The 57671-nt window shown below is 68.6% G+C and carries 40 protein-coding genes (2 of these 40 running past the window's edge); 9 read left to right on the top strand and 31 right to left on the bottom strand.

All coding sequences use genetic code 11. From position 1 onward, the window contains the following. Positions 1 to 797 carry the 5' portion of a DMT family transporter gene (locus tag PSQ40_RS00955; protein ID WP_273948017.1) on the bottom strand. It extends 103 nt beyond the left edge of the window, so 797 of the gene's 900 nt are visible here — the first part of the coding sequence; the start codon lies at positions 795 to 797; its stop codon lies off the left edge, out of view. A gap of 95 nt (positions 798 to 892) precedes the next feature. Here PSQ40_RS00955 and PSQ40_RS00950 point away from each other — a divergent pair, with 95 nt between their 5' ends. Continuing rightward, positions 893 to 1858 (top strand): LysR family transcriptional regulator, encoded by a 966-nt coding sequence (locus PSQ40_RS00950; protein WP_273948014.1) that lies wholly within the window; start codon positions 893 to 895, stop codon positions 1856 to 1858. A 79-nt stretch (positions 1859 to 1937) separates the two neighbouring features. On the opposite strand, the gene PSQ40_RS00945 is transcribed toward PSQ40_RS00950, so the two are convergent. The 4 genes from PSQ40_RS00945 to PSQ40_RS00930 all read right to left on the bottom strand — a co-directional run bounded on the left by PSQ40_RS00945 (position 1938) and on the right by PSQ40_RS00930 (position 7030). After that, on the bottom strand, positions 1938 to 2999 hold the full coding sequence (locus tag PSQ40_RS00945) for an SMP-30/gluconolactonase/LRE family protein (RefSeq protein ID WP_273948011.1): 1062 nt from the start codon (positions 2997 to 2999) through the stop codon (positions 1938 to 1940). Between the two features lie 129 nt (positions 3000 to 3128). Next, positions 3129 to 4082: a Bug family tripartite tricarboxylate transporter substrate binding protein gene (locus tag PSQ40_RS00940; RefSeq protein ID WP_273948010.1), complete on the bottom strand. Its 954-nt coding sequence runs from the start codon at positions 4080 to 4082 to the stop codon at positions 3129 to 3131. A 96-nt stretch (positions 4083 to 4178) separates the two neighbouring features. After that, positions 4179 to 5708: a galactarate dehydratase gene (gene garD, locus PSQ40_RS00935; RefSeq protein WP_273948814.1), complete on the bottom strand. Its 1530-nt coding sequence runs from the start codon at positions 5706 to 5708 to the stop codon at positions 4179 to 4181. A gap of 146 nt (positions 5709 to 5854) precedes the next feature. After that, positions 5855 to 7030: an L-talarate/galactarate dehydratase gene (locus tag PSQ40_RS00930; RefSeq protein WP_273948008.1), complete on the bottom strand. Its 1176-nt coding sequence runs from the start codon at positions 7028 to 7030 to the stop codon at positions 5855 to 5857. A 389-nt stretch (positions 7031 to 7419) separates the two neighbouring features. On the opposite strand from PSQ40_RS00930, the gene PSQ40_RS00925 reads away from it, so the two are divergent. Then, positions 7420 to 8430 (top strand): LacI family DNA-binding transcriptional regulator, encoded by a 1011-nt coding sequence (locus tag PSQ40_RS00925; RefSeq protein ID WP_273948006.1) that lies wholly within the window; start codon positions 7420 to 7422, stop codon positions 8428 to 8430. Positions 8431 to 8569: 139 nt separating this feature from the next. Here the strand turns inward: PSQ40_RS00925 and PSQ40_RS00920 are convergent, their stop codons facing one another. The 17 genes from PSQ40_RS00920 to PSQ40_RS00840 all read right to left on the bottom strand — a co-directional run bounded on the left by PSQ40_RS00920 (position 8570) and on the right by PSQ40_RS00840 (position 36974). Continuing rightward, a complete protein-coding gene (locus PSQ40_RS00920; RefSeq protein WP_273948005.1) occupies positions 8570 to 10333 on the bottom strand; it encodes a methyl-accepting chemotaxis protein in 1764 nt (587 codons plus the stop codon). Between the two features lie 189 nt (positions 10334 to 10522). Beyond that, positions 10523 to 11026 (bottom strand): chemotaxis protein CheW, encoded by a 504-nt coding sequence (locus tag PSQ40_RS00915; protein WP_273948002.1) that lies wholly within the window; start codon positions 11024 to 11026, stop codon positions 10523 to 10525. Between the two features lie 45 nt (positions 11027 to 11071). Further along, positions 11072 to 12745: a methyl-accepting chemotaxis protein gene (locus PSQ40_RS00910; protein ID WP_273948001.1), complete on the bottom strand. Its 1674-nt coding sequence runs from the start codon at positions 12743 to 12745 to the stop codon at positions 11072 to 11074. 243 nt (positions 12746 to 12988) lie between these two features. After that, positions 12989 to 16171, bottom strand: coding sequence for an efflux RND transporter permease subunit (locus tag PSQ40_RS00905; RefSeq protein WP_273947998.1), 3183 nt, complete (start codon positions 16169 to 16171; stop codon positions 12989 to 12991). Between the two features lie 13 nt (positions 16172 to 16184). Beyond that, complete coding sequence (locus tag PSQ40_RS00900; protein ID WP_273947997.1) at positions 16185 to 17783, bottom strand: efflux RND transporter periplasmic adaptor subunit; 1599 nt, start codon at positions 17781 to 17783, stop codon at positions 16185 to 16187. A gap of 2 nt (positions 17784 to 17785) precedes the next feature. Further along, positions 17786 to 19132, bottom strand: coding sequence for a TolC family protein (locus PSQ40_RS00895; protein WP_273947995.1), 1347 nt, complete (start codon positions 19130 to 19132; stop codon positions 17786 to 17788). A 250-nt stretch (positions 19133 to 19382) separates the two neighbouring features. Continuing rightward, the gene (locus tag PSQ40_RS00890) at positions 19383 to 19757 is read right to left on the bottom strand and encodes a hypothetical protein (protein ID WP_273947993.1); all 375 of its coding nucleotides are present in this window, start codon (positions 19755 to 19757) and stop codon (positions 19383 to 19385) included. 188 nt (positions 19758 to 19945) lie between these two features. Next, the gene (locus PSQ40_RS00885) at positions 19946 to 22036 is read right to left on the bottom strand and encodes a TonB-dependent siderophore receptor (protein WP_273947991.1); all 2091 of its coding nucleotides are present in this window, start codon (positions 22034 to 22036) and stop codon (positions 19946 to 19948) included. A 167-nt stretch (positions 22037 to 22203) separates the two neighbouring features. Further along, positions 22204 to 23922, bottom strand: a complete 1719-nt coding sequence (locus tag PSQ40_RS00880) for a PepSY-associated TM helix domain-containing protein (protein WP_273947987.1) — start codon at positions 23920 to 23922, stop codon at positions 22204 to 22206. A gap of 2 nt (positions 23923 to 23924) precedes the next feature. After that, positions 23925 to 24233 carry a hypothetical protein gene (locus PSQ40_RS00875; RefSeq protein WP_273947986.1) on the bottom strand — a complete coding sequence of 103 codons (309 nt, stop codon included), beginning with the start codon at positions 24231 to 24233 and terminating at the stop codon, positions 23925 to 23927. Position 24234: 1 nt separating this feature from the next. Next, complete coding sequence (locus PSQ40_RS00870; protein ID WP_273947985.1) at positions 24235 to 24507, bottom strand: hypothetical protein; 273 nt, start codon at positions 24505 to 24507, stop codon at positions 24235 to 24237. Next, on the bottom strand, positions 24504 to 25628 hold the full coding sequence (locus tag PSQ40_RS00865) for an alpha/beta hydrolase (RefSeq protein ID WP_273947984.1): 1125 nt from the start codon (positions 25626 to 25628) through the stop codon (positions 24504 to 24506). Before PSQ40_RS00865 ends, PSQ40_RS00870 begins: the two co-directional genes overlap by 4 nt. Before the next feature lie 10 nt (positions 25629 to 25638). After that, positions 25639 to 27876 (bottom strand): TonB-dependent receptor, encoded by a 2238-nt coding sequence (locus PSQ40_RS00860; protein ID WP_273947982.1) that lies wholly within the window; start codon positions 27874 to 27876, stop codon positions 25639 to 25641. A 226-nt stretch (positions 27877 to 28102) separates the two neighbouring features. After that, entirely contained in the window at positions 28103 to 29416 is a 1314-nt protein-coding gene (locus tag PSQ40_RS00855) for a DUF2325 domain-containing protein (RefSeq protein WP_273947981.1), read from the bottom strand. Positions 29417 to 29429: 13 nt separating this feature from the next. Further along, positions 29430 to 30350, bottom strand: coding sequence for a ChaN family lipoprotein (locus tag PSQ40_RS00850; RefSeq protein WP_273947978.1), 921 nt, complete (start codon positions 30348 to 30350; stop codon positions 29430 to 29432). Further along, entirely contained in the window at positions 30343 to 30726 is a 384-nt protein-coding gene (locus PSQ40_RS00845) for a VOC family protein (RefSeq protein ID WP_273947977.1), read from the bottom strand. The genes PSQ40_RS00850 and PSQ40_RS00845 overlap by 8 nt, the downstream gene beginning before the upstream one ends. 269 nt (positions 30727 to 30995) lie before the next feature. After that, positions 30996 to 36974, bottom strand: coding sequence for a MupA/Atu3671 family FMN-dependent luciferase-like monooxygenase (locus PSQ40_RS00840; protein ID WP_273947975.1), 5979 nt, complete (start codon positions 36972 to 36974; stop codon positions 30996 to 30998). 211 nt (positions 36975 to 37185) lie between these two features. Here PSQ40_RS00840 and PSQ40_RS00835 point away from each other — a divergent pair, with 211 nt between their 5' ends. Next, positions 37186 to 37794 (top strand): TetR/AcrR family transcriptional regulator, encoded by a 609-nt coding sequence (locus PSQ40_RS00835; protein WP_273947973.1) that lies wholly within the window; start codon positions 37186 to 37188, stop codon positions 37792 to 37794. 117 nt (positions 37795 to 37911) lie between these two features. Continuing rightward, a complete protein-coding gene (locus PSQ40_RS00830) occupies positions 37912 to 38607 on the top strand; it encodes a type 1 glutamine amidotransferase domain-containing protein (protein WP_273947972.1) in 696 nt (231 codons plus the stop codon). Positions 38608 to 38799: 192 nt separating this feature from the next. Here the strand turns inward: PSQ40_RS00830 and PSQ40_RS00825 are convergent, their stop codons facing one another. From PSQ40_RS00825 to PSQ40_RS00815, 3 genes are read right to left on the bottom strand one after another with little or no spacing between them, the layout of a single operon-like run. Then, a complete protein-coding gene (locus PSQ40_RS00825) occupies positions 38800 to 40143 on the bottom strand; it encodes a sigma-54-dependent transcriptional regulator (protein ID WP_273947970.1) in 1344 nt (447 codons plus the stop codon). Positions 40144 to 40173: 30 nt separating this feature from the next. Next, positions 40174 to 42060: a sensor histidine kinase gene (locus tag PSQ40_RS00820; protein WP_273947969.1), complete on the bottom strand. Its 1887-nt coding sequence runs from the start codon at positions 42058 to 42060 to the stop codon at positions 40174 to 40176. Positions 42061 to 42117: 57 nt separating this feature from the next. Further along, the gene (locus PSQ40_RS00815; RefSeq protein ID WP_273947966.1) at positions 42118 to 43425 is read right to left on the bottom strand and encodes a dicarboxylate/amino acid:cation symporter; all 1308 of its coding nucleotides are present in this window, start codon (positions 43423 to 43425) and stop codon (positions 42118 to 42120) included. 519 nt (positions 43426 to 43944) lie between these two features. On the opposite strand from PSQ40_RS00815, the gene PSQ40_RS00810 reads away from it, so the two are divergent. After that, positions 43945 to 44871 (top strand): LysR family transcriptional regulator, encoded by a 927-nt coding sequence (locus PSQ40_RS00810; RefSeq protein WP_273947963.1) that lies wholly within the window; start codon positions 43945 to 43947, stop codon positions 44869 to 44871. A 61-nt stretch (positions 44872 to 44932) separates the two neighbouring features. On the opposite strand, the gene PSQ40_RS00805 is transcribed toward PSQ40_RS00810, so the two are convergent. From PSQ40_RS00805 to PSQ40_RS00785, 5 genes are all read right to left on the bottom strand, one after another. After that, positions 44933 to 45448 carry an SRPBCC family protein gene (locus tag PSQ40_RS00805; protein ID WP_273947961.1) on the bottom strand — a complete coding sequence of 172 codons (516 nt, stop codon included), beginning with the start codon at positions 45446 to 45448 and terminating at the stop codon, positions 44933 to 44935. Positions 45449 to 45643: 195 nt separating this feature from the next. Continuing rightward, positions 45644 to 47359 (bottom strand): methyl-accepting chemotaxis protein, encoded by a 1716-nt coding sequence (locus PSQ40_RS00800; protein ID WP_273947960.1) that lies wholly within the window; start codon positions 47357 to 47359, stop codon positions 45644 to 45646. 583 nt (positions 47360 to 47942) lie between these two features. Then, entirely contained in the window at positions 47943 to 48866 is a 924-nt protein-coding gene (locus PSQ40_RS00795) for a hydroxymethylglutaryl-CoA lyase (protein ID WP_273947958.1), read from the bottom strand. A 101-nt stretch (positions 48867 to 48967) separates the two neighbouring features. Further along, positions 48968 to 49960, bottom strand: a complete 993-nt coding sequence (locus PSQ40_RS00790) for a Bug family tripartite tricarboxylate transporter substrate binding protein (protein ID WP_273947957.1) — start codon at positions 49958 to 49960, stop codon at positions 48968 to 48970. A 102-nt stretch (positions 49961 to 50062) separates the two neighbouring features. Continuing rightward, on the bottom strand, positions 50063 to 51346 hold the full coding sequence (locus PSQ40_RS00785) for a hydroxymethylglutaryl-CoA reductase, degradative (protein WP_273947955.1): 1284 nt from the start codon (positions 51344 to 51346) through the stop codon (positions 50063 to 50065). Positions 51347 to 51474: 128 nt separating this feature from the next. Here PSQ40_RS00785 and PSQ40_RS00780 point away from each other — a divergent pair, with 128 nt between their 5' ends. The 3 genes from PSQ40_RS00780 (at position 51475) to PSQ40_RS00770 (ending at position 55111) form a co-directional block, all read left to right on the top strand. Next, positions 51475 to 52917, top strand: coding sequence for an aminotransferase-like domain-containing protein (locus PSQ40_RS00780; protein WP_273947954.1), 1443 nt, complete (start codon positions 51475 to 51477; stop codon positions 52915 to 52917). Between the two features lie 353 nt (positions 52918 to 53270). Continuing rightward, entirely contained in the window at positions 53271 to 54251 is a 981-nt protein-coding gene (locus PSQ40_RS00775) for a Bug family tripartite tricarboxylate transporter substrate binding protein (protein WP_273947953.1), read from the top strand. Between the two features lie 53 nt (positions 54252 to 54304). Next, entirely contained in the window at positions 54305 to 55111 is an 807-nt protein-coding gene (locus PSQ40_RS00770) for a substrate-binding domain-containing protein (protein WP_273947951.1), read from the top strand. 733 nt (positions 55112 to 55844) lie between these two features. Here the strand turns inward: PSQ40_RS00770 and PSQ40_RS00765 are convergent. Further along, positions 55845 to 56939: a porin gene (locus tag PSQ40_RS00765; RefSeq protein ID WP_273947947.1), complete on the bottom strand. Its 1095-nt coding sequence runs from the start codon at positions 56937 to 56939 to the stop codon at positions 55845 to 55847. A 175-nt stretch (positions 56940 to 57114) separates the two neighbouring features. Between PSQ40_RS00765 and PSQ40_RS00760 the strand changes: the two genes are divergently transcribed. Next, a protein-coding gene (locus PSQ40_RS00760) for a LysR family transcriptional regulator (protein WP_273947945.1) crosses the window boundary here: on the top strand, positions 57115 to 57671 show its 5' portion. Its footprint extends 343 nt past the window's final position; only the first 557 of its 900 coding nucleotides appear in the window; the start codon lies at positions 57115 to 57117; its stop codon lies off the right edge, out of view.

Below are 57671 nucleotides of genomic sequence, written 5' to 3'. Positions count from 1 at the left end.
AGAGCGCCAAACAGCGGCTCGCTGCCCATCAGCAAGGCCACGCGCGTGGGGCCACTGTGCCGCAGGGCCCAGTTCTGCGCATAGAACGCGAACACCGTGCACGCCAGCACCAGGTAGGCACAAGCGCCCCAGAACGCCGGGGCGGTGGGCAGCGGCACCGCGGGGCCGGGGCTGAGCCAGGCCAGGGCGGCACAGCCGGCGGCCACCACCCAAGCCTGCCAGGCGGTCAGCGCCAGCGCCGGCACCGGGCGGTGCTGGGTCAGGCGCCGCGTCTCGCACACCATCCATGCCCGCAGCACGGCCGCCAACAAAATCAAGGCGTCACCCCAGGCCCAGTCGCCGTCCCAGCCGCCTGACAACAAAGCCGCCCCGGCGACCGAACAGCCCCCCCACCCCCAGGCGCTGGCACTCGGTCGCTCGCCCAGGCGCCACCAGGCCGCCCACGGGGTCAGCACCACGCACAGGCTGATTAAGAACGCCGCGTTCGAGGCCTGGGTCAGGCTGACGCCATGGGTTTCAGCCAGGAAGATGCCCAGCAACAAGGCCCCGAGCGGCAGGCCACAGCGCCAGGTGTCGCGCCACTGGGCGGCCGTCAGCCGCCACAAAGACGGCAGCAAGAGCAGGCCCGTCAAGCCAAAACGCAGCGCCAGAAAGCCCAGCACCGGGTAGTAGGCCAAGGCGCCCTTGGCCACGCCGTAACTGCTGCCCCAGACGGCCGCCACCCCCAGCAACATCGCGTCGGACAGGTGGCGGCGGGCAGCGGCAGACCAGAGGATGGGGCTCAAAGCGATCTTCACAGCGGACTCACAGGCTCAGGGACTCAGAAGACTGCGATGTTCTACTGATTCCCCCACACTGATAATCACCCCCTCAAGATCAACACTTGTTCCCCATGAACATGAATCTCCCCCTGGAAAGCCTGCCGGAGATGGCGGTGTTCGCCCGCGTCGTGGAGGCTGGCAGCTTCTCGGGCGCCGCGCGTGACCTGGGGCTGACCCCGTCCGCGGTGAGCCGCCAAGTGGCACGTCTGGAGGCGCGCCTGCAGGTCCGCCTGCTGGAGCGCACCACGCGCCGACTGCGCCTGACGGAGGCCGGCCAGGCCGCCCACGCACGCTGTCAGACCCTGGTGGGCGCGGCCCGCGAGGTGCTGGCCCTGAGCGACACCCACACCGCGCGCCCGCGCGGCGTGGTGCGGGTGAGTTGCCCCAAGGCGGTGGCGCGTCAGGTGATCCACCCCTGGGTGCCCGCCTTCTTGCAGCGCTACCCCGAGGTGGACGTGCAACTGGTGGTCAACGACCGCGAAGTGGACCTGCTGGCCGAAGCCATTGATGTGGCGCTGTGCATCACCGACAGCCCGCCCCCCGGGCTGGCGGGGCGGCCACTGACCCAGTTGCCACACCTGATCTGTGCCACGCCCCAGTACCTGGACCAGCACGGCCGGCCCCGGCACCCGCAGGACCTGGCGCAGCACAGCTGCCTGGCGCTGGGCGAGCACCCGGGTGACCAGATCTGGCGCTTCCAGCGCGGTGAAACGCACGCCAGCGTCAAGGTGCGCGGACGCTACCTGGCCAACCACAGCGAGGTGCGGCTGGAGGGCGCCCTGCACCACCTGGGCATCGCCAGCCTGCCGGGCTTCTGCGCGCACCGGGCCCTGGAGGCGGGGGACCTGGAGCGGGTGCTGCCCGACTGGACGCACCTGACCGACTACGCCGGCCCACTGTGGCTGCTGTACCCGTCACAGCGCTTTTTGCCCGCCAAGCTGCGGGTCTGGATCGACCACCTGGTGGAGGCCCTGGCGCCCGGCTCGGCAGGGGCATCGCCGTCAGCGTCAGCCCCCCTCAAGCCACCGAACCCTTGACCCTAGTTTGGTACCCGGGCTCGGTCTGGCTCGGCTCCGTCCAGCCCCGCGCAGGGGGCAGCGGGACGCTGCGGGCGCATCACACCGCGCCGTGGGCTTCGACGTAGAGCGCGTACAGCGAATGGCAGCTGGCCATGTAGAGGCGGTTGTTCTTGGGGCCGCCAAAGGTCAGGTTGGCGCAGCGCTCGGGCAGGCGGATGAAGCCAATCGCCTTGCCCTGCGGGTTGAACACGCGCACACCGTCGAGGTCCTCGGACTTGGCGTCGGCCGAGCCATTGCTGCCCCAACCGCACCACAGGTTGCCATCGCGGTCGACCTTGAAGCCATCCAGGGCGCCCGGTCCCGCGGCGTCGATCAGCTTGGTCTTGTTGCTGACGCTGCCATCGGCGGCCACGTCAAAGCTCCAGATGCTGCGGAACGGCGTGCCCTTCCACTCGACCACGTAGAGCTTTTTCTCGTCCGGCGAAAAGGCCAGGCCATTGGGGTTGACGATGTCGGTGATGACGGCCTTGATCGTGCCATCGGGGGCGATGCGGTAGACGTTGGTGGTCGCCTGCTCGGGCTTGGCACGCGAGCCTTCCCATTCGCCATTGATGCCGAACAGCGGGTCGGTGAACCAGATGCTGTCGTCGGACTTGACCACGATGTCGTTCGGCGCGTTGAGGCGTTTGCCCTGGTAGCTGTCGGCCAGCACCTTGATGCTGCCGTCAAACTCGGTGCGGGTGACGCGGCGGGTGACCGAATGCTCGCAGCTGATCAGGCGGCCCTGACGGTCGCGCACATTGCCGTTGACGTAGTTGGCGTTGTCGCGGAACACGCTGAAGGCCCCATTGGTCTCGTCGTACTTCATGATCCGGTTGTTCGGGATGTCGCTGACCAGCAGGTACTTGCCCGCAGGGAAGTACGCCGGGCCCTCGGCCCAGCGCATGCCACTGGCCAACTGCTCGACCGAGCTGCTGTAGATGCGGTACTTGGCAAAACTGGGGTCCAGGATCTCGACCGACACATCGGGGTAGCGCGCGTTGGGCTTGAAGGGCACGTTCTGGGCCGAAGCCAGGCCGCTGGCCACCGCCAGGCCGGCACCGGCAGCGGCTTTGAAGAAGTGGCGACGGCGGTCGTCGGCGGGGGGCATGGTGTTCATGGCGTCTCCTTGAGTCAGTGGGGTGAAAACAAACAGGCGTGACCAGGCGACAGGCTCGGCAAGGGCCGAGCCCGTGGCCCAGTTCTGGGGGGGCCCGCGCGCCTTGGTGCGCAACGGGCGTTGCAGGGGTCAGTCGGCGGTGATCTTGCCGACCTCGATCACCTTCTTCCAGCGCGCGAACTCGGCGGCCTGGTAGGCGGTGAACTGATCGGGCGTGTTGGCCACGATCTCAAAGCCCAGCTCCAGCAACTTGGGCTTGATGGCGGGGTCGTTCAGACCCGCCACGATGGCGTCGTACAGCTTGGTCTTGATGTCGGCAGGCAGCCCCTTGGGCGCGGCAAAGGCCTGCCACGAGTAGACGGTGGCGCCCTTGATGCCCAGCTCCTCAAGGGTGGGCACGTCGGGCAGCAGCGGCGAGCGCTTGGCGCTGGTCACGGCCAGGGCGCGCAGCTTGCCCGCCTTGATGTTGGGCAAGCCGGTGTTGATGTTCATGAAGGACGCGTCCACCTGGCCACCCAGCAGGTCCGTCATGGCCGGGGCACCGCCCTTGTACGGGATGTGGGTGGCCGTGGTGCCCGTTTGTTGCCAGAACAGCTCGGCCGTCAGGTGGTCGCTGGTGCCATTGCCGGCCGAGGCGAACGTCATCTTGCTGGGATTGGCCTTGAGGTAGGCCTGCACATCCGCCAGGGTCTTGAACGAAGACGCCGCCGGCACCGCGAGCACGTTGGGCGCCTGCACCGCCACCGTGATGTAGTCAAAGTCTTTCAGCGGGTCGTAGCCCAGGTTCTTCAGCAGGTGCGGGCCAATCACCAACGGCCCCAGCGAGGTGACGAACACCGTGTACCCGTCGGGCGCCGAGCGCTTGGCCGCCGTGGCCCCCACGGTGCCGCCCGCGCCCGCCTTGTTCTCGACCAGAAAGGTGCCGCCCAGCTTCTCCTGCAGCTTGGGGCCCAGCGAGCGCGCGATCAGGTCGGTCGAGCCCCCAGGCGGGAACGGCACCAGCAAGGTGACGGGCTTGTCGGGCCAGGCCAGGGCGCTGCCCAGGGCCAGTGTGGTGGCCAGGGCGCAAAGCAGTTTCTTCATGGTTTGTCTCCAGAGGGTTGAAAAACTGGCCGCCTGTCTTGCAGGCTTGCTGAAAGGCCAGTGGGTTGGGTCACGCATTGGGGCGCTCGGCCCGGTTCAGGTCACCGGGGCCGGGTTGAACAGCACCAGGGTGTTGTGCAGCTTCCACCGCTCGGCCCAGGTCTTCTGGCGGCCACTGGCCACGTCGAGCATCAGGTGGAACAACTCCCAACCCACTTGCTCGATGGACTTCTCGCCGCTCGCGATGGTGCCGGCGTTGACGTCCATCAGGTCATGCCAGCGCCGCGCCAGGTCGTTGCGGGTGGCCACCTTGATGACGGGCACCTCGGCCAGACCGTACGGGGTCCCGCGGCCGGTGGTGAACACATGCAGGTTCATGCCGGCGGCCAGCTGCAAGGTGCCGCAAATGAAGTCGCTGGCTGGCGTGGCGGCGTAGATCAGGCCCTTTTGCTTGAGCTTCTCGCCCGGCGAGATGACGCCGCTGATGGCGGCGCTGCCGCTCTTGACGATCGAGCCCATGGCCTTTTCGACGATGTTGGACAGGCCGCCGAGCTTGTTGCCCGGCGTGGTGTTGGCGCTGCGGTCAACCCGGCCCTGGTTCAGGTAGGCGTCGTACCAGGCCATCTCGCGGACCATGGCTTCGGCCACTTCGGGACTGGCCGCGCGCGAGGTGAGCTGGTCAATGCCGTCACGCACCTCGGTAACCTCGGAGAACATCACACTGGCGCCCGCGCGCACCAGCAAGTCGGTGCAAAAGCCCACCGCGGGGTTGGCAGTGACGCCACTGAAGGCGTCGCTGCCGCCGCACTGCACGCCCACCACGAGTTCGCTGGCGGGCACGGTGACGCGGCGGCGGGCGTTCAGGCGCTCGAGGTGCGGGCGCGCCTGGCGCACGATCGAATCGACCATCGACATGAAGCCGACGTGCGCGTTGTCCTGCAGGCACACCACGTCGAGCGCGGGCTCGGCGGCGCGCTCGTCCACCAGCGGGATCGAACCGGGCGGCATCAGGCGCTCGGGCTGCAGCTTCTCGCAGCCCAGCGACACCACCATCACCTCGCCCCCAAAGTTGGGGTTCAGGCTGATGTTGCGCACCGTGCGGATCGGGATCACCGCGGCCGGGGCATCGATCGCCACGCCACAGCCGTAGCTGTGCTCCAGCGACACCACATCGTCGACGTGGGGGTACAGCGGCAGCAACTCGTCCTTGATGCGCTGCACCGCAAAGCGGGTCACCCCCGCCACGCATTGCACGGTCTGGGTGATGGCGAGGATGTTGCGCGTGCCCACCGAACCATCGGCGTTGCGGTAACCCTCGAAGGTGTAGCCCGCCAGCGGGGGCAGCACCGGGGGCTTCACGGTGGCCATCGGCAGGCCCTCCAGCTCCCGCGCCGAGGGCATCTTGAGCAGGCGCTCGTGCACCCAGCTGCCGGCCGGAATGGCCTGCAAGGCGTAGCCGATGGGCACGTTGTAACGGCGCACCACGCCCCCTTCGGGGATGTCCTGCAGGGCCACTTTGTGGGCCTGGGGCACTTTCTCGCGCAGGGTCAGGCCCGACGCGAACACCGTGCCCGCCGGCAGGCCGCCGTCGTTGACGACGATGGCCACGTTGTCGGCCTCGTGCATGGTGATGTAGAGCGGCTGGCCCACCGGGCTGGGTGGGCTGACCAAGTTGGCATGGGCGGCGCGGGTGTCAGGGGTCGTCATGGCGGATCGAAACTCAGGAAATGGGGTCGGGTGGGGGTCAGGTGACGGGCCTGCAGGCCTGGGCCTCAGGGGCGTTGACCGAACTCGGCGCTGCCCCGGGTCCAGGCCCGCGCCTGGTCGCTGAGGCTCAGGCCGAGACCGGGGCGGGTCGGCACCTGCATTCGGCCGTCGCGGATCTCCAGGCGTTCGTTGAACAGCGGCTCCAGCCAGTCAAAGTGCTCGACCCAGGGCTCGGTCGGGTAGATGGCGCCCAGGTGCACGTGCAGCTCCATCGCGAAGTGCGGGCCCAGCATCAGGCCTGCGTGTTCGGCCTGGGCGGCAATCTTCAGGAAGGGGGTGATGCCACCCACGCGTGGGCCATCGGGCATCAGGTAGTCTGCGGCGCGGTGGCGGATCAGCTCGAAGTGCTCGGTCGTGCTGGTCAGCATCTCGCCGGTGGCGATCGGGGTGTCGAACTGCGCGGCCAGGGCGGCATGGCCCTCGAAGTCGTAAGCGTCCAGTGGCTCCTCAATCCAGACCAGGTTGAACTGCTCAAAGATGCGGCACATGCGCTGGGCCGTGGGCCGGTCCCACTGCTGGTTGGCGTCGACCATGATGGGCACGGCGTCGCCCAGTTGCTGGCGCACCGCGGTCAGGCGCGCAATGTCGGCCGCGCAGTCGGGCTGCCCGACCTTGAGCTTGATGCCCCCGATGCCCCGCGCCACCGAGGCCTGGGCGTTGACCACCAACTGGTCGATGGGGGTGTGCAAGAAGCCACCCGAGGTGTTGTAGCAGCGCACCGAGTCGCGCTGCGAGCCCAGGAACTTGGACAGGGACAGCCCGGCGCGGCGCGCCTTGAGGTCGTACAAGGCCACATCAAACGCGCCAATCGCCTGCACGCCCATGCCGCTGCGCCCCACCGAGGCGCCGGCCCAGCACAGCTTGGTCCAGATCTTGGCGATGTCGCTGGGGTCCTCGCCCAGCAGGGCCGGCGCGATCTCCTGCGCGTGCGCAAACTGCCCGGGACCGCCAGCCCGCTTGGAGTAGCTGAAACCCAGGCCTCGGTGGCCATCGCGGGTCTCCACCTCGGCGAACAGCATGGCGATCTCGGTCATCGGCTTTTGTCGACCTGTCAGCACCTTGGCATCGCTGATGGGGTTGGCCAGCGGCAGGTAGCACGACGACACCCGAACCCAGGCAATGCTGTCGGATGCCCCGGTGGCCGCGGCGGCGGGGGCGGTGACGGAGGAAACGGCGCTCATCAAAGTCTTTCCTTGCAGAAGGCGGGCCCATGGGGCGGTGGGTCCGGAGGGGTCATTGGGGGCCTCAGGACCGGCCTGAATGCACAAATGACAACGTTGTCATCCCCGAAAAATAAAAAGAGAGCTGATGAAGAATGCAGGCCTGACCAGGCCATTTGTCTTCAAAAAGGCTCGAACGGACGAATGATAGCGTTGTCATTTTTGAAATCAAGCCCCTCACCCTCGGTAATTGCCCTGACTTCCCGCCAAGCCCCCAGCCGACCCGCTGCCGCCGCGGGGCGCTCAACATGCCGCAAAATGCGGTCTGGGCCGGCCTGTCGGGCTTGCAACCCTGGCGTCCGCCGGCCGCCCCTGCCCCCTCACCGCCTCCTTTGCCTCAGCCTGCGCCCATGAAACCCTCCTCCGCTGCCAAGGCGGCCACCCTGCACGACGTCGCCCGCCTGGCCGGTGTGTCGCTGATCACCGCCTCGCGGGCCCTGAGCAAGCCCGAGCTGGTGTCGGACAAGACGATTGCCCGGGTGCAAGAGGCCGTGGCCCAGACCGGCTACCTGCCCAACCTGATGGCCGGTGGCCTCAAGTCGCGGCGCAGCCAGATGGTGGCGGGCATCATCCCGGCCTTGTCGGTGGCGCAGTTCCTGCCCACCCTGCAGACGCTGACCGAGACCCTGGCGCAGTCGGGTTACCAGCTGATCCTGGGCCAGACAGGCTACGACGTGCAGCGCGAGGAGGCCCTGATCAACACCATGATCAGCCGCCGCCCTGATGGCCTGTTCATGACGGGCCTGGTGCACGCGGCGGCCGCGCGCGAACGCCTGCAAAAAGCGGGCATCCCGGTGGTGGAAAGCTGGGACTTCAGCCCGCAGCCGGTGGACATGCTGGTGGGCTTTTCACACCCCGCCGTGGGGGCGGCGATTGCCGATTACTTTCGCCGTCAGGGACGCCAGCGTGTGGGCATCGCGAGCGCCAACGACCCGCGTGCGCTGCAGCGCTGTGCAGGCTTTGAGGCGCGCTGGGGCCAGCCGGTGCCCACCGCCCTGGTGCCCGCGCCCAGCGGCCTGGCCCGTGGGCGCGAGGCGCTGAGCGCACTGCTGGCCCAAAGCCCGGCCCTGGAAGCCGTCTATTGCAGCTCCGATCAGATGGCCCAAGGTGTGCTGGTGGAGGCCCAGGCCCGTGGCCTGCGGGTGCCCGAGGACCTGGCCCTGTGCGGTTTTGGCAATGCCGAGTTCTCGGCCCACATGGTGCCCGCCCTGACCACGGTGCATGTTGACGGGGCCGGCATCGGCCAGCGCGCGGCCCAGATGATCTTGCAGCGCTGCGCGGGCCAGCCTGTGACCGAGCCGGTGCAGGACATGGGCTTTTCGATCATCGAGCGACGCTCGACTGAACGCGCGGCCACCTAAGGCCGCTCGGCACGGCACAGCTAGGCACAGACCAGCTCCAGACCCGATCCGGCCCAGCCCCCAGCGGGGCCTGGTCGGGGGCCGACCTCCGTGGGCCCCGGGGCCGAGGGCCCCAGGCCGGTGACCCGTGTCCGGGGCCTCAGAAGCTTTCCCAGTCGCTTTCGCTGCCGGCGCTGGCCTTGGCCGGCGCCGGGCTGGGGGCCGGAGCGGCCGGGGCACTGCTGGACAAAGCGGCACGCGGGGCCGCGGCAGGCGCTGGACGCGGGGCCGAGGCCAGGCTGCGCGGCGCCGGGGCGGCGGCCACGCTCTGCGGACGCGGGCGCGACGGAGCCGGCGCCGGATGGGATGCCTGGCTGCCCTGCCCCACGTTGAACACCGACACCACCTCCGACAGGCGCTGGGCCTGGTCGCGCAGCGACGACGCGGCGGCCGCGCTTTCTTCGACCAGGGCGGCGTTTTGCTGCGTCATCTGGTCCAGTTGGCTGACCGCCGAGTTGACCTGCGCGATGCCTTCGCGTTGTTCGCCCGACGAGGCGGAGATCTCACCGATCAGGTCAGACACGCGGCGCACGCTGTTGACGATCTCGTCCATCGAGGCGCCCGCTTCGGCCACCTGCTGCGAGCCCGACTCGACCTTCTCAACCGAGGCGTTGATGAGGCTCTTGATCTCCTTGGCGGCTTCTGCGCTGCGCTGGGCCAGCGAGCGCACCTCCCCCGCCACCACCGCAAAGCCACGGCCTTGCTCGCCGGCGCGGGCAGCTTCCACGGCAGCGTTCAGTGCCAGGATGTTGGTCTGGAAGGCGATGCCATCGATGACGCCGATGATGTCGCTGATCTTGCGCGAGCTGTCGGTGATGTGCTGCATGCTGGTGACCACCTGGCCCACCACCTGCCCCCCACGGGTCGCGGCCTGGGCCGCGGTGCTGGCCAGCTGGTTGGCCTGGCGGGCCGTGTCGGCCGACTGGTTGACGGTGCTGGTCAGCTGTTCCATGCTGGCCGCGGTCTGCTGCAGGTTGCTCGCGGTTTGCTCGGTGCGCGAAGACAGGTCCTGGTTGCCGTTGGCGATCTCGACCGAAGCGATCGACAGCGCATCGACACCGGTGCGCACCTCGCCCACCACGGCGCGCAGGCGACGCGCCATGTCGGACATGGCGTTAAGCAACACACCGAACTCGTCACGGCGGTCGGTGTGGGCTTCCTGCGTGAGGTTGCCGGCCGCGATCGCCTGCGCCAGCTCCACCGCCTGGTGCAGCGGGCGGTTGATCGAGGTCACCAACTGGGCCACCACCAGCAACACCAGCACCGCCACGATCAGGGCGGTCACGGCGCTCATCAGCGCATGGTCGCGGCGGGTGTCCTGGGCCTGGGCCACCGCCGCATCGCGGTTCTTCTCCAGCAACTTGACGAAGTCCTGCTGGTTCTGGATGTACTTGGTGGTCAGCGGAATCAGCTCCTTCTCGACGACGTCTTTGGCGCCGGCGTTGTCGCCGCCCTTCTTGAGGTTGTTGGCCTTGCCCAAAGCGGCCAGCACCGGTTTGCGTTCTTCGGCCAGGCGCTCGATGGCCTGCTTCTCGTCGGCCCGCACCGAGGTGTCCATGACGTTCTTGAGCATGGCGGTGTTGCGTTCGACCAGCACCTTGGTGTCATTGGACAGGCGCTGGACAGCGATTTCCTCCGTCGACAGCACCGCGGCGACCGACGCGTTGAGCGCCGCGGAGGTGCCATCGTTCCAACGGCTGGCGGCCAGCACGCGGCCGTCGGTGGCGATCACGTCTTCCATCGCACGGGTCAGGCCGTTGTTGGATCGGTATTGGGCCCAGCCCGCGATGGTCACCATGACCAAGACCAACACAGAAAAGGTGAGCCACAAGCGACGGGCCACACTGAGGTTATTGAATTGCATAGGAAAGGCTCTTTCTTGGATCTGGTGTTGTGCCTTGGTGAAACATCGGAGTCAAGATGTGGAAAACGTGAATCAATGCCTTGGGCCCGATCGTAGCGGTCGCCCGTGGCGTCCAGGGCGTCGTCTGGGCAAGACTAGCCCACCAGGGCCCACCCCACTTGATAAAGGTCAAAGAAAAACAGCAGGGCTTCACGCCAGCGCAGACTCGCGCACATCCAGGCCCGCCAGCAGCCGGGGCGCGTCCAGCAAAATGACCATGCGCTGGTCCACCGAGCCCATGCCTGTGAGGTAGTCGCTGTCCACCGCCGAGGTGAAATCAGGCAAGGCCTTGATGTGGCTGGGGGCCAGTTCAATCACATCCGACACCGCGTCCACCACCAAGCCCCAGACCTTGTTGCCCAGGGCCACCACCACGACCACGGTGAGGTCGTTGTAGGCCACCCGCTCCAATTGGAAACGCAGGCGCAAGTCCACGATGGGCACGATGATGCCGCGCAAATTGACCACGCCCTTGATGAAATCGGCCGCATTGGGCAGCTTGGTTGGCGCCTCGTAAGAGCGGATCTCCTGCACGTGCAGGATGTCCATGCCGTACTCCTCCGAACCCAGCTTGAACGCCAGGAATTCCTTGGTCGCCGACGCATCGTCGGCACGGAGGTCACGGGACGGGGACAGGGTGAGATCGGTGGTCATGGCGTGACTTTCTGAAGTGCGGGTGGGTGAAAGGGTGGAGGGGACTCAATGGGACGACCAGGATGAATCGCCCAGGGCATGGGGGGTCTGGTGGCCCAGGGCAGGTCGCTGGCTGCTGGCCAGGGCCCGGCTGGGTGCGGCCCGCAGCCCGTGTGCGACCTCGCCGCTGAGCTGGAACACCGACACCAGTTCCGCCAGGCGTTGGGACTGGGTCTTCAGGCTGTCGGCAGCGGCTGCGCTTTGCTCGACCAGGGCGGCGTTCTGCTGGGTCACCTGGTCCAACTGGTTCACCGCGTCGCCGATCTGGTTGATGCCGCTGCTTTGCTCCAGCGACGCGTTGGAGATCTCGTTGATCAAGGCGCTGACGCGCTTGACCTGGTCGACGATGCCGTCCATGCTGCGCCCCGCCTCATCGACCAGCGCGGTGCCGTTCTCCACCGTCTCGACGCTGGCCGAGATCAGGCTCTTGATCTCCTTGGCGGCCTCGGCAGAACGCCCCGCCAGGCTGCGCACCTCGCTGGCCACCACGGCAAAGCCCCGGCCTTGCTCGCCAGCGCGGGCCGCTTCGACCGCTGCATTCAGGGCCAGGATGTTGGTCTGGAAGGCGATGCCATCGATGACACCGATGATGTCGGCGATCTTCTTCGACGAGGCCGAGATGTCCTGCATGGTGGCCACCACCTGGCCCACCACCGTGCCGCCTTGTTCGGCGGCACGGGTCGCGTCGTTGGCCAGGCGACTGGCCTGCACGGCGGTTTCGGCATTGGTCTTGACGGTGCTGTTGAGCTCCTCCATCGAGGCCGCGGTTTCTTCGAGGTTGCTGGCCTGCTGCTCGGTGCGCTGGCTCAGGTCGGCGTTGCCGGTGGCGATTTCGGCCGAGCCGGTGGCGATGCTGTCGCTGCTCAGGCGCACCTGACCCACGATGTCCACCAGGCGTTCGTTCATGTGCTGCAGGGCGCGCAACAGGTCGGCGGGCTCGTCGCGGCCCTGCACGTCGAAGTGCGAGCGCAGGTCGCCTTGGGCCACGGCCTCGGCCACCGACACCCCAGTGCGCAACGGCTGGGTGATGGAACGGGTCACCAGCACCGCCAACAAGGCCCCGATGGCCAGCGCCACCGCAATCACCCCCATCGACACCCACAGCGATTGCCGGAAACTGAGTTCAGCCGACTGGGTCGCGCTGTCTGCGCCTGCCACATTGATCTCGACACTGCGGTTCACGGCGGCCAACACCGCGGAGAAGGTGCGTGCTGCCTCGCCCACCGCCAGTTGGCGGGCCTCCTCGCGCTGGGCCTCGGCACCCGACGACAAGGTGAGTTGACGCTCCTCCAGGGTGAGGAACGCAGCCCAGTCGCGTTGAAAGTTGTCGTACAGCTGCTTCTCCTCGGGTGAGGCGATCAGCGATTCGTATAGCGCGAACAACTTGGGCAGCCTGGTTTGCACAGCTTCGTCATGGATGCGCTTTTGGTTCTGCTTGCCCTCGGGCGTGGACTCGAGGCTGTGGCGCAGGCTGGCCCGGCGTGCCTCGTTGAGGGAAGCCCGGATGTCGCCCAGCACCTTGATGCTGGGCAGCCAGTTGGTGCCCAAATCCTTGGCATAGAAATTGGCGCGGCTCATTTGGTAGATGCCAAAGCCCCCCAGCAGGCTCAGCAACAGCAGGACAGCGGCGAAAGCCAGCCCCAGTCGGGCCCCGATCTTGAACTGACGAAGTGCGTGCATACAAAGCTCCGAAATGTGCGGATCGCTGCGCGCCTCCAGGGCGTCGCTTGGACCTCAGGCCTCAGTGAATATTTGATATATTTTTACACAAAAACGATAAATTCAACAATTGCCATCAAATAAAAGCGATTTATCTCTTCCAATTTGACAAATTCGCATCTCAAAAAATGACAAACGGCCCGCATCCCTGTCGGGGCGGGCCGCTTGGGGCCTGACCCCCAGGTCAGGCTTGGCCGTTGGAGCTCAGGGGATGGTGGCCAGCGGCGCCGCTGGGGTGGGCGGGACGCGCGCGGCCTCGGCTTCGGCCGCATGGGCCCAGCGGTACAGCAGGGGCAGCAGCCACAGGGTGAGGACCGTGGACGACAGAATGCCGCCGATCACCACCGTCGCCAGGGGCCGTTGCACTTCTGCGCCCGTGCCCGTGGCCAGGGCCATGGGGATGAAGCCCAGCGAGGCCACCAACGCCGTCATCAGCACGGGCCGCAGCCGGTTCAAGGCGCCCTGGCGTACGGCCTCCAGCAGCGGCCAGCCCGCCTCGCGCAGGCTGCGGATGTGGGCCACCATCACCAAGCCGTTGAGCACGGCCACCCCGGACAGGGCAATGAAGCCCACCGCCGCCGAAATGGACAACGGAATGCCACGCGCCCACAGCGCCAGCACGCCCCCCGTCAGGGCGAAGGGAATGCCGGTGAACACCAGCAGGCCGTCCTTGAGCTGCCCGAACATGGCCACCAACAGGCCCAACACCAGCAGCAGCGCCAACGGCACCACCACCTGCAGGCGCTGGGTGGCCGACTGCAGGTTCTCGAACGCACCGCCCCAGCGGGTCCAGTAGCCCGCAGGCACGGGCACCTGGGCCACGGCCGCCTGGGCCTCGCCCAGGAAGCCCCCCACATCGCGGCCCCGCACATTGGCGGTCACCACCACGCGGCGCTTGCCGTCCTCGCGGCTGACCTGGTTGGGGCCGGGCGCCAGTTCGAATTCGGCCAGCTCCGACAGCGGGATGAAGTGGGTTCGCCCGCCCTCCCCGGCCGCAGCCCGTGGCAGGGCAATGGGCAAGCGCTTGAGCGCATCGAGGTCGTTGCGCAGGGCCTCGGGCAGGCGCACCAGGATGTCAAAGCGGCGGTCGCCTTCGAACAAGGTGCCCGCTTCGCGCCCGCCCAGGGCGGTGGCCAGCGCGTCCTGCACATCGGCCACGTTGAGGCCATGGCGCCCCGCCTTCTGGCGGTCGATGTGCACGCTCAGCATGGGCAGGCCCGCGGTCTGTTCGACCCGCACCTCGGACGCACCGGGCACCCGCTTCAGCACGCCCGCCATCGCCTCGGCGGTCTGGTTCAGCACCGCCATGTCGTCGCCAAAGACCTTGATGGCCACATCGCTGCGCACGCCCGAGATCAGCTCGTTGAAGCGCAGCTGGATGGGCTGCGAGAACTCGTACTGACTGCCCGGCAGCTCCCGCACGGCGGCTTGCACGGCGGCCAGCAGCTCGTCGCGGCTGCGCCGGGGCTGGGGCCAGTCGGCCTCGGGCTTGAGCATGATGTAGCCGTCGGAGATGTTGGGCGGCATCGGGTCGGACGCGATCTCGGCGGTGCCGGTGCGTGCAAAGACCCGCTCGATCTCCGGGAAACGGGCCTTCAGCAGGGTTTCGAGTTGCTGCTGCATGGCCACCGACTGGCTCAGGCTGGTGCCCGGGATGCGCAGCGCCTGGATGGCGAAGTCGCCCTCGTTGAGGTGGGGCACAAACTCGCTGCCCAGCCGCGTGGCCAGCCCACCGCTGAGCAGCAACAAGAGCGCTGCCGCCGCCAGCACCCGGCTGGGGGCGCTGAGTGCGCGGTCCAGCAGCGCGGCATAGGCCTGCCGCGCGCGCTGCATCAGCACCGGGTCGTGCTCACGCACGCGCTGGCCCAGGCACAAGGCCACCATGGCCGGCACAAAGGTGACCGACAGCACCATGGCGCCCAGCAGCGCCGCCACCACCGTGAAGGCCATGGGGTGGAACATCTTGGCCTCGACCCCGGTCAGGGCAAACAGGGGCAGGTAGACCACCAGGATGATGAGCTGGCCATACAGCAGCGGGCGCTGCGCCTCGCGGGCGGCCTGAAAAACCGCCTCGAAGCGCTCCGCCCGGGTCAGCGGGCGCGCCATGGCCGACTGCGCGTGGGCCAGGCGGCGCACGCAGTTCTCCACGATGACCACCGCGCCATCGATGATGATGCCGAAGTCCAGCGCGCCCAGGCTCATGAGGTTGGCACTGACCTGGTAGCTGACCATGCCCGTGAAGGTGAACAGCATGGACAGCGGGATCACCGCGGCCGCGATCAAGGCCGCGCGCACATTGCCCAGGAACAGGAACAGGATCACCACCACCAGCGCGGCGCCCTCGAGCAGGTTCTTGCGCACCGTGTCGATGGCCTTGTCGACCAGGCCGGTGCGGTCGTACACGGTGACCACGCGCACCCCCTCGGGCAGGCTGCGGTTGATGGCCTCCATCTTCTGGCCGACGGCCTGCGACACGCTGCGGCTGTTCTGCCCCATCAGCATGAACACCGTGCCCAGCACCACCTCGCGGCCGTTCTCGGTGGCCGCACCCGTGCGCAGCTCGCGCCCCAGGCTGAGTTCGGCCACGTCGCGCACCCGCACGGGCACCCCCGCCTGGCTGCGCAGCACTACCTCGCCAATGTCCTGCAAGGACTTGAGCTGGCCGGGGGCGCGGATCAGGTACTGCTCGCCGCGCCGCTCAATGTAGCCCGCGCCGACATTGCTGTTGTTGCGGTCCAGCGCGGCCAGCAGGTCGGGCAGCGTGACACCCAATGCGGCCAGGCGCTCGGGCAGCGGCGCCACCAGGTACTCCTTGGCATAGCCGCCAATGGTGTTGATCTCGGTCACCCCGGGCACGTTGCGCAGCTGGGGCTTGATGATCCAGTCCTGGATCTCGCGCAGGTCCATCGCGGTGTAGGGCGAGCCATCGGGTCGGCGGGCGTCCTCGCGTGCTTCGACCGTCCACAGGTAGATCTCGCCCAGGCCGGTGGAGATGGGGCCCATGCTGGGGCTGACCCCGGGAGGCAGTTGGTCGCGCACCTCCTGCAAGCGCTGGTTGACCCACTGACGGGCCTGGTGGATGTCGGTGCCGTCCTTGAAGATCACCGTCACCTGCGACAGGCCGTAGCGCGACAGCGAACGGGTCTGCTCCAGCCGCGGCAGGCCAGCCATGGCGGTCTCGATCGGGTAGCTCACGCGTTGCTCGGCCTCCAACGGCGAATAGCCCGAGGCCGCGGTGTTGATCTGCACCTGCACATTGGTGATGTCGGGCACCGCGTCAATCGGCAGCTTCTGGTAGCTGAAGACCCCCAGCACCGCCATGGCCGTCACCAGCAGCAGCACCAGCCAGCGCTGCTCAATGGCCGCGCGGATGAGTTTTTCAAACATGGTGGGCTCCGCTTCAGTGGCTGTGCTCGGCCGAGGCCTTGCCCAACTCGGACTTCAACACAAAGCTGCCGCGCGCCACATACGACGCCCCGGCCTGCAGGCCTTGCAGCACCTCGACCCGTGGGCCATCGCTGCGCCCCAGCGTCACCGCCTGGGCCAGGAAGCCGCCCTTCACGCGCACAAACACCACCGGCCGCCCGTCCAGGGTCTGTACCGCGTCGCTGGTCACCGTGACCGCGGGCACAGCGGGTTCGGCCGCCGCCGCTCGGGTCGTGACGGTGACGTACAAGCCGGGTCGCCAGGCCCCGTTCGGGTTGGCCAGCAGCACCCGGGCCTTGGCCAGGCGGGTCTGCTCGCCGATCAAGGCGCCGACAAAGGTCACCCGGCCCTCGGCGCTGGTGTCCAGCGCACTGGCGTGGACTTGCACCGTGTCCCCGACGCGCAGGCGGCTCAGGTCACGTGCCGGCACATCGACCTCAGCCCAGACCTGGCGCAGGTCGGACACGGTGAACACCGGGGCGTCCTCCTTGATCGCTTCGCCTTGGCTCAGGTGTTTTTCAATCACCTCGCCGTCCAGGGGCGCGCGCAGTTCGAAGCGGTTCAGGGCACCCGAGGCGGTGCCGCTGAGGCCCAGCGCCGACAGCTTCTGCTGCACATGGGCCAGCGTGATCTCGGCTTCCTGCAGGGCCTGTTCGGCCTGCAGGTAGTCCTGCTGCGCCGAGACTTTCTGTTGCCACAGGCGCAGCTCGCGCTGGTGCGTCAATTGGGCCAGGGTCAGGCGCTTCTGGGCGGTTTGCCATTCGCTGCGCAACTCCGAGGCCGTGGCACTGGCGATCACCGCCAGCACCTGCCCCCGGCGCACGCGCTGGCCCAGCTGGGCGGGCACTTGCTCCACCACGCCGGCCACCCGGGGCACCACATGGGCGGTCAGGTCTTCGTTGAGGCGGATCTCGCCGGTCCACTGCGAGGCCGGCGCCAGGGGCGACGCGGTCGCCACCTCCAGCCCCAGGGCGGCCGCCTGGATCTGGGCGTCACTGAGGCGCAGCAGCCCCTCGCTGGCGGTGAACACCCACTCGATCGGGCCCTTGCTCCCCGGCAGCGTGAGCCGGATCTCGAAGGCGTGGGGTTCAGGCAGCGCCTCGCGGCTCAGCCAGCCCCCCTGATCGGGCTCGAAACTCAGGCGCCGCACCTCGCCGGTCAGCCAGGTCACCGTGGCTTGCAGGGGTTCGAGCTCGCCGGCCTGGGTCCCGCCCGGGGACCCCTCGGCCGGTCGCCAGACCCGCAAGCGGGTCTGCTCGCCCACCGGGGCCAACAGCACCTCCAGGGTCGCCGCGCCCGAGCGCAGCCACTGACCGCCGTGCGGTCCTTTGGGCGGCTCGGCGCCGTGGGCATCGGGCGCTTCGCCGGGGGCGTGGGCGTGCTCGGCACGGGCTGATGCCTTGGGCACCGGGTCATGGTCATGGTCGTGTTCGGAGTCGACCGCCAGGCCCTGCCAGGGACGCCAAACCAACAGCAGCGCCAGCAGCAAGGCGGTCAACAACAGCCCGATCAGGGCACGGGGCCGGCCCAGCAGGCCGGCCAGGCGTTGGAAACGGGTGATGACAAAGTGCATGGTCACTCCTGGGTGGCCCGGGTCGGGGCAGCGGACTCGATCTCAGCCAAAGGGGTTCCGAGCAGGCGTTCCAGCTCGGCGGCGGCGCGCTGCACGTCGGCCACGGCGCGCAGGGACTGGGCCTTGGCGGCCAGGTGGGTGCGTTGGGCGTCCAGCACCTCGAGGAAGCTGAACTTGCCAAACTCAAAGCCGACGCTGGCGGCCTCATAGGCCTGCCGGGCGCCGGGCAGCACCTCTTGCTGCAACAGGCGCAGTTCGGCCAGGCCCGTGGCCAGGCGTTCGTGCGCCAGCCAGGCGTCGGTGCCGAGCCGCTGGTCGAGCGCGCTCAGCGCCTCGCGCGCCTGTTCTTCGCGCTGCAGGGCTTCGAGCAGGTTGCCCTGGTTGCGGTCTGACACCGGCAGGGGCACGCTCAGGCCGAGCAGCAACTGGTTGCGTTGCAGCTCGTTGGCCCGCTTCAGCCCCAGGCTCAACGTGACATCGGGCACCTGCCGGCGGCGCTCGACCTCGACCGCAGCCTGGCGGCGCAGCAGCTCTTGCTGGGCCACGGCGCGGCCCGGCGCACGGTCCACGCGGGCAGCCAGCGCGGCCCAGTCGGGTAAGGTCGGCAGGGGCAGTGCCAGGTCCGACAGCCGAAGCCCGTCCGCCAACGCTGGCCCCTGGCCCCACAGGCTGACCAGGCGCCGCAGGCTGCTGCGCTGCTCGCTGAGGGCCTGCACCTGCTCGAGCCGCGCCCCGGCCTCGGCCACCCGGGCCTTGCTTTCTTCCACCGGGGACACCTTGCCGGCGGCCACGCGCTTGGCCACCGCCTCGCTGACGCGGCGGGCCAGCCCCAGGTTGTCTTGCGCCAGCGCGGCGCGCTCCTGCGCCAGCAAGGCATCGGCATAGGCGCTGAGCACCAGCGTGCGGACCTGGGTGCGCACCTGTTGCAGCGCCGACTGCGCCACGCGCACGGCCTGCTCGCTGACCGCCACGCGCGCCTCGCGCTTGCCGCCGGTTTCCAGGCGCCAGTTCAGCTGCAAGGTCTGGCTGCGGGTCGCGCTCTGGCGGTCCTCAAGCGCATAGGCCAGCTCGGGGTTGGGTCGCAGGCGGGCCTGCAGGACGGGGCCTTGCAGCGCCTCGACCTCCCGCCGCGCCTGCACCAGCTCGGGGTGGACGGCCTCGGCGCGTTCAAAAGCCTCGGACAGGCTCAGCAGCCTAGCGGGGGAAGCGGTGGAGGGAGCGACCGCCGGTGCCGCGGACGGCGCGGGGTCGGGTCGCGCCGGGCTGGGCGGCCACTGGGCCAGCGCAGGCCCGCCGACCAGCAGCGGCAGCAGTGAGAGGCCCGCCGCCCGCCACAGCGAGCGGAGCACGGAACAAGGGGGGGCGGTCGCGCACGCGCGCCGCCTCAAGCGATCGAGGCTGGAAGCCTTGGACATTCGATTCTCCAGTGGGTTGAGCAACACGAGGGGAATCGACGGAGAGAGGCACCGGGCCTCAACAGGCCGCTGGGCGGATCACCAACCAGCACCGGGCCCGGCGCGGCGCGGCGCACGCGGGGGCGGCGCAGCCAGCGCTGAGCGGGGCTGGGTTGGGATCAGTTGGGTGAGCGCTCCCCGCCGATCAGGCGGGCAGCAGCCACTGAGGGCGATCCAGGCGCTGCCCCGGAGGGGCGGGCCAGCGCACCGGGTGGTACGCGACCGCCGCCGAAGCACGGCGCAGCGGTGACAGCTCAGGGCACCAGGGCAAGGCCGACGCGCAGGCGGCGTGGCAGGCCACGCAATCGGCGTCCACACCGGGCGCCCCGGTTCCGTCCCCGTCGGCCGCCACCTTGGCGCTCAGCGGCGTGGGGGATTCGGTCGGACCGTGGTCATGCTCATGGTGACCAAAATGCGTCGGCGCGAGGTCACTTTGGTGCTGGCAATAGCCCGCCACCGCAGCCCAACTGAACTGCAGCGACAAGAACAACACCAGACACAGGACTCGCCAGGAACGCATGGGCGCCGAGTCTAACGGATGAAGTGACGAACGGCCGGTATCCGGCCCCAGGCGCGGTGGGGCCTCCGGCGCAAGCGCACTGCCGGAGCCCTTGGCCTGACGCCTGGCCGGGGCCCCAGCCACGCCCTGGATCAAGTCCCAGGTCAGGTCCCGGGTCAAGTCTCGGCCAGTGGCCCCCCGTGGCCAGCTCAGTAGCGGTAACCCACCGTCAGCAAGGCCGTGCGGGGCGTACCGACCGCTACGGCTGCCGCCACCCCGCCCACAAAGTAGCGCTGGTCCAGCAGGTTCTTGAGGTTGAGGGCCACGCGCCAGTGGCCCTGGTTGTAGGCCACGCCCGCGTCGACCACGGCGTAACCCGGGATGGCGTAGGTGTAGGCGTGGGCCGGGCCCTGGCCGCGGGCGCCGCCGTTGAGCTCCCAACCGCGCCAGTCGCCCTGGAAGCGGTAACGCGACGACAGGGTGAAGCTGTGCAGCGGCACGTTGTTGAGGGCCTGCCCCACGGTGGCCGCGTCGGCGGCGCCGGCCTCGGTGATGCGCGCGTCGGTGTAGGCGTACCCCCCGAACAGGCTCAGGCCCGCGCCCACCTCGGCCGCCACACTGAGTTCGCCCCCCTGGGTGCGTTGCTCGCCCACCGCCACGCTGTAGGCCGAGTTGTTGGGGTCGGTCTGCAGCACGTTGCGGCGGCGCAGCTCGTACACCGCCGCGGTCACGCTGCTGCGCGGGCCCAGGTCCCATTTCAGGCCGGCCTCCAGTTGGCGGCCCGATTCGGGGGCAAAGGTCCGGTTCTGCGCATCAAGCCCGGTGTTCGGGAAGAACGAGGTGGCGTAACTCAGGTAGGGCCGCACGCCGGGCAGCACCTCGACCATCAGGGCCGCCGAACCCGTGGTGGCCGAAGCCGGGTTGGACTGTGTGACGCTGCTCAGGCGGTTGGCCGACGTCACCGTCAGCTGCTCGCGCCGCAAGCCCAGCACCACACGCACCTGGGGCGTCAGCCGCCACTGGTCACGCGCGTAAAAACCCAGCGAGCGGGTGGTCACCAGGCTGTTGGTGCGGTAGGTCGAGGGGCAGGTGATGGGGGCGCCATAGACCGGCTGGTAGACATTCAGGCTGGCCACGGTGCAGGTCTTGGACAGCGTGCCTTCGCTGTCGCGCGCGTAGTCCGTGCCCAAGGTCAGTTCGTGCGCGCCCCAGGCGGTGTCCACGGTTTTCTGCACCTGGGTGTCGACAGCGTCGTTGCGACCGTCGTATTGCTGGTCGGTCACCGAACGGCGCAGCGTGACCCCGTCGGCCGCCAAGCTGCTGATGGCCGTCAACTGACCCGACAGGGTGGAGGTCTGGTGGCGCAGGTTCTGGTTCAGGGTCCAACCCGAGTCGAACCGGTGGGTCAGCGCATAGCCCAGGCGCGACTGCTCGCCGTCGTAGGGCCGCTGCGTGGTCTCGCCCGTGAAGCGGCTCAGCGGCAGCAGGCCCCGGGCGTTCGCCAGCACCGAGCCCGACAACGGCAGGCCCTGCTGGCGCACGTACTGACGTTCCTGGTGACTGGCCAGCAAGGTGAAGTCGGTCCGGGCGCCGAAGTCCAGGCTCAGCGCGGGCGCGACATAGCGGTTCTTGAAGTAGACATGGTCGGTGGCGTCGTCCGAGTTCATGACCAGCCCGGTCAAGCGCAGCGCAGCCTTGCCCTGCGCGCCCAGCGGCTGGTTGATGTCAAAGGTGGTCTGGCGCAAGCCATGACTGCCCACCGTGGCCTCGGTGGCGGCCCAGGCCTCGCGGCTGGGGCGTTTGCTGATCAGGCTGACCAGACCGCCCGGCAACACCCGCCCATAAAGCAAGGACGCGGGGCCTTTGAGGACTTCCACGCTGTCCACACCGAACAACTCCTGTGCCACCCGGTTGTTGCCTGCGGTCCGCAAACCGTCGAGGAAGACCGCATCGGAGGCGGTCTGGCCGCGGATGATCATGTCGTCCCAGCCACGGCGCCCGAAGTTCTGCGACACCACGCCCGCCACGTTGTAGAGCGCGTCCCCCAGCGACAGGGCCTGCTGGCTGTCCAGCAGCGCGCGGGGCACCACGGTGATGGACTGCGGCTGCTCACTGAGCGGCACGCTCGAGCGGCTGACCCCTGGCGACTGGGCGCTGTGATAGCCGTCGTCGTCACCCGCCACCGCCTTGACGCTGACCTCCTTGAGCGAGGCCCCCTCGGTCGCGCCTTGTGCCAGCGCCGGGGCCCCAAGGCCCTGCGCGGCGAGGCAGAGCACGCCGCCAATGATCTTCTTATCCATGCCAAAAAACCCTCTGAAACAAAATGCCCCTCGGTCTGATTCGAGCCGAGAGGTCCACCAACGACCCGCGCCGCTGGAACAGCCTGGCCCCGGCCCCCCTCCCGGACCCATCGCCCGCTCACGGAGGCGTCCGCCCCCAGGCCGCCAAAACGGCCTTGAACCGGCGCTCAGGCCCGCGGACCGAGCCCCAGCGGTTCAGCGCTGGCCGCCCGGGCGGCTGGCTGGGCTGGGCCGGGGACCGGCGCGGCCGACGCTGATCCTGGCGCCGGTGGCACACCGGACCACACGCTGTCGGTCGGCCCCTGACGCACCCGACGCTGGGTGAGCCGGGCCATCCAGGCCAGCAACAGCCCCCCCACTAGCGCGGTGGCGTCCACCCCCAGGGCCGCCGGGGACCCATGGACCCAGGGCCCCAGCCCCGGCAGCAGCCACGCCAGGGCGCTGGTCAGGGGGATGGCCAGCGTCAGGCCCGACGCGGCCCACAACAAGTGCACCGCGGCACGGGCACCGCCCTGCCAGAACGACCAGGCCAAGGCGGCGAAAAAGGTCGCGTAATAGCTGACGCGGGCCGCTGAACCACCGTGGGCCAGTGCCCCCAGCCACTTGTGGGCCACCAGCATCAACGAAATGCCACAAACGCAGCCCAGGCAGACGCCCACCGTGGCCGCGGCCATGAGCCGGACATCGAGGCGCTGCAACGGCGAGGCGGCCGCCTTGGGCAGGGCCCGGCGCCGCCGCGACTCGACCCACAGCAGGTTGCCGCTGTAGAACAACCAGGCCCCGGCCAGCCCCAGACCGAAATACATCCACTGCACCGCAGCGCCGCCAAACGAGGCCATGTGGAGGGCAAAGAAGCTGCTGATGACCTGCAGAGGGGCACTCTGTCGGCCCGGCAGGTAATCGGTGCTCAGCACCTGGCCCGTGTAGGGATCCAGGGCCACAAAGCCGCCGCGGGCGCGCGGTGACACCGCCGTCGGGTCATGCCCCCAGACCTGGGCCACCGGGCGCGGACCGGTGGCGTTCTGGTACTGCACCTGGTAAGGCTCGAAACTGGGCGACAGGGCCTTCGCGCTCGCCACCAGCCGCGCAGGCGCCAGCAGCGCCTCGGGCGAGCGGGCCGCGGCATCTGCCGGTGCTGCGGCGCGTGGCGGCCCGGTGCGCCACTGGCCACCGTGCAGCACCTTGTTCTGCAGGTCATAGATCGGGTCGTGAAAGGCAAACACCACCGCGGTCAGCGCCATCACCAGGTGGAACGGCAAACTGATGATGCCCACCACGTTGTGCGCGTCCAGCCACATGCGCTTGAGGTTCTTGCCGACCCGCAGGGCAAAGAAATCCTTCACCAGCGAGGGCAGCAAGACCACCACACCCGACACCAGGGCCAGCGTGTACAGCCCGGCCACCACGCCCATCAGCCAGCGGTTGGGGTCGGTGTCAAAGGGCAGCCCCACCACGCGGTGCAGCACATCGATGAAGCCGGCCAGCTCGGCCGGGTGGGTCTCGTGGACCAGCGCTTGGCCGGCGGCGTCCAGCGTGGCCACATAGTGGCGGGTCGACGACTCGTCGTGGTCATCGGCCTCGGGGGCACCGCGCACCTTCCATTGCAGGCGGCCTGCCTGGCTTTCGGTCGCTTGCAAGTGGATGGTGAACTCGCGCGCGGCGGCCGGGTGCTGCGCCAAGGTCTTGGCGATGAGGGCCGGAGTGTCCTCCAGGGGCCACCACTGGGTGACCGAAGCCGAGGGCGAAGGCGGGGTGGCCCAGCGCATCAAGGGCTCTTTGAACACCGTCAACGCCCCCGCATAGAAGGCAATGAACAGGGCCATGCCGCTGAGGATGCCCGTCCAGGTGTGGACGGACTTGTAGACGCGGATCAGGTCGGCTCGCATGGTCAAGGCCCCACCGGGTGCAAGAACTGAAGCGCCCAGAAAGCCCCCCAGCTGATCAGGTTCAGACTGCCCAGCCACAGCCAGGCCCGCAAGCCACTGGCAAACAGGTAGACAAAGCCCAGCGCGCCGAGCCACACCGGTGGCACGACCCACATCACCAGTTGACCGCGCACCGGCAAGGGCATGGTGCCCAAGGCCAGGGACAGCAGGCCGCTGGAGGCGATCGCCAGGGCCAAGCCCAGCAAGGCGCCTGCCGAGGTCTTGGCCACCCAATCGGGTTGGATGGGCGTTTTTTTGCTTGAAGGTTTCATGTCAACGCTCCCGTGGCGGTCGAATCAACACCGCGAGGTAGGGCAAAGCGGCCCAGACCAGCATCAGGCAGGTCAGCCACACAAAGGTTGCAGCCAACGGCAGGGCCGCCATGGCCAGGGCTCGCCAGCCCCCGATCAGGCCCACGGCCCCCAGGCTGAGCCCCAGCCAGCGCGGCCAGGGCGCCGCCAGCCAGCGCTGCTGGGGTGCCGCTAGGTACATGCACAGGGCGCCGAGCGCGGTCGCCCCCAGCCCCAAGCCAGCCATCCAATTCATCCCCCACCTCCCGGTCCGGGCAAGGGCCGTCCCACCGCCGGCGCCTGCTGAAGCAACACATCCATCCCGCGCACCAGCGCCGGCCACCAGGCAAAGCCATGGTCTTCGCCGGCCAGTTCGTGGTAGTGCACACGCCCGCGCCAGTCCGGCCGGGCCTGCAACTCGGCCGCCAGTGCGCGGGCTTCCGACACCATCGGGCGACTGGCCCACAGGGCCTGCGCCTGCGGGCTGTGCTGGCCCGGTGGCAAGCGGTCCTCCAAGGCCCCGACGCTGATCTGCACCGCGGGCCTGTAGCCGGCGCCATCGGGCACCTGGGCCGGCAGCGACTGGAGCACCGCGCGCTCCTGCCACCAAATGGAAGGGCTGGACGCCAGGAAGACGCTGAACTGCTGGGGCCGGGTGAACAGGGCGTGCAGAACCAGCAAGCCGCCAAACGAGTGCCCGAACAGCGCCTGCCGCCCCGTGTCCAAGCGGTAGCGCTGCTGCAACAGCGGCTTCAAGTCCTGTTCGATGAAGTCCAAAAAGGCCTCGGCCCCGCCCTCGGTCAACGGCGCCGAGGCGTCCTCGGAGGCCGGTGAAACGGTGCTGACGGTACCCGCCTGAGACCGGGTCGACCCACCGCGCACGGTGTAATCGCGCCGGCGGGCGGCGTAGTCAAAGTCCTGCTCGCCAGGGTAGCCCAGGCCCACCACGACCGGCGGCGTCTGCCCGGTGACCTGCTGCCGGCGCTCCACCGTGCGGGCCACAAAAGCCGCCATCGGAAAGCTGGCATTGCCATCCAGCACATACAGCACGGGGTAGCCCTGAGCAGGGGGCGGCGTCTCGGGCACCGACACCAGGATGCGGTAGCGGTGGCCGCTGGCCCGGGCGCGCAGCTCGGTGGCGCGGGCCTGGGGCACCAGCACCGGGCCCCACGGCGCGGCCTCGCCCGCCACCGGCGCGGTAGGGGTCGGGGCCCCGGTGGCGTGCTCGACAGGGCGGTCCGAAGCCGCCTGGGCCGCCGGCCTGGTCTCGGCCCCGGCAGCCCCATGGGGCTGCGCAGCGACCCCGGGCAGCCCTGCGCACAGCGCAACCGAACACAGGGCCAGCGACAGCCCTTGCAAAGTGAAGGCTTGGGACATGGCTTGGGCGTCAGAAGTCGGTGCTCAGCGACGTCAGGAAGGTGCGGCCCTGGCCCAACGTGGCAATGGGGGTGGTGTCGCTGAAGGCGCCCGAGTAGTAGTGGCGGTCCATCAGGTTGATGACGTTGAAGCGCCAGACCACCTTCTTGCCGGCCATCTGGGTGGCGTAGCGCGCGCCCAACTCCAGCTCGGCCCAGCCAGGCAAACGCTGGGTGTTGGCCGAGTCGAGGTACTGGCTGGCGCTGCTGACCACCTTGCCATTCAAGGTCAAGCCCGGGACCCCGGGCGCATCCCACTCCATCCCCAGGTTGCCCTGCCAGCGCGGTGCGCCGACGGCGATCTTGCCGTCGTAGCTGCCATTGGCCGTCTTGGTCTGCCGGCCGTCGGCGTGGACCACGCCGCCCAGCACGCGGGTGCCGCGCACCAGCTCACCGAAGGTGGTCCACTCCAGCCCGCGCACCCGTTTCTCGCCCCCGTCCGAGGGCACGTTGCCACTCAGGGTGATGAGCATGGGCTTGTTGATCTCGAACAGGCTGAAGGTGTGGGTGAAGCTGCCGGTGTCCCACTTCAGTCCCAGCTCCCGCTGCTCGGTTTTGTAGGGGGCGAAGGTGTGGTTGTAGGCGTAGGTGGGCGTGCTCACACTGTCCCCCTTGCTCAGGCCCTGCACGTAGTTGGCGTACAGCGACACGCCCGGCCCCCAGGGCTTGATCACCAGGCCCAGCATCGGCGTCACGGCGCTTTGGTCATAGGCCCCTGTGACCGCACCGGCCGTGCTGAGGTTGGTGGTCTTGACCCGCTGGTGGCGCAAGCCCACGGACAGGCGCACGGCATCGTGCCAGAAGGACACCGTGTCGATCAGGCCAAGGCTGGACAGCACCGACTCACTGGTCTTGGGCGCCGAGGTCGGCAACGCCGGCATGGCCATCAGGCTGGGGCTGTACAGGCTGGTGGTGTAGGCCGCCGAGGTGTTGGTCGCGGCACCGGCGGCCTGGACCAGGTTGGAAGCCTGCAGGGCCCACTCGTGGCGCACCGAACCCAGCTTGAACCGCCCCCGCAGCCCGGCCTCGGCCGACACGTTGTCGTTGTACCCGCGAGAACCATAGGTGCGCGTGGTGCTGCTGGTGCCCGCCGCGTTGAGGCTGCGAACATGGGTGCCATTGATGAAGCCGGAGAAGTCATGGCTCATCACGCCCCAGCCGGCGTAGGCGGTCAGATCGTCATGCAACTGGTACTCGAGTCGGGCCAACAGGCCCTGGCTGTTGAGGTCGCCATAGGCGCTCGGGAACTGGTTGAGGCTCGGGTCCGGCGCCGACGGGATCGCGCTGGAGGTGAACCAGTACATCGCCGAGGTGCCGCCCCGGAAGCCGGCCTTGCTGTCGTAGAGGTCCAAGGTGGCCTTCCAGCCGCGGCCGCGGTAGTCCAGTGCCACGGCCAGCAGCTCGCGCTTCTTGGACTGCCCCGACAAGGTGGTCTCGCCATGGCTGAGGGCGCCATTGAGGCGGATGCCCAGCGCCTTGTCCTCGCCCAGGCGGCGCGACAAGTCCACACTGGTGCTGAGTTGCGACGCCGACTGGTAGCCCACAGTGAGCCGGTTCAGCGGCTCGTCACCGGCCCGCTTCAAGGCCAAGTTGACCACGCCGCCCACGGCGCCACTGGGGGCCATGCCACCGATGGCAGCGTTCGGGCCCTTGAGCACCTCGACGCGTTCAATGAACTCGACCGGGATGTGGCCGAGGGGCAGCAGGCCGAACATGCCCTCCACGGCCACATCGTTCTGGTTGACGTCAAAGCCGCGAATTCGGAAGTTCTCGTACGCGTGGCCGTTCGAGGTGGTGAAGCGCACCGTGGGGTCGTTGCTCAGCACATCGGCCAGGGTGCGGGCCTGTTGGTCCTCGATCAACTGGGCCGTGAAGGCGGTGAGGTTGAAGGGGGTGTCCAGGTTGTCAAGCTGCCCCATCAAGCCCAGCCGGGCACCGGTGGCCACCTGGCCGCCGCTGTAGGGCTGGGGCAGTTCCTCGCCCAGGCCCGAGCCAGCCGTCACGGTGACCGTCGGCAACGACGCCGTGCTGCCCGCCACCGGCGCAGTACTGGCCGTTTGGGCCGACGCTGCGGTGGCCAGGCACCAGCACAAGCAGGCGGCCGCTTGCGCCGTGCAGCGGCGCACCGCGCGGGGCCCTCGCGTGCGACGCCGCGCCAAGCCGGCCACGCCTTGATCCCTCTTGCGTTCCCCAGAAGGTGCTTCTTTCATGTCCCAATTCCCGATTTGTTGTGATTGCGAATAATTCTCATTATTACATTCATTTGCAACTGAATGGGCTTGAGGGGGCCGTTGCCCGCAGTCTGTCGCGCGCCAAAACAGGGGGGCAAAACGAAAAAGCCCGCGGGCATCGGGGCTCGCGGGCCGCTTCAAAGCGAAGGCAAAGTTCGGTAAAGCGTCGGTGAAGGGCGCTGGTCGAGCGCCCGCACCGACCCGTTCAATCCGGCGACTGGCTGGCTTTGGGCCAGTTCGAGGCGTGGGGGTTGGGGTGGGTTGTGGCAAGGTCAGCGCCCGCAGACACCCATTCGCCGATCTGGGCCAGGCCGCGCTCGAGCGAGGAGGCGCTGGGGTTCTCCACAAACACACAGCGCTTGCCGGTGCGCTTGCAAAAATCTTTCACCCGCCAATACGCGTTGTGGCTGATGCAACCGGTCTGGCAAATCACCAGGTCGGCCGCCGCCAGGCTCGCATCGAGCACGCTCTGGCTGTCCTCCAAACCGCCATCGTGGTGCGCAAAGCGGCCCCCCACCCGCTCCACCAGGTCACGGTAGTTGGCGATGTTGCCGCTGCGTCCCCCCACGCAGAGCACCGTCTTCTGACGCAGGTAGAGCGTGACTGGCGAGAGGTGGGGCACGCCGTCCTGCGCAGCGCCGGACCCGGCGCTGGTCACTGGCGCGGGGCTGAGGCCAGGCGACGCCCTGTCCATCGCCGCCAGACGGTGACGCAGGCTGGCGTTCTGGGCCTCCAGGTCGACCTGGCGGGCGGCCATTTGATCCAGCTTGCGCTGCAGGCGCTGGACCGCGGCATGCCCGGGCAAGGACGCCTTCAGGGCCTCAAGGTCCTCGGCCATGAAGGCCAGGCGGCTGTCCTTGGCCAGGAGTTCGGCGCGCAACTGCATCAGCTGGGCCTGCAGCCGGTCCACGTCGGCCGCCTTGTCGGCCAGTGCGCGGGTGCTGCGCTCCTGGGCCTTGGCCAGCTCACGGCTCAACACACCGTTCTCGCTGAGCAGGGCATTGAAACGGACCAGGTCCACGCGCACCGCCGCGCCCGCCTGGTGCTGCAACATGTGCAGGTCACGGCACAGCACTTCTTGCAGGACCGCATCGCAGCGCGGGTGGGTCAGTGCGGCCCAGAAAGCCCCAGCCACATCGCCCTGCCGCACCGCTGACAGCCAGGCCTCGGCCACCGCCTGCGGGGTTTTGAAGACGCGGTAGGCCTTGATCTCGCGGGCATAGCGGCGCTCCAGTTCGCCCTGCAGCAACTCGGACAAGCGGTTGCGGTGCACGCACTCGGCCACGGCACTCACATGCACGTCATAGTCGTCGGCCTGGGGCTGTCCGCCCATGGCCTTGCTGACCAGGCGGCGCAATGTGTCCAGCGGCAAGCACACGCCCACCACGGGGCAATGACAAGCGTGCGGCAGGTCCCACAGACGCCGCCGCCGGGAGCCGGTCGAGGGTGGGCTGCCGACGCAGGGACTGGGTTGTCGAAAATGCACCGCCAGGGTGGGTGCGGGGTCGTGTCGGCACATGGCAGAGCCTCCGTTATGAAGCGGGTCGAACCGGCAGCACCAGACCTGCACAGGGGTCGGGCCGCGGGTGCGGGGTCAGGCGGTGGATGACGTCGTAGGCCGGCGCAGCAGAGGCGCTCCTTCCGGCTGGGCCCTGCCCGGCGCTGACGTCGACCTCCAAGAAGCCGTGGACCTCGGTGGTGGAAACGCCCCGCAGAGCGAGCCAGCGTGGCACGCCGAGGTCCCGACGCACATGGCCGTTGCCCGCGATCAACACCGCCCCGCCATGGGCATGGCGACGCAGGGCCTCGGCCATCTCGAGGTCGCGCGCCACCTGGGCCAACACCATGCCCTCCAGGCGCACCGCCGGCACCTGCCCGCAGTGCCCGGCGTCGATGGCGGCCCTCTGGCCCTCGAGCAGGTCCGCCGGCAAGCCCGTGGGCAGACCGTAGGAGGCCAGCGTGGCCGGGCTCAGCGCAGCAGACAAGCCCTGCTGCGTCACTTTCAGGGCATCGGCGCGAGACAGGTTGCCGGCCACCAAGGGCAGCCGATAGCGCAAGGCCAACTCAATGAGAGGGGCGTAGTGGTGCCATTCCCAGCGGCCTGTGCCGACCCATCGAATGACGCACTCGGCCTCGGTGCACTCGGCCTGCGCGCGGGTGAGTGCGTCTTGCTGGTCCAGGTCAAACATCTCCATCACCAAGGCCGGCCGCCAACCCTGCTCGAGTTGCTGACGCAAGAATTGCTGCCGCTGGCGGTGGCCCTCGGGGTGGTCATGCACCTCGCCCAGCAGCAGTACGCGGGCACCGGGAAGCGATCCGGCGTCCGGCACACCGGGCGTCGGCGGCGCCGCCGCCCCCGTGGCCAGGGTCCCAAGCCCGCACCAGGCCAAGCCGACCCACACCTGACGCAGCCAGGAGCGCCGGGTGCGACGCCCTGTCCGTGCGTCAGACATGCAGGCCTCCCGGGATGTTCTCGCCGATGATCCAGCACACGCCGCTGGGGTCAGACACGCTGAAGTCACGCATCTGATAGGGCTGAACCGTGATGGGCGTGACCCGCACCCCATAGGTGTCCACCAGCCGAGCGGCCACCACCCGGTCGTACCAGACCTGGACATCGCGCACCAGCAGGTGCATCTGGCACACATGGGCGTGAGGGGCATCGCCGAAGTCCTGCAGCAAAAAGCTGCAAGTGCCGGCACGGAGGTACGCGATGCCACCGCCCGAGGAGCGCAGTTCAAAGCCCAAGTCGGTGTAGAAGGCCAGCGACAGCGCAAAGTCCCGCGCGGGGACAAAGGCCTTGATTTCCAGCGTGTCAGCAGGGTGCATGTTGGCGTCGATTCAGATGAATGAGGGGGAAATACGAGCCCAGCGCAGACCGCCCTCCTCGGCAGCCGCAAGCGCTCGCGTGTCGGTGCATCTTACCACTACAAATGATAATAATTCTCATTTGAAAGCCGTAAAACCAGGCCATGGGGCATGGTTGCGCCGGCTCACCGGTTCGTGCAAGCGCACGCGGGCAGCCGAGCCGGGCGAGCGCCCTCCAGCAGGCCCTCGCGCAGCCCCGCTCCAACCCGGGCCACCCGCCCGGCCCGGGTTCAGGCCAAATCTGAGCTCAGCTGCCGGGCCACCGCACCGAGCACCGCCCCCGCGTGGGTGCGCAAGAACAGGTGGGCCCCATCCACCACGTGGAAGTTCGACCCCGCCGCGCCCCAATCGCACCAGGCCTGTACCGCGTCAGAGGTCAGCAATCGGTCGTGGGCGCCGTGCACGGCCGTGATGGGCCAGGCCTGCGGGACGGCCCGGGCCGCTGCCGCCTGCCGCGTCTGCATGCGCAGGCCCGGCGTGACCCGCGCCAGCACCCGTTGCCAGGCGGCCTCGGACAGTTGGGCCGCCTCGCCGCCCGGGCCACGCAGCAAGGCCGCCGCCCAGTCCCGCCCCGCCGGGGTGTGCAGGCTGTCGGGCGACGGGTGCGGGCAAGGCCCGTGGGGGGCATGCTGGGCCGCGGCAAACAGGCGCACCGGGGGGCGCCCCTGGGCCACCAGGCGCCGTGCCGCCTCGAAAGCCACCCAGGCGCCCAAGCTGTGGCCATAGAAGGCATACCGCCCCTGGCACAGCGGCTGCAAACGCGGCATCAACCCGGCCATCAAGGCCTCCAGCTCGTCCAGGTGATCGGGCCATTGCACAGCCACGATCTCGAACGGCAGCTCACCCGCCGCGCGCCAGGCCTCAAACATGCTGGCGTCCTCACCCGCGGCCGGAAAGCAAATCAACCGCGCCCGCGGCTGCGGGGGCTGGTGCAAGACGCGCCCCCAGCCGGGCGCCAGCGTCGCACCCGGGCAATCGGGCGCGGGCGGCATGCACGGTGGGGACGGTGGGGACGGGGCCGGCTGCGGGGCCACCACGCCACGCGGCAGGGCGGCCAGGCGCTGCAGGCTGGCCCGGATCTGCTGCGGGCCGAGGCCAAAGTCGAGCAGGCAGGCGATCTCGTCAACGCCAGCCGCATGCACCCGGTCGATCAGCTGCTGGCAGTGGTCGGGCGAACCGATCAGGGTGCTGTGCTGCAGGTAGCGCTCCAAGGCGAAGGCCAGCAGTTGTTCGCGCGCCGCCTCGCTGAGGCTGGCCAGGTCGGTGCTGCCCTGTTGCCACAGGTCAACCGAGCTGCGCAGGTAATCGCTCAGGGGCTGGCGCACGTCGTCGCGGGCCTGCGCCAGGTCGGCCGCCACGTAGGTGTGCAGCATCAGGGTGACCCGGCCCTGCCGGGGGTCGTGGCCGTGCGCCTGCAAGGCCTCGCGGTAGACACGGATCTTTTGCGCCAACTCGTCGAGGGTCTGGCTCAGCAGCGCGGTCAGCACCCGGGCGCCCAGGGCCCCAGCCTGGGCAAAGCCCTCCACCCGGCGGTTGCAGGTCAGCCACAGCGGCAAGGTGGGCTGCACCGGGCGCGGGAAGGTCTGGGTCTCGACCGCTTGGCCATGGGCATCGACAAACGAGACCCGCTCGCCGGCCCACAGGCGGCGCAGCACGGCCACCTGCTCGGGCAGCACCGCAAAGCGCTCGGCATGGGCCTGGGGCTGCAGCAAAAAGTCTTTGGGGCTCCAGCCCGGCGTGACGGCGATGCCGGTGCGGCCGGCCGACAACCGGTCCACCAGCGCCCACTCCTCGGCCACGCGGGCGGGGTGGTGCAAGGGCAACACCACGCTGCCCGCGCGGATGCCGATGCGCCGGGTCTCGCGCGCCAGGGCGGCCCCCAGCACCGAGGGGCTGGGAAAGTGCCCGCCAAAGGCGTGGAAGTGGCGCTCCGGGGTCCAGATGGCCTCGAAGCCAGCCGCGTCCGCGAGCCGGGCGCAGTCGATGATCAGGGCGTAGGCCTCGTCGGCGTCCAGCCCGCCCTGCTCGCCGCCAAAAAAGAAGAGGCTCAGGCTGGGCCGCGCCGCGGGGCCGGGCATGTCGCGCATGTCGCGCAGGGCGGGCTCGGGCGCGACCGGGGCCGCAGGCGGGGCCTGATGCGGGGCCTGATGCGGGACAGCTTGCGGGGCCCGCCACGGGGGCTCCGGCACGGCGACAGCCAGCGGCGCAAGGAGCGCCGCCGGGGCCGGGGCTGGGCCCCGGGCCAGGTCCTCGACCCCACCGCCAGCCGGGGCCGACGGCTCGCGGCTCAGGCGCTTGGCCAGCGCCGCCACCGAACCGGCTTCCCAGAACAGGTCCATCGAGACCGGCCGGCCCAGGTGGGCCTCCAGGGCCAGCGCACACTCGGTGGCGCTGAGCGAATCCAGACCGCAGGCCATCAGGGATTGCTGGGGGTCCACCCGCTCCAACGGCACTTTGAGCTCCCGCGCCAGCCAGGCACAAAGCCAGTCGCACAGCGCCTGCGCCGGGGCGTCCCAACCGGGCTCGGTGGCCCCGCGCGGCGTGGGCACCACGGCCCCGCGTGGCCCGGCCGTCGACAACGGGGCCGCGGCCCGAGCGGGCGCGGTGAACGGCGCCGGCGGGACTGGGTCAGCCGACAGCACCGAGGCGGCAGGCGCCGCCAGATCAGCAGGCGGGGCGCAGGGCGAGGCCGCCACGCCGGGGGCGCCAGCGTCGCCCGGGTACAGCCAGGGATCGCGCCCATGGTCCTCGCCCGGCAGGCTGGGGCGGATGTCGCCAATGGCGTGGCCGAAGGCCTCGATCTGCGCCTCCAGCCCGCTTTCACTGGCCTCGCGGGTGTGGCGCAGGGCCTCGTCCCAGGACCGGGTCAGCCGGTCTTCTTCCTGGCGCGCCCAGGCCTGGGCGGCACGGGCGCCAGCCCCCGCCGCCTGACCCCGGGGGCCTTCCAGCAGCGCGCCCAGGGCCAGCCAGACGACGAGGCGCCCCAGGTGCCAGGCCACGGTGCGCGCGCCCGTGGCGCCAGCGGCCGCGGCGCTGTCGGCGTCCAGCCAGGCCTGGCCCCGCGCCCGCAGCGCGCGCAGGCGCTGTGCCGCTTGTGGCGCCGCGAGCGAGTGCTCGAACAACGTCAGCAAGCGATCGGACTGGTGCATCAGGGACAGGCCCAGGTGCATCTGCAAGGTCTCGGTCGGGCCCTCAAAAATGCGCAGCAAACGCGCGTCGCGCAGCAACTGGGGCACGCCATTGCTCTCGATGTAGCCGCGTCCGCCCAGGCCTTGCATGAGCCAATCCACCGCCTGCCCCAGGCACTCGGGCCCGGCGATCTTGGCCACCGCGTAGGCCTCATCAGGCCAGTCCTGGCCCTGGTCACGGGCCTGGGCCAGGGCCTGAACCCAGGCCTGCACGGCGGTGGCGGCCTGGGCGATCCAGTGCAGGCGCTCGCGGGTGACCGGGTTGTCGAGCAAGCGCCCGGTGTTGACCGTGCGTGCACGGGCGTAGCGCAGCAGCAGTTGGGCGCAGCGCTGCAGCGCCCCCACGCTCATCGCGGCAATGCCCAGCCGCCCCGTGCACATGGCCGCCTGCGCCACTTCGAAGCCGCGCCCGGCCGTCCCCAGCAAGGCGTCGCTGGCCAGCGGCGCGGCGCGCAAGGACAAGGCGTTCTGCACCATGCCGCGCATGCCCATGGTCAGCGCCTCGGGACCCATGTGCAGGCCCGGGTTGTCGGCAGCGACCAAAAAGGCCGACATGCCCAAGGGCGCACCGGCGGCGCTGTGGGTCTGGGCAAAGACCGTGATCACCTGCGACCAGGCCGCGTTGCCGATCCAGCATTTCTCGCCACTCAAAGCCCAGCCCTCGGCCGTTGCGCGCGCCCAGGCCTGCAGTTGACGGGGGTTGGAACCCGCACCGGGCTCCGTCAGGGCAAAGGCCGCCAGCAGGCGCCCCGAGGCCAGCGCCGGCAGCCACTGCGCCTTCTGGGCCGGGCTGCCATGGCTGAGCAAAGGGCCCGCCCCCAAGGCCAGGTGAACGCCCACAAAAGCGGCCAGGCTGAGGTCGATGGCGCCCAGTTGCTGGATGACGCGCAGGCTGTCCTCGTCGCGCAGCCCCAAACCGCCCCACTCGGTCGGGATGCTCATGCCCAGGATGCCCTGGTTGCCCAGCGCCAGCACCACATGGGGCGACAGGCTGCGGCGCTCATCCATCAAGGCGCTGTTCAGGTGGCGGCGGGCAAAGTCGCGCAGCCATTCGATCAAGGCCTGGGCCCGTGGCGCAGAGTCCGGCGCATGGCGCGGCGCTGCCTCGGGGCCGGCGCACCCGCCACCGTCCCAGGCCTTGCTGGAGGCGAGCCCAGCACTGGCCCCGGCCGCCCCACCCGCCTCGGCGTCTGCGTCGGCGACGGCAGAGTCGGTAGCGGGAGCGGCGTCGGTCGCAGGCCACTGGTGCACGGCGTCAAGTTGTTGCGCCTGCCAGGCCTGTCGGCAGGCGGCCCGGCGCACCTTGCCGCTCGACGTCAAGGGCAGCTGGCCCGGCTTGAGCAGCACCACCTGCGCCAGGCTCAGCCCCATGGCCTGGCCCAGCGCTGCCTGCATGCGGGCCACCACGGCGTCGGCCACCGCGGCACCGCCCTCGGCCTGGCACTGGCGCAGGGCCTGGCGGGTCAGCTCCGCCGCCACCACCAGCTTTTCCTCGCCGTCGAGTTCGGCAGAGAACGCCGCCACCCGCTGGGGCGTGAGGGCGCTGTCGCAGGCCTGCACCACGTCTTCGATGTCATGCGGGTAGCAGTTGCGCCCGCGCAGGATGATCAGGTCCTTGAGCCGCCCGGTGACACACAAGGCCCCCTGCGCCAGCAACCCCAGGTCACCGGTGCGCAAGAATGGACCTTGCCCATCGGCCGTGCAGGCCGCAAAAGCCGCCTGGCTGGCCTCGGGTTGGGCCCAATACCCGGCGGCCACGCTGTCGCCGCGGACCCAGATCTCGCCCACTTGCCCGTCGGGCACGCGGTGCAGGGTCTCGGGGTCGACGGTGATCACTTGCATGCCCTGGACCGGCTGGCCACAGCTCACCCAGGCGCGGGTGGCGGGCGGCGCGGAACCCGGTGCCGCACCAGCCGCCGACGCCGGCGCATCCACCGCCGGGTGCAAGACCACCCCACCCCGCCGCGCGGTGATGAACAGGGTCGCCTCCGCCATGCCGTAGCAAGGGCAAAAGGCCTCGGACAGGAAGCCCGCAGGCGCGAAACGATCGGCAAAGGCCGCCAGGGTGGTCGCCCGCACCGGCTCGGCCCCGCTGAACGCCAGCGTCCAGGCGCTCAGGTCCAGGTCGGCCAGGTCGGCCTCGCTGACCTTGCGCGCGCACAGGGCGTAGGCGAAATCGGGCGCCCCACTGACGGTGGCGCGGGTGGCCGACAGCAGCGTCAGCCAGGCCAGCGGGCGCCGCATGAAAGCCATGGGCTCCATCAGGTGCACCGGGTAACCCGTGAAAACCGGGTTGAGCAAGCCGCCCACCAAGCCCATGTCGTGGTACATGGGCAACCAGCTGACCCCGATCGAGGCGCGGCTCAGGGCAAAGCCTTCGGTGATCGCGTGCTGGTTGTGCACCAGGCTGCGCTGGGTGACCACCACCCCCTTGGGCGCTCCGGTCGAGCCCGAGGTGTACTGGATGAACACCGGGTCCTCGAGCCGGGCGCGGTGCGGCAAGGCCCGCGTCGGCCCGGCGTCGGGGGTGACGGCGGGCGACGGCGGACCCGACTCGCTGGCCGGGGTGTCCGCGTCGACCACGGTCAGGGCAAAGTCCTGCTGCGCGAGGGCGGTGTCCAGCCACACCTGGCACTTGGGCGCCAGCGCCGTGGTGGTCAACACCCCGCGGGCCTGCGCGTCCCGCGCAATGGCCAGCAAGCGCTCGGCGCGTTGCTGGCGGTTCGGCGGGTAGACCGGCATGGGCAACAGCCCCGCGTAGAGGCAGGCCCAAAACGCCAAGGCAAAGGACACCCCAGGCGCGAACAGCATCAGCACCCGGTCGCCAACGGCGTGCTGCTGTGCGAGGCGAGTGGCCAGGGACAGGGCGCGCTCGTGCAGCTCGCGGTAGCTCAGGTCCTGCCGCTGGGACAGGTCCTCACTGTAGAAGGCATAGGCCAGGTCGTCGGGGTGGTTCTGCGCCCGCCAGGGGAGCACCTCGGTGAAGGTCGACAGGGTCTTGGGGGCGGTCAAGGCGGGCATGGGCTCAAGGTGGGCGCTGGCGGAGCGGGACCCTGACTGTAAAACGAGCGCCGGGGCGCACCGTTAGAGACCTTCGTGCCAGCCCGTCATGGCCCGCTGGCGCGGTGGCACAGACGCCGCCACGCGGCCTGAGCGGCCTGAGCGGCGCTTGGTGGCGTTGCCGCCAACACCCACTAGACGACCGGTCTAATTCAAAGCTATACTCGCCCTCATGCCCAGCCAAACCACCCCCGACACCCCCGACGTGCGCCGCAGCATCCTCGCGGTCGGCCAGCAAATCATGGCCCACAAGGGCTTCTCAGGCGTGGGCATCAATGAAATCCTGACCACGGCGGGCGTGCCCAAAGGCTCGTTCTACCACTACTTCGGGTCCAAGGAAGCCTTCGGCGAGGCCTTGCTGTCGAGCTACTTTGAGACCTACCTGGCGGAGATTGACCGCACCCTGGCGCGCGACGACCTGAACTGGGCTCAACGCCTGATGGCCTACTTCGAGGCCTGGAAGAACACCCAGTCGGTGCTCGACTGCCAGGGCAAATGCCTGGCCGTGAAGCTGGGCGCCGAGGTGGCCGACCTGTCCGAGGCCATGCGCCAGGCCATGCGAGAAGGCACCCAGGGCATCGTCACCCGTTTGACCGCCGCCATCGAAGCCGCGCAGCGCGAGCGCTCGGTGAGCAGCACCGGCCCCGCCAGCGAACTGGCGGAAACCCTTTACCAGCTGTGGATCGGCGCCAGCATCCTGGCCAAGGTCGAACGCAAGCCCCAGCCCTTTGACGTGGCCTTGGCAAGCACCCGTCGCCTGCTGCAAACCAGCGACCCTTGACGCCCCCTCAGGGCCCCTGGAACCCCACCGCACCTCGACCGAGGTGTTTTTCAGGCCGTTTCACTAGTAGACCAGTCTAATTATTTGATACCCCTCTCAACCCTCTAGGAGATTGCAATGAAAGTTTTGATGGTGCTGACCTCGCACGACCAACTGGGCCACACCGGTCTGAAAACCGGTTTCTGGCTCGAAGAGCTGGCCGCGCCCTACTACGTGTTCAAGGATGCGGGGGCCCAGATCGTGCTGGCCTCACCCGCCGGCGGCCAGCCGCCGCTGGACCCCAAGAGCAACGAACCCGCGTTCCAGACCGCACTGACCCGCCGCTTTGAACAGGACGCCGAAGCCACCGCCCTGCTGGCCCACACGGTACGACTGGACAGCGTGTCGGCAGCCGACTTTGACACCGTGTTCTACCCCGGTGGCCATGGCCCGCTGTGGGACCTGGTGGCCGACCCGCATTCGATCGCGTTGATCGAAACCATGATCGCCGCCCAAAAACCCGTCGCCCTGGTCTGCCATGCGCCCGGCGTGCTGCGCGACGTCAAGGCGCCTGATGGCCGCCCGCTGGTCGAAGGCAAGAAGGTGACCGGCTTCACCAACACCGAGGAAGACGCGGTGGGCCTGACCCAGGTGGTCCCGTTCCTGGTCGAGGACATGCTCAAAGCCCGGGGCGCCCACTACAGCAAGGGGGCCGACTGGGGCTCCTACGTGGTCACCGATGGCCTGCTGATCACCGGCCAGAATCCGGGCTCGTCAGAAGAAGTGGCCACGGTGCTGCTGGGTGAACTGGCCCGGCGGAAGCTGGCCCCCTGAGCTCGGGACAAGCGACGCCGGCAGCGCGCCTGGGGGCGGTCGATGCGCAGCGCCTTGTGGCTCGGGGCCATCGCACCCGGCTGACCTGGCGGCGGCAGCCTGCCGCACCTGCGCAGCAGGCGCAGGCCGAAGAGCGCTCAGGTCACGCACATGTCACGCTCATGTCACGCTCAGGCCAAGCTCAGGCCACACTCAGGCCGGGCCCTGGTCCAGCCCGTGTTTGCGGATCTTGTCGTGCAGCGTGGTCTTGGCCACCCCCAGGGCCTCGGCGCTGCGGGCCAGGCTGCCGCCATGGCGGCGCAAGGCGTCGGCAATCAGCGCGCGCTCAAAGGCTTCGACGGTGCCGGCCAGGGGCTGTGCCGTGGCCGGACCGTCGCTGCTGGCAAACGGTGGCGAACCGGACTCGATGCCCAGCACACAGCGTTCGGCCACGTTGCGCAGTTCGCGCACATTGCCCGGCCAGTGGTAGGCCATGAGTTGGCGCAGGCGTTCGGCGCTGACCTCCGGCCCCGGCCGCTGATGCCGCGCCGCACCTTGCAAGGCAAAGTGCTCGAACAGCAAGGCAATGTCCTCGCGCCGCTCGCGCAGCGGTGGCAGGTCCAGGGTGGCCACACTCAGCCGGTAGTACAGGTCCGCCCGGAAGCCGCCCTGGTCTGACAGCGCCAGCAGGTCGGTCTTGGTGGCCGCGATCACGCGGCAGTCGATGGGGATCAGGGTGTTGGAGCCCAGGCGCTCCAGGGTGCGCTCCTGCAGCACGCGCAGCAGCTTGATCTGCATGCCCAGGGGCATGCTCTCGATCTCGTCGAGGAACAAGGTGCCGCCGTTGGCGTGCTCGATCTTGCCGATGCGCTTCTTGGCGGCCCCGGTGTAGGCACCGGCTTCATGGCCAAAAATTTCGCTGTCAAACAAGGTCTCAGGCAGGCCGCCGCAGTTGATGGCCACAAAGTGGGCGTGGCGGCGCGGGCTGGCGGCGTGCAGGCAGCGCGCCACCAGCTCTTTGCCGGTGCCGGTTTCCCCCTGGATCAACACATCGGCCGCGCTGCTGGCCAGGCCACTCAGGCGCTGACGCAGGCGCTGCATGCTGGCCGATTGGCCCAGCAACTGGCCCTCGATGGCATCGCGCTGTGCCAGCTGGCGGCGCAGCGCGCGCACCTCCAGCACCAGGCGGCGCTTGTCCAGCGCACGGCGCACGGCGCCCACCAGGCTTTCGGGCGCAAAGGGCTTCTGAATGAAGTCGTGGGCACCGTCCTTCATGGCCTGCACCGCCATCGCGATGTCGCCGTGGCCAGTGATCAGCACCACGGGCAACTCGGGGTCCTGCGCCAGCAGTTCGCGCATGAAGGTCAGGCCGTCGCAGCGCGGCAGGCGGATGTCGCTCACCACGATGCCCGCAAAGTCAGGCCCCAGCCGGCGCCGGGCCGCCTCGGCACTGCCAACGCTGTCGCAGGCGATGCCTTCGAGTTGCAGCGCCTGCTCGCAACCCAGCACGATGTCGGGGTCGTCTTCGATGATCAGGACTTTGAGCGGCTCGGTCATGGTGCGTGGCGGTGTGGTCAAGGGCGCAGCTTAGCCGAGCCCGGGGGCGGCCCCCTCGGGCGCACGGGGCAGCTCGAGCGTGAACACCGCCCCGCCGTCGGGGTGGTTGGCGCCGCTGAGGCTGCCTTCAAACTCGCGCACGATGCCGGCCGACAAGGCCAGGCCCAGGCCCAGGCCCACGCCGGCCTCCTTGGTGGTGAAGAAGGGCTCGAACAGGTGCGCCTGCACCGCTTCGGCCAGGCCTGGGCCATGGTCGCGCACCTGCACGCCCACCCGGTCGCCCCGGTGGTGGCAGCGGATCTCGAGGCGCGGGCGCTCGTCGCGCTGCACCGCATCGAGGGCATTGCCGATCAGGTTGATCAGCACCTGCTCCAGCCGGTTGCCATCGCACAGCGCCACCGGGCTGGGGGATTCGACCTCGCGCTGCAACTCGGCCCGGGTCTCGATGAGGCGGGACTCCAGCACCGCCAGCGCGTTGTCCAGCGCCTGGTCCAGCGGCACCGGGCGCCGCGCTGCGGGCGACTTGTGGGCAAACGAACGCAGCTGCCCGGTGATCCGGCCCATGCGGTCGGCCAACTGGGCCATGCGTTCGAGGTTGGTGCGGGTGGTGGCCAGGTCGCCACGCTCCAGAAAGCGCAGGCTGTTGCCCGACAGGGTGCGCAAGGCGGTCAGGGGCTGGTTCAGTTCGTGGGCAATGCCGGTGGAGAGCTGGCCAATGGCGGCCAGCTTGCCAGCCTGCACCAGCTCGTCCTGGGTGGCCCGCAGGTGCGCCTCGGTGCGGGTGCGCTCGGCCACCTCGGCCTGCAGGCGGTGGTTGCTGGCCCACAGGTCGGCGGTGCGCTGCTCGACCTTGCGTTCGAGCTCGTCGTGCGCGGCCTGCAGCGCTTCACGCGCCGCGAGGCGGTCTTTCAGGTGGCGGCGACGCTCGTTGAGCATCACCCCCAGCACACACAGCAAGGCCGCACCGATCAAGGCGATCAGGGCGTGGCTCTGGGCGATCTCGTCGACCTGCTCCAGGTGCGACAGCACGGTCAACGTCCAGGGCGTGCCCGGCAGGCTGCGCGACTGGGCCAGAAAACGCCCTGCCACCGGGTAGACCGACACCATCTCGGGCCGCTCCTTGGCGATGCTGACCAGGCGCGCACCGTGGTCCAGCTCGCGCAGTTCGCGCAGGCCCAGCGGCTTGAGGGCGCGGCGGTTGTACTGCTGGGTCTGGTCAAAGGCCTTGCGGGTGGCCTCGTCGAGCGGGCGCAAGGTGGTGAACTTCCAGTCCGGCACCGAGCCCAGGATGACGACCCCGTTTTCGTCACTGACCAGCACCGGGGCCTCGACCGTGGTCCAGGACTGCTCCAGCTGGTCCAGGCTGACCTTGATGACCGCCACGCCCTGGGTGCCGCGTGCATCCACCAGGGTCGAGGCCAGGTAATAACCGGGTTCGCCACGCGTGGTGCCAATGCCGAAGAAGCGGCCGTTGGCATTGGCCATGGCCTCGCGGAAATACGGTCGGAAGGACAGGTTTTCGCCCAGGTAGCTGTCGGCGCGGCGCCAGTTGCTGGTGGCCATGACCTGGCCCTGGGGATTGATGACGTAGATGGCCAGCGTGCCCGCGCGGTCGTTGAGCTGCTCCAGGTAGGCGTTGACGCGGTTCGGTGACAGGCGCCCGGCGGGCTGGGTCAGCAGCTCGAGCACCTCGGCCTGCAAGGCCAGGGTGCCGGGCAGGAACGCGTACTTGCCAATCTCGCGCTCCAGGCTGGCCGCGTACAGCTCCAGCCGGTGCAGGCCGGTGGCCTGCACGTCCGCCAGGCCCAGGCGCTGCGCGATCTGGTAGGCCGCCACCCCGCTCAGGCCCATCAGGGCCAGCAGCAGGAGCAACGCAGGCAACAGGCGCAGGGCGCGCGGTAAAGATCGTGGGGGCATGGGCGGCAACAGAGAATGGTAGCAGTGCCGCCAGCCCCCCACGGCGGGGGCTGTGCCTCAGGCGCGGGCCGGGGCCACGCTGTCGTCACCCTCGACGGGCAGGGCTTCTTCGGCGTCGGCCAGGGCCGGGTCCACCGGCGAAATGGCGCCCTCCCACTTGGCCACCACGGCGGTGGCGATCGCGTTGCCCAGCACATTGGTCATGGTGCGGCCCATGTCCAGGAAGTGGTCGATGCCCAGGATCAGCAGCACACCGGCTTCGGGCAGCTTGAACATCGGCAGCACGGCGGCCACCACCACCAGCGAGGCACGCGGCACGCCCGCGATGCCCTTGCTCGACACCATCAGCACCAGCAGCATGGTGATCTGGGCGCTCAGCGGCATGTCGATGCCGTAGGCCTGGGCGATGAAGATGGCCGCGAAGGTGGTGTAGATCATCGAGCCGTCGAGGTTGAACGAGTAACCCAGCGGCAGCACAAAGCCGGTCACGCGCGGGCTGACACCGAACTTCTCCAGTTGCTCCATCAGCTTGGGGTAGACCGATTCGCTGCTGGCGGTGGAGAAGCCAATCAGCATCGGCGTGCGCACCAGCTTGACCAGGCGGAACACGTCACGGCCCAGCACCAGGTAGCCCGCGAAGATCAGCACCAGCCACAGCGCGGCCAGGGCCAGGTAGAAGCTCAGCATGAAGCGGCCGAACACGCTCAGCATGCCGATGCCCTGCGTGGTGATGGCCCCGGCCACGGCACCAAACACCCCCACCGGGGCGAAGCGCATCACGTAGTCGGTGACCTTCAGCATCACATGCACCACCTCGTCGAGCGTGGCCACCAGCGAACGCGCCGCCTGGTTGTGCAGGTGGCCCAAGGCCAGGCCAAAGAACAGCGAGAACACCAGGATCTGCAAGATCGAGTTGGTGGCCATCGACTCCACGATGCTCTTGGGGAACACCTGGGTGATGAACTCGCGCAGGTTCAGCGAACCCGTCTTGAGCTGGGTGGTGGCGCCAGCGTCCGGCAACGGCACGCTGAGCGCAGCCCCCGGCTGCAGCAGGTTGGCCACCACCAGGCCCAGCACCAGCGACACCAGCGAGGCGCCCAGGAACCAAGCCACCGCGCGGCTGCCAATGCGGCCCACGGTCTTGGAGTCACCCATGTTGGACAGGCCGGCGGCCAGCGTGGCAAACACCAGCGGGGCAATGATCATCTTGATCATGCGCAGGAAGATGTCGGTCAGGATACCGAAGTAGCCTGCGATCTCCTTGGCGGCTTCGGGGCTGGGGGCGAGTTCGTGGCAGGCGTAACCGACCAGCACGCCCAGAACCATGGCCAGGATGACCAGGGTGGTCAAGCGATTGAGTTTCATGTTGTTTTCAGTTGGAAGCAATCTGTCGTCGGGGATGGCGGAACGCCCTGACGACCAGGCTGCATCCCCCACACGCACGGCCCCAGGGCCGGGGTGCTTCGCGGGGATCGGATCAGGTCTTGTCTCCAGGGTATTCAGGGCCACGCCAGGCGCGGCCGCCCCTTGTTTTGCACGGAGCGTGCCAGTCGGCCAGCTTGAAAACAGGCTTGATTTCAAAGGACTTTTTGAGCCCCGGAGGCACCATCATCCGAAAAACCGAACCCGCGGGCCGGCCAGGCGTTCGGAAATCCGAACACGCCAGGACCGACCTGCCCATGCCCGACACCAACGGGGCCCGTTGAACGCCTGGTGCCGATGCGGACTTGGCGGGCGATGCCGCTGGAAGCCCGTGTCGGGGCCCAGCGACTGGACAATCCGCTGGACAATCAGCCGCTGGAGCGGCGTGCCGGTCACCGGGTCACCGTGCCCCAAGCCCGCCCGCCCTGCCCCGACCGTCCCTGAACCGCCCGCGCCCGCACGATGCAGCTCCGCCAACTTGACCTGAACCTGCTCAAGGCCTTTGACGCCCTGATCGACGAACGCAATGTCACCAAGGCCGCCGAGCGCCTGGCGGTCACCCAGCCGGCGGTCAGCGCCACGCTCAACCGCCTGCGCGATGCCCTGGACGACCCCTTGTTCGTGCGCAGCCAGCGCGGCATCACGCCCACGCCCCGGGCTTTGGCGCTGAAGGCGCCGATCAAAAAGATCCTGGCCGACATCGAAGCCGCCCTGCAGCCCGACACCTTTGAGCCGGCCAGCGCAGACTTCACCGTCACGGTGTCGGCCACCGACTACGCGCTGCGCGCCGTGGTGCTGCCGCTGCTTGCCCGACTGAGGCAGCAGGCGCCCGGGGTGCGCATGGCCGTGGTGCAGGCCCGGGTCGATGGTTTGCTGGACCTCATGGAGCGGGGCCAGCTGGACCTGGCCCTGATCACCCCCGACATGGCGCCGCCCGACCTGCACAGCCGAACGCTGTTCGAAGAGCACTATGTCTGTGTGATGCGCTCCGGCCACTCGGCCGCCAGCGAGGCGGCCCTCACGCTGGACCAGTTCTGCGCGCTGGACCATGCCATCGTGTCGCTGGACGGCGGCGGCTTTCGGGGCGCCACCGATGAGGCGCTGGCGGCCATGGGTCGACAGCGGCGCGTGGTGGCCTCGGTGCCCAGCTTTGGCATGTTGCTGGACCTGGTGAGGGACACCGACCTGGTCGCTGCCGTGCCCCGGCGCCTGCTGCGTGACACGCCGGGTTTGACGGTGCTGACGCCGCCGCTGGCGGTGGCGGGCTTCACCAAGGTGATGGCCTGGCATGCGCGCACCCACACCGACCCGCGCCAACGCTGGGTGCGCGAACAGCTGGTCGCGGTGTGCGAGGGCTTGCCGCTTCAGGCGGTGTGCACCGCACGGTAGGGACGCGCCACGGCCGCCCGGTTCAACGCCCCCAGGCCCAGCACGGCGATGTGTCGCGCGCTCAAGCCTTGGCCTGGCGGGCGGCTGCCACCAGCCCTTCGAGCCAATCCTGGTGGCCGTTGATCATGGGGTTGGGCTTGGCCTGGGCCAGTGCGACGGCCGGCTGGCCGCATTGGGTCTCCTGGGTCAGGATGCGCAAGCGCCCGCCTGACAGGGCTTCAATCAACCAGGCATGGTGAACATCGAGCCGGTCGGCAGTCCCAGGCGCCCCGGCCCAACCATGCCAGGCCAGGCGCGCGGGCTGCCCCGGCACGGGGGGCACATGCTCGACCACCTGGGCTTCGACCGGGAAGCCGAAGGTCGAGAAATAAAAGCGCAGCCCGGGGGCCAGTTCAGGCCCGCGCCCCTCGTGGAAGCGGACGTCGGCCGAGTTGGCGTAGTAGGTCGGCCAACGCGTCGGGGTGTTGAGAAAGGGCCAGACCTCGTCCACCGTCAAACCGGTGACGATGACTTCGTTGGAACAAAAGTTGTCGGTGTAGCCTGGCACATAGCCTGCGGGCCAGAGGATGTCGCTCATGGGATTCGTTTCAGTAACAAGAAGGGATGGGCTGGCGTCAAGCCAGTCCCTTCATGGTGCGGCCGCCCCTGAAATAAGTGAAATCACCTTTTCTGACGCACCCCATCAACTGCATTGATACCCGGAGCGCCCTCGCGCTGGCGACACGGCGCGGCCCCCCGCGGGCAGCCCCGGCGCCAACGCGGTGGCGCCGCCTCAGTGCGCGGACGCGTGGCCCAGCGACAGCGGCGAGTTCAGCCCCAGACCCGCCGGCAGGCGGAACACCGCCACCCCCGCCAGCAAAGCCTGGGCCTGGTGGCGCAGGTGCTGGGCCGAGGTGGCCATTTCCTCGACCAAGGCGGCGTTCTGCTGTGTGGCCTGGTCCATCTGGGTGACGGCCTCGCCGACCTGCGCGACGCCGGCCGCCTGCTCGTCACTGGCGGCGCTGATCTGCCCCATGATCTCGGTCACACGCTGGATGGACTGCACCACCGTCATCATGGTCTGCCCCGCCTGGTCGACCAGCTGCGAGCCCTCTTCGACGCGCTCGACGCTGCTGCTGATCAACGCCTTGATCTCACGCGCGGCCTCGGCGCTGCGGCCTGCCAGACCACGCACCTCGCTGGCCACCACGGCAAAGCCCCGCCCCTGCTCACCGGCACGGGCCGCTTCAACGGCGGCGTTCAAGGCCAGGATGTTGGTCTGAAACGCGATGCTGTCGATGACCCCGATGATGTCGGCGATCTTGCGCGAGGACTGGTTGATGTCCTTCATGGTGTGCACCACCTGCCCCACCACATCGCCCCCTTGCACCGCCACCTCGGAGGCATTGCGGGCCAGCACATTGGCGCTGCGGGCGCTGTCGGCGTTGTGCCGCACCGTGCTGCTGAGCTCTTCCATCGACGCGGCAGTCTGCTCGAGGGCGCTGGCCTGGCTCTCGGTGCGGGCGCTGAGGTCCTGGTTGCCTTGGGCGATCTGGGCACTGGCGCTGGCCAGGTTTTCGGCGTTGCCCCGCACATTGGTGACGATCTGCTCCAGTTGGTCACGCATGGCTTTCATGGCCGCCATGACGCTGTGCTGGTCGCCGTGCAGCACCGGGATCGGCTGGGTCAGGTTGCCCTGGCGCACGCTGTCGGCCACGTTTTTGACCACCAGGGGTTCGGCCCCCAGCATCTGCATCAGGCGGTGGCGGAACAGCAGCAGGCCCAGCGTGGCCGCCAGCACATTGAGCAAGGCCACGATCACCAGCACGGCGTACCAAAAGCTTTTGGCTTCGTTGGCCTGGGCCACGGCCCCCGCCGTGCGCTGGTCGAGCAAGGCAAAGAACTCGTCGACCGGCTTCATGATCTTGGCCTTGGCCTGGTGGTAGGCCAGGTCATGCATGAGGGCCCGGGCCTGGGCCGGGTCCGGTGCGCCCACGGTGGTGAAACCGCCCTTGCCATCGGCCAGGCGTCCCTTGATCAGGTTCATGGCGACCGTTTCGGTGTTGACCAGGTCGTTGGAGTTGTCCTGGGCCTCTTTGAGCTTGGCGAACTCGGCGTCGGTGAAGCCGGCCCGTTTCATGAGCTCCTGCAGGGGCACAGCGGCATCGGTGCCCCGTGCCGGGTCCAGGCCGGCAGCCCGAAAGTCCCAGTAGATGCGCTCGTAAGCCTTGGGCCGGGGCCGCTTGCCATTGCGGATGTCGAGCAACTCAAAGTACTGGCGCTCATAGACCTCGTCGCCCGACACCACATAGGTGCGCGCCAGGCGGGTCAGGTCGTCCGAGCTCTGTCGCAACTCGTCGGCCAGCAGGTAGGAGTTGTAGCGCAGTTCATTGACCTGAGCCACCGCGTCATTGGCCCGACCGACTTGGTACAAGGCGAACGCCAAGGCTGCTGCTGCCACCACCATGGTGAGCAGGAGCGCAAGGGTCATCTGTCGAATGGATTTCATGGTCTCTCTCCCCCAAACATGGGCGTGTCTGTTCGCTCGAATCAGGGAGAGGCCACCGGCTTGGGTCGCTGGGTGGATGAGGTCGTCAATCCGTCTGTCGATTGATTCGATTCACCGCCCAAGGCCCTGTCCTTTGTCTTTTATGCACACTCCCTGTGCGCAAAATATATTACTTTTGGTGCATCAAGGCCAGAAGTCACATATTTGGAAAGTTTTGGTGCATTCAAGCGCAACAAAGCACCATAGCGGTGCCGATCAATGAAACACATCGACGTCGGGCGGCGGTCAAGCGTGCTGACGCCAGACGGAGGCCGCCCAAGCACCGCATCCGCAGCGGGCTGGCAACCAGCCTGCAAGGCCTGTCGGCTGGCGGGAGGCCACGCATGCGCCCACCAAGCCAGCGCCCGCTGGCGCTGAAGCGGCCGCCAGCGACCAGGCCCGCGGGGGCCCTGGCGTGGCGGTCTTTCCCAGCCGGGCGTTGAATCGACCGCCATGTCGGCTGACCGGGATGCTCTGCGCCGTCGCAGGGCAAGCCCCCATCGGCCCCCGACCGTGGCACAGGGGAAGGGGCAATCTCGGCCCCTCAGCAGGCCACGGCCCCCGGGGCGCTGGCAGCGCGACGGGCCAGGGCCCGAGCCACGCGCGAACCGGTTTCGCGCCCCAATGCCGCACAGATGTAAGCCCCTGCGTCCACCAGCTTGGGCAGGTCGATGCCGGTCTGGTGGCCCAGGCTGTGCATCAGGTACACCAGCTCCTCGGTTGCCACATTGCCAGAGGCCCCCGCGGCATACGGGCATCCACCGAGTCCGGCGATGGCGCTGTCAAAGGTGCGCAGCCCCAACTCCAGTGACGCCACCACGTTGGCGAGCGCCAGACCGTAGGTGTCGTGGTAGTGGCCCGCCAACCGGGATGCCGGCAGGACGGCCAGGCAGGCCTCCAACATGCGCCTCGTGGTGTCGGGGTTGCCACGCCCGATGGTGTCGCCCAGCGAGATTTCATGGCACCCCATCTCGCTCAACCTGAGCGCCACTTCGGCCACTTGGCGAGGCGCCACGGGCCCCTCGTAAGGACACCCCAGGACGCAGGACACATAGCCGCGCACGCGCAGCGGGTGCTGGCGCGCCCTCTCGATGACCGCACGAAAACGCGCCAGGCTCTCGCTGATCGAGCAATTGATGTTGCGCTGGGAAAACGCCTCGGAGGCCGCCCCAAAGACGGCCACCTCGTCACAGCCGGCCGCCAACGCGGCCTCCAAGCCCTGGAGGTTGGGGGTGAGCACGCTGTAGTGCAACCCTGGCTGACGCGGCACGCGCCGCATCAGCTCCGCGCTGCCGGCCATCTGCGGGACCCACTTGGGGGAGACAAAGGACGCCGCTTCGATGTGGCGGACGCCCGCCGTCGCCAGCCGTTCGACCAGACCCAAGCGGGTCTCCACGGAGACGGGTTGCGGCTCGTTCTGCAAGCCGTCGCGGGGACCGACTTCGACAATTTTGATGGTTTCGCTCATGGCATCTCAAGGGGCTGGCGTACCGACCCGAGGCGCTGACGCGGCAGGCCACCCAGGGTCGAATGGGTTGGCGCCATGCCCAGACACGGCGCCCTGTTCACTCACTCGATGGCGATCTTGGCGGTCTTGATGTACTGGCCCCAGCGGTCGATCTCGCTGAGGTAGAAGTTTTGGTAGGCGCGCTGCTCCATGTGCTCGACCACAAAGAACATCTTCTTGGTCTGCTCGACGATGGCGGGCTCTTTGAGGGTGGCGTCCACCGCCTCGTGCACCCGCGCCAGCACATCGGCCGGCAAACCACCCGGGCCAAAGATGCCCACCCAGGGGCCGCGTTCCACGTTCAGGCCCAGCTCTTTCAGGGTCGGCACGTCCGGGAACTCCGGCAGGCGCTGGGGCATGGACACGGCCAGCACCCGCAGGGCGCCGTTGCGGATGTGGGGCTCGACCGTCGACAGCACATTGATCGAACAGTCCACCTGCTGCGACAACTGCGCCTGCAGCAGCGGCGCGGTGCCGTTGTAGGGCACATGGAGCAGGTCCACACCCTTGGCTTCCTTGAGGGCTTCCATCATCAGGTGGCCCGAGGTGGCGGTGCTCCAGGAGCCAAGGCTCATGGGGGTCTTGGCGTCCTTGGCCATCAGCAGGAACTGGTTCAGGGTCTTGGCCGGGTGCGAGGCACTGACCACCAGCGCAGCCGGGAAAAAGCCCAGCGGGGCGATCGCCACAAAGTCCTTGCGCGGGTCGTAAGGCGCCTTCTTCATGGCCTGCGGCGCAATGGTGTGCGACTCCATGCCGCCGTACACCAGGGTGTAGCCGTCGGCCGGGCTGCGCGCCGCGGCCAAGCTGCCGATGGTGCCCACCGCACCGGGTCGGTTGTCGACCACGATGGCCTGGCCCAGGCGCTTTTGCAGGCTGGTGCCCATGAGGCGCACGATCACATCGCCACCGCCCCCGGCCGCCCAGGGCACGATGATCTTGATCGGGCGGTTCGGGTAGGCCGGGCTCTGGGCCAGTGCCGGGGTGACGGCCGACGACAGCACCGAAGCACCGAGGGATGCGAGCACCGTGCGGCGCTTGAACTGAATGGGGGTCATGTGAAGAGTCTCCGTTGGAATGGTGGGGTTCGCGGGCAAGGGGTGATGAAAAATGCGGTGTGGCAACGCCCAGGCCGGCGGCCCTGGCGCGCCGGTCGCGGCTCAGGCGCCGCGCAGTTCGGCCAACAGCGCCAGGGCGCGGTCGGTGCGCACGTCGTGCTCGGCCGCCATGCGCTTGGCCACGGTGTCGATCTCGTCGCCAGTGGCCCCCGCGACCAGCGCGATGTTGCGGGCGTGCAGCGCCATGTGACCGCGTTGGATGCCTTCGGTGGCCAGTGCACGCAAGGCCCCCAGGTTCTGCGCCAGGCCCACCGCCACCGCCACCTCACCCAGGGCTTGGGCCGACTCGACCCCCATGACCTTGAGTGACCACTGCGCCAGCGGGTGCGTCTTGGTGGCACCGCCCACCAGGCCCACGGGCATGGGCATTTCGATCGTGCCCACCAGCGCACCCTGGGTGTCTTTCTCCCATGTGGTCAGCGAGGTGTAGCGGCCACTGCGGCTGGCGTAGGCATGGGCGCCCGCTTCGACCGCGCGCCAGTCGTTGCCGGTGGCCACGATCACGGGGTCGATGCCGTTCATGATGCCCTTGTTGTGGGTGGCGGCGCGGTAGGGGTCGATGGCGGCAAAGGTGTAGGCATCGAGCACGCCTTCGATGATGTCTTCGCCGCTGCGCTCGGCCGTCTGGAGCACCGCGGGGGTCAGGCGCACCCGGGCCCGCGACAGGCGCAGGTCGGCCAAGTTGGACAGGATGCGCAGCCGCACGGTGCCGCCCGTGAGCTGTTCGACCCGTGGCGACACCGATTCGGCCATGGTGTTGACGGTGTTGGCGCCCATCGCGTCGCGCACATCCACGATCAGGTGCATGACGACCATCGGGCCGCGCGCCGTGTCGGGGAACACATGGACCTCGATGTCACGGCAGCCGCCCCCCAAGCCAATCAGCACCTTGTCGCGGCTGTTGGCCACGCGCAGGATCTCATCACGGTGTTTCAACAGCGCCAGGCGCGCACCGTAGGGGTCGGTGATGCCCAGCACCTGCACCTGTGCGCGCATCAGCGGCCCGGTGCTCGAGGTTTCAAAGCCACCGCACTCGCGCGCCAGCTTGGCCATGAACGAGGCCGCAGCCACCACCGAGGGCTCTTCCACCACCATCGGGACCAACACATCACGGCCATTGATCTGGAAGTTGCCACCCATGCCCAGCGGCAGCTCAAAGGTGCCGACGACGTTCTCGATCATGCCGTTGGCCCGGTCGACCGACAGCGCCCCGGGCTGGCTGATCAAGGCCACATCGGCCTCGGACAGCCCTGTGACACGGGCGATGTGGGCCAGGCGCTGGGCCGGCGTCAGGGATCTGAAATTGGGAAGTCGGGAGTCAATCATGAACGTCTGTCAGCGGAGTAATGGATACGGAATGGGTAAACTGTACTGACGCTGTACCCATTTAAAAAGGTACAGTTTGGCCAAACAGATCGCTTGGTGCCCATCAACCACCCGCCCCACCTTGAGCCATGACCCCTGACGGAAGCCTCCCCCAGCGCCGCACCCGCCAAGGCAACTTGCCCACCACCGTCGCCAACGCCATCGAACGACAGATCCGCGACGGTGCCTACCGGGTGGGCGACAAGCTGCCCTCGCTGCGCGAGATGGCCGCGCTGCACAAGTACGCCAAGAACACGGTCGTCACCGCGTTCGAGTTGCTGGTGTCGCGCGGGCTGATCGAGCCACGGCGTGGGGCCGGCTACTTTGTGGTCGACAAACCGCCGGCCAAAGCCGCCGACGACGAGGCAGGCAACCTGGGCCGCGCGGTCGACATCGTCTGGCTGATGCGTGAGCAACTCAAAGCCGAACCAGGGGCCCTGGCCGTGGCCGATGGCTTTCCGCCGGTCGAGTGGCTGGCCGATGTGCGCCTGGACAAGTACCACCAGAAGGTGGTGCGCACCGGGCTGGGGTCGCTGTTCCGCTACGGCAGCCGGTTCGGCTACGCGCCACTGCGCGAGCACCTGGTGCGCAAGCTGGCCGACTTTGGCATTGGGGCGGAGCCACGGCAGATCGTGCTGACCCACGGTGCCAACGAGGCCATGGACATCGTCATCCGCTACTTTGTGCCCCCCGGCGGCAAGGTGCTGGTCGACGACCCCGGCTACTACCCCCTGTTTGGCAAACTGAAGCTGGCCAGCGCGGAGGTGTTGGGGGTGCCCCGCCTGCCCGACGGACCCGACCTCGAGGCCCTGGAACAGCTGCTGATCACCCAGCGGCCACGCCTGTTCTTCACCCAATCGCTGGCCCACAACCCGACCGGCTCAGACCTGTCGGCGGCCAAGGCCTTCAGGGTTTTGCAACTGGCCCAGAAGTACGACCTGCTGATCGTGGAAAACGATCCGCTGGCCGACTTCAAACCCACCTCGTCACCCCGCCTGGCGGCCCTGGACCAACTCGAGCGCACGATCTACATCGGCAGCTTCTCCAAGTCGTTTTCGGCTGCGCTGCGCGTGGGCTTCATCGCCTGTGGCGCCGACCTGGCCAGCGACCTGGCCGACCTGAAGGCGCTGATCCATGTCAGCAGTTCGGAGTACTGCGAACGCACTGTTGACGTCATGCTGAGCGAGGGCCATTACCAGCGCCACCTGACCCGTTTGCGCGCCCGGCTGGGTGAGGCCACCGAGGGCGCACGGGCGCTGTTCGAGTCGGTCGGCGCCCAGATCTTTGCCAAGAACGCCCAGTCGCTTTACCTGTGGGCCACGCTGCCCGGCGTGGCGGACTCCATGGCGTTGGCCCAGGCCTTGCTGCCTCAGAACATCCGGCTGGCGCCGGGCAGGATCTTCAGTGTGGACACCGCAGCGGCCTCGCCGTGGTCCCGCTACAACGTGGGGGCCGTGATGGACCCGCGCTTCAGCCACGCCCTGAAGAACGCCTTGCTTCAATTGGACGCCAGTCGCCCCACACCGCGCTGACGGCTGCCGGGTCATGGCGGCCCAACGGTGCCGACGGCCCAGGATCACCGCGCCACGGCACCCGCACAGTTGCCACGGGCACAGGCCAGCACCGCGCGCGAATGGCGCTGCGCTCGTGCCAGCCCTGCGGCACCCTGGGTCAGGCCCCCCAGCGGAGAGCCACCACCGCCAGACCACCAGGCCATCTCCGCCGCGTCCACGGTGGGCCCAGCGGGGCTCCGTTGCCCACACCAAATTAATGCATCAAACACATCAGTCAGTCAGACATATGCAATATACAGACTATTGCAAACCGCCTACCATCCGCGCCTTGCTGCTGCCAGGACGGTTCCTGGGACTCTGGAGACTTGACCATGAATAAACGACATTTCCTGCAGGCCACGGCCTCGCTCACCCTGCTGCCGCTGGCGGCCACCCTGGCCCAGGCCCAGGCGGTTGACTTCCCGCCCAAGAAGCCGGTGACGATTGTGGTGGGCTTCGCGGCGGGCGGCTCGGCCGACACCGCGGCGCGCCTGATCGCCAAGAAGCTGGGCGAGAACATCGGCCAAAGCGTGGTGGTGGAGAACAAGCCCGGCGCAGGCGGCAACGTGGCGCACCAGCAAGTGGCCAACGGCGCGGCAGATGGCAGCGTGTTGCTGTTTGGTTCGATCGGCCCCTTGGCCATCGCCCCCCACCTGATGAAGGTGAACTACGACCCGCTCAAGGACCTGGCACCGGTGTCCATGGGCGTGAACTTCCCCAACGTGCTGGTGGTGCACGCAGGCACCAAGATCAAGTCACTGCCCGAACTGGTGGCACAAGCCAAGAAGAAGCCCAACAGCATCGAGTACGCCTCGACCGGCTCGGGTTCGGCAGCCCACCTGGCCGGTGAACTGCTCAATGACATCGCGGGCATCGACACCGTGCACGTCCCCTACAAGGGTGGCGCACCCGCGCTGCAAGACGTGCTGGGTGGCCGCGTGGCCGCCTTCTATGCGGCACCGCCGACAGCCCTGCCGCACATCGAGAGCGGCGCTTTGATCCCGCTGGCCACCACCGGCCTGACCCGCCCGGCCTACTTGCCCAACGTCCCGACCGTGGCCGAAACCTACCCGGGCTTCAACGCCACCAACTGGTACGCCTTTGTGGCCTCGGCCAAGACGCCCAAGCCCCTGCTGGACCGCTGGAACACCGAAATCGTCAAAGTGCTGAACACCCCCGAAGTGAAGGAAGGCCTGCTCAAGCATGGTCAGAGCCCGGCACCAGGCACCCGCGACGAGCTGGGCCGCTTCATCGCGTCCGAGTACGCCAAATGGGGTCGCGTCATCCGCGAACGCAAGATCACGGCCGATTGAGCCCCGAGCTGCGGCCCACTTCACCTGACACCAAAATCAATAGGAGACTCGACATGACACTGCATCGCACTTTCACCGGCATCAGCCGTCGCCTGGCCCTCGTGACCGCCCTGGGTTTGGCACTGGGCGCCAGCCTGGCTGCCAGCGCAGCGGAAATCCGCGTGGTGACCTCGGGCGGCTTTTCGGCCGCCTACGACCAGTTGATTCCACTGTACGAACAAGCCACCGGCCACAAGGTGGTGACGGCCCGCGGCGCCTCGATTGGCAACGCACCCGACTCGATTCCCAGCCGACTGGCACGCGGCGAGCAGTTTGACATCGTGATCCTGGCTGACGCCGGGCTCGACGCACTGACCCAACAAGGCAAGGTACAAGCGGGCAGCCGCGTTGACCTGGCCCGCTCGATGATCGGCATGAGCGTGCGCAAGGGCACGCCCAAGCCCGACATCAGCACGGTGGACGCACTCAAGCAGACCCTGCTGAACGCCAAGTCCATCGCCTATTCGGCCAGCGCCAGCGGCACCTACCTGTCCACCGAGCTGTTCCAGCGCCTGGGGGTGGCCGATCAGGTCAAGGACAAGGCCAAGAAGATCTACAGCGAGCGCGTGGGCGCCGTGGTGCTGCGCGGTGAGGCCGAGATCGGCTTCCAACAGGTCAGCGAACTGCTGCCGTTCAAGGAACTGGACTACGTGGGCGCCCTGCCCGATGAAGTGCAGCAACGCGTGTTCTTCTCGGCCGGCCTGGCCACCGGCGCCAAGGAGCCCGAAGCCGCCCGCCACCTGATCCGGTACCTGGCAGCCCCCGCAGCGGCCGGCATCGTGCGCAGCACCGGCATGGAGCCCGCCAACAACGCCAAGTAAGCTTTTAGCCACCGCCCTGCCCTGGCTCAGCCCCTGACCGCTCCAGCGGTTCAGGGGCTTTTTTTGGTGGGCGGGCAAGCGGCCAGGCCGCCCCCTCCAACCAGCCTCCCCGAGCTGGGCTCGCACGAGGGGCCCAGGCGTGCCAACCGGCCACAGCCGCTCCGGTCAAGTGAGGCCCCGCGGTGACGGCCCCGCCAAAGCAACAAGGGGTCCAGGACCGTCCTGGCAGCCAAGCCACAAGAGATCAGCCCCCCATGCAGACGGCCTCCGCCAGGATCAGGAGGGCGGCCCACGAGCCCGTCAGGCGCGAGGAAAGGATGCGGGAGATCACAACCCGCCAAACGCCTTCCGGACACCGGAGCGCATGGCAGATGACGAGACGTTGAGGGTACGCAGAAGGTGCGCGGAAGATGTGCTGGGGACGAAGCACCCCACCGGCCCGCCGCACCCGGCCGCCTGGACAGGGTCGGCGGCCATCGCCACAGGCCCCGCAGGACGGGGCATCAAGACCGGTGCAGCCACCGCCACGCCAGCGTTGGGAACGGCTGCTTGCGGCAGACCGGGCGCGCGCCCTAGGGCGCCGGCGCCGTGACCCCCTGAGCAGACACTGGACAGAGGGCCCCAACGCCTCAGCGCCTGCCAGGGTAGGCCCGACCAGCGGAGTTGGCCGGTCTGCCCCGGCCCAGCGACTGGAATGAACCGCCAGCGCCTGGGAGCGCTGGCGTCAAACCTGTCAGAAGCTGTGCTTCATGCCCAGCGACAGACCCGTGCTGCGGCCATCCAGGCCAGCCCCCAAGTAGTCCTTCTTCCAACGGGTGGAATCGGCCTCCAGGTACACCAGCGACCGCTTGGACAGCTTGTACTCCAGGAAAGCGATGGTGCGGTTGTAGCCATCATCGGCTGCAGCCGAGCGGGAGCGATTGACCTGGTAGTGCCCCACCACCAGATCAATCTGCGGGGTCAGCGGCCAGGTGCCACCCAAGCCCAACACTTGGTTGCGCGTTTTGGCCGTGGCCGTGGTGTTGGCGGTGTGCCCGCTGTAAGTCAGCTTCAGGCTGCCCGCGCCCACGGGCACCGCCACGCCACTGACATAGCCTTTGAGGCTGAGACCGGTGACCGTCTTGAACTCGGTGTACGCCAGCACCCCCTGCCAATCTGCGCCTCGGTAATCGATGCTGACCCCGGTCGAAGACAGCTTGCTGTTGCTGTCCGATTGGTTGCCAAAAGCATGCATCACGCGCGCCGTGGTCTTGCCAAAGCCGTAGGCGTACTTCAAGGAATTGTCGAGTCGGTAGCTGCCCGTGCTGGAGCCCGAGGCGCCGTACTCCGTGCCCAGTTGGTGGGCGCTGAGGGCCGAGATGGCGACATTGGAGTTCAGGCTGGCAAAGCGGGTGGCCAGGGGATCGACTGGCGAGACCGCATCGGCCAGCAGGGTGTTCTGGCGTCCAATCGTCAGGGTCCCAAAGCCGCCCTTCAAACCGGTGTACGCCCCACGGTCAAAGAACTTGGTGCTGCTGGAAGTTGCACCGCTGTTGATGTTCAACCCGGACTCCAGGAAGAACAGGGCCTGCAAGCCGCCCCCCAAATCCTCGGTGCCCCGATACCCCAGTCGGCTGGTCGTGTTGATGCCACTGTTGATCATGCTGGCATTGCCAACGGAGCGCACATTGGCGGGGGACATGCCCGAAGTGCTGCGCACACCGGCATCCATGATGCCGTAGACCACCGCACTGCTCTGCGCCAGCCCATGCCCCGAAGCCAACAGCCCCATCAGCAGCGCCGGCAGGGTACGAATAGCCCAACTGGGCACGCCATTTTTGTTCTTCATGCAAGTCTCCTCGGTTCCCGGGAAATCGTTTAGTTGAATGCACTGCGCCGACTTGGCGCCCCACCGCGCTCTGCCACCAACGGACAGGACCAGGGATCCCTGACGGGAAAGCGCCGCCATGATGCGGTCTGTCACACACTTATTCAATTGCATTAATTTGATTTATAAATGTGTCATGCGCATCAATATTGAATTAGGCGAGCTGCAGGCCTTCCTGGCGGTGGCCGAGAGATCCAGTTTCAAGGCCGCGGCCGACAGCCTGTTCATCTCGCAACCGGCCTTGAGCCGCCGCATCGAGAAGCTGGAGCAGGAGCTCAAGTGCCAACTGTTCCAGCGCACCACGCGCCGCGTGGCCCTGACGGACGAGGGCCGTCAGCTGCAGGCGCACGCCCAGATCGTGATGGAGGAACTGCGCCTGGCCTACCAGGGCCTGGAGGCACGCGCCCTGGCCCGCACGGGCAAGGTCACCGTGGCCTGCGTGCCATCGGTCGCCCACCATGTGCTGCCCATGGTGCTGGCCCACTACCGCCGCCTGTACGAAGGGGTGCGCGTGAAGATCATCGATGAAAGCGCCCAGACCGTGCTCGACAGCGTGCTGCACGGCCATGCCGATTTCGGTGTGAACTTTCTGGGCAGCCAGGAAGCCGATCTGGACTTTCAACCCATCCGTGCCGAAGACTACGTGGTGGTGGTGCCCCAGGACCACGCCCTGGCCCGCCGCCGCAGCGTGTC

The sequence above is a fragment of the Curvibacter cyanobacteriorum genome (assembly GCF_028649475.1).
GTDB classification, from domain to species: domain Bacteria; phylum Pseudomonadota; class Gammaproteobacteria; order Burkholderiales; family Burkholderiaceae_C; genus Curvibacter; species Curvibacter cyanobacteriorum.
This window is presented reverse-complemented; position numbering and strand designations above follow the sequence as displayed.

Coding starts and splice junctions, on each gene's coding strand:
- PSQ40_RS00780 (WP_273947954.1), top strand. CDS start 51,475: ATGACCCCTGACGGAAGCCTCCCCCAGCGCCGCACCCGCCAAGGCAAC.
- PSQ40_RS00830 (WP_273947972.1), top strand. CDS start 37,912: ATGAAAGTTTTGATGGTGCTGACCTCGCACGACCAACTGGGCCACACC.
- PSQ40_RS00815 (WP_273947966.1), bottom strand. CDS start 43,425: ATGAAACTCAATCGCTTGACCACCCTGGTCATCCTGGCCATGGTTCTG.
- PSQ40_RS00925 (WP_273948006.1), top strand. CDS start 7,420: ATGAAACCCTCCTCCGCTGCCAAGGCGGCCACCCTGCACGACGTCGCC.
- PSQ40_RS00870 (WP_273947985.1), bottom strand. CDS start 24,507: ATGAATTGGATGGCTGGCTTGGGGCTGGGGGCGACCGCGCTCGGCGCC.
- PSQ40_RS00850 (WP_273947978.1), bottom strand. CDS start 30,350: ATGTCTGACGCACGGACAGGGCGTCGCACCCGGCGCTCCTGGCTGCGT.
- PSQ40_RS00820 (WP_273947969.1), bottom strand. CDS start 42,060: ATGCCCCCACGATCTTTACCGCGCGCCCTGCGCCTGTTGCCTGCGTTG.
- PSQ40_RS00905 (WP_273947998.1), bottom strand. CDS start 16,171: ATGTTTGAAAAACTCATCCGCGCGGCCATTGAGCAGCGCTGGCTGGTG.
- garD (WP_273948814.1), bottom strand. CDS start 5,708: ATGCACGAGGCCGACAACGTGGCCATCGTCGTCAACGACGGCGGCCTG.
- PSQ40_RS00885 (WP_273947991.1), bottom strand. CDS start 22,036: ATGGATAAGAAGATCATTGGCGGCGTGCTCTGCCTCGCCGCGCAGGGC.
- PSQ40_RS00945 (WP_273948011.1), bottom strand. CDS start 2,999: ATGAACACCATGCCCCCCGCCGACGACCGCCGTCGCCACTTCTTCAAA.
- PSQ40_RS00860 (WP_273947982.1), bottom strand. CDS start 27,876: ATGAAAGAAGCACCTTCTGGGGAACGCAAGAGGGATCAAGGCGTGGCC.
- PSQ40_RS00855 (WP_273947981.1), bottom strand. CDS start 29,416: ATGTGCCGACACGACCCCGCACCCACCCTGGCGGTGCATTTTCGACAA.
- PSQ40_RS00765 (WP_273947947.1), bottom strand. CDS start 56,939: ATGAAGAACAAAAATGGCGTGCCCAGTTGGGCTATTCGTACCCTGCCG.
- PSQ40_RS00795 (WP_273947958.1), bottom strand. CDS start 48,866: ATGAGCGAAACCATCAAAATTGTCGAAGTCGGTCCCCGCGACGGCTTG.
- PSQ40_RS00825 (WP_273947970.1), bottom strand. CDS start 40,143: ATGACCGAGCCGCTCAAAGTCCTGATCATCGAAGACGACCCCGACATC.
- PSQ40_RS00920 (WP_273948005.1), bottom strand. CDS start 10,333: ATGCAATTCAATAACCTCAGTGTGGCCCGTCGCTTGTGGCTCACCTTT.
- PSQ40_RS00775 (WP_273947953.1), top strand. CDS start 53,271: ATGAATAAACGACATTTCCTGCAGGCCACGGCCTCGCTCACCCTGCTG.
- PSQ40_RS00770 (WP_273947951.1), top strand. CDS start 54,305: ATGACACTGCATCGCACTTTCACCGGCATCAGCCGTCGCCTGGCCCTC.
- PSQ40_RS00880 (WP_273947987.1), bottom strand. CDS start 23,922: ATGCGAGCCGACCTGATCCGCGTCTACAAGTCCGTCCACACCTGGACG.
- PSQ40_RS00800 (WP_273947960.1), bottom strand. CDS start 47,359: ATGAAATCCATTCGACAGATGACCCTTGCGCTCCTGCTCACCATGGTG.
- PSQ40_RS00845 (WP_273947977.1), bottom strand. CDS start 30,726: ATGCACCCTGCTGACACGCTGGAAATCAAGGCCTTTGTCCCCGCGCGG.
- PSQ40_RS00840 (WP_273947975.1), bottom strand. CDS start 36,974: ATGCCCGCCTTGACCGCCCCCAAGACCCTGTCGACCTTCACCGAGGTG.
- PSQ40_RS00790 (WP_273947957.1), bottom strand. CDS start 49,960: ATGACCCCCATTCAGTTCAAGCGCCGCACGGTGCTCGCATCCCTCGGT.
- PSQ40_RS00785 (WP_273947955.1), bottom strand. CDS start 51,346: ATGATTGACTCCCGACTTCCCAATTTCAGATCCCTGACGCCGGCCCAG.
- PSQ40_RS00875 (WP_273947986.1), bottom strand. CDS start 24,233: ATGAAACCTTCAAGCAAAAAAACGCCCATCCAACCCGATTGGGTGGCC.
- PSQ40_RS00910 (WP_273948001.1), bottom strand. CDS start 12,745: ATGCACGCACTTCGTCAGTTCAAGATCGGGGCCCGACTGGGGCTGGCT.
- PSQ40_RS00950 (WP_273948014.1), top strand. CDS start 893: ATGAACATGAATCTCCCCCTGGAAAGCCTGCCGGAGATGGCGGTGTTC.
- PSQ40_RS00930 (WP_273948008.1), bottom strand. CDS start 7,030: ATGAGCGCCGTTTCCTCCGTCACCGCCCCCGCCGCCGCGGCCACCGGG.
- PSQ40_RS00805 (WP_273947961.1), bottom strand. CDS start 45,448: ATGAGCGACATCCTCTGGCCCGCAGGCTATGTGCCAGGCTACACCGAC.
- PSQ40_RS00940 (WP_273948010.1), bottom strand. CDS start 4,082: ATGAAGAAACTGCTTTGCGCCCTGGCCACCACACTGGCCCTGGGCAGC.
- PSQ40_RS00890 (WP_273947993.1), bottom strand. CDS start 19,757: ATGCGTTCCTGGCGAGTCCTGTGTCTGGTGTTGTTCTTGTCGCTGCAG.
- PSQ40_RS00835 (WP_273947973.1), top strand. CDS start 37,186: ATGCCCAGCCAAACCACCCCCGACACCCCCGACGTGCGCCGCAGCATC.
- PSQ40_RS00810 (WP_273947963.1), top strand. CDS start 43,945: ATGCAGCTCCGCCAACTTGACCTGAACCTGCTCAAGGCCTTTGACGCC.
- PSQ40_RS00900 (WP_273947997.1), bottom strand. CDS start 17,783: ATGCACTTTGTCATCACCCGTTTCCAACGCCTGGCCGGCCTGCTGGGC.
- PSQ40_RS00865 (WP_273947984.1), bottom strand. CDS start 25,628: ATGTCCCAAGCCTTCACTTTGCAAGGGCTGTCGCTGGCCCTGTGTTCG.
- PSQ40_RS00915 (WP_273948002.1), bottom strand. CDS start 11,026: ATGACCACCGATCTCACCCTGTCCCCGTCCCGTGACCTCCGTGCCGAC.